The following is a 57,671-nucleotide window of genomic DNA, read 5'->3' as shown; positions in this document are numbered from 1 at the left end:
TTTGAGCATTCGTTTCCTTAATTATGTTTTGAAGCCATTGTTCAATATGTTCTCGGCTTTCAACTTCCTCTGTTTCTTCCCATCTTTTCTTTAAATTTTCAACAGCTAGCAAACTTGCTACATCTCCAGCTTGATGACCACCCATCCCATCTGCAATAATTGCAATTGGCTGGTTACTTTTATTTTTAAAAATGCCGCCTGCATCTTCATTATGATTACGAACTTGTCCGCAATGCGTTAAGAAAAGCCCCTTCAAAAGCTACTCCCCCTTTAAAGTTCCAATTTCATTACCACGTAACTTTTATCATTTATCCTAAGTATGACACAATTTTCATCTAATAAAACGGTCTATTTATCAGATGGAGAAGCATTTTTTATTTGCTTTCCCCAATATGTGATTAAGCGAATGGATATGTTCTTATAATTGGCGGTTATTCACCAAAATCTACGGTTGAAAAATAGCTATACGGGAGCGCTAATTTGATTATTATTTTCACGATTTAAATTCAACAATAGATTTTGATGTTGACCACTTGCTCAGTTAAAAATTCTCCTGCACCGTCCTGTTAATCCGGGCTGATCTCCCTGCCGAGAAACATCGAGGCTGGAACAGGAATTAAGCCATTATTATCCATTACGCTTGATTCTTGTCAGGAAAAATCCATCTGTTTGAAAATCTTGAGGAAATAGCTGTAAACCTTCCGATGACCAGCCTGGTGCATGTTGAATTAATTCTGATAAGTCATCTCTAAAAGAGAGATCTATGCTAAACCCAGGATTATTTTCTAAAAATCGTTGAACTACTTGATTATTTTCTTCTTTATCTACGGTACAAGTACTATAAACAAGTAATCCATCTGGTTTAAGAAGCGGTGCTGCCGATTGGATAATGTCAAACTGTATGGATGCCAGGCGTTCAATATCTGAAGCTTGTTTTTCATATTTAATCTCAGGCTTCCCATTGATAACGCCCAGGCCTGAACAAGGAGCATCAATAACAATTCGATCAAAACTTGCTTCCTCAAACTTTTCATGCAGGTTTCGTGCGTCTCCTTGGAAAGCAGATATAGCATGTAGATTCAGTGTGGCCGCTTTCTCTTCTATTAATTTCACTTTTTTCTTATGCAAATCAAACGCATGAATCTCTCCCTGATCTGCCATTTTTTCAGCCACATGCGTCACTTTTCCGCCTGGAGCACTGCAAGTATCTAGCACCTTCATACCAGGCTCTAATTGTAATGACTCGGCAACCAGCATCGAGCTTTGGTCTTGTACTGTAGCGAAACCTTCTTTTAAAAGATCTGTTTTAAAAATATTTCCTTTTTGGATAACGATACCCTGTGGTGAAAATGCTGATTCAGCTACTGTGAAATCTTGCTCCTCTAATTGCGTCATAATAGATTTGCGGTTTGTTTTTAGCGGCTGAATTCGAATAGACATTGGAAAATGTTTTAAATTTTCCTGGCACATTGCTTCTGTTTGTTCCACGCCATACATGTCTATCCACCTTTCAACCAACCATTTAGGATGACTTGTCTCTATAGATATCCGTTCTACAGGATCCTTAATGAAAGATAAGTCTGGAACACCATCTCGTTGAATACTACGTAAAATCCCGTTTACAAAACCGGCAATGCCTTTATGTCCCCGTATTTTTGCAATTTCAACCGATTCATGAACTACTGCATGATCAGGAACTTTTTCTAGATAAACCATTTGGTAAACTGACATTCTTAAAAGCTGTTTAACCCATAAATCTACGTTTTTCTTGTTCTTCATAAAGTGAGCAATATAGTAATCAATGGTCAGTTGATTTTGTACAGTGCCATAAACCACTTCCGTCAGCAGCCTTTTATCCTTTTCATTCAAATCACTTTGCTGTAATTCATGATTTAAAAGAAGATTACTAAATCCTTTATCTTTTTCAATACGAATAAGTACGTCTAGCATCGTTTGTCTCAATTGATATTTCATAATTATATTATTCTCCTAGTATTACGCCTATTTGAATCCTATCCTGCGAAGCCTGAAGATAGTCTCTCACTGTCATACGTTTCTTGCCGGCAGGTTGAATTTCTTTTACTTTAATCGTAGTTTGTGCACCGCACTGAACCGTAAAAGATTCACTATCCTTTGCTATAATTTCACCTGCAGGCCTTGTTAAATCTGTTTTGGAGATTTCTTCGCCCCACCAAATTTTCATAACTTTCCCTTCATAGGTTGTAAAAGCAACTGGCCAGGGATGAAGCCCTCTAATTTGATTATAAATCTCTGCAGCAGGCTTATTCCAATCAATTTTTTCTTGTTCTCGCTTGATATTAGATGCAAACGTAGCTAATTCTTCGTTTTGTTTTTTGGGCGTTAAACGATTAGCAAACAAATCAGGCAATGTTTCAATCAACAAGTCTGATCCAGCACTCGCCAGCTTATCATGCAAGGTACCGACATGATCTTTTTCTTCTATCTCTACCTCTACTTGGGTAAGGATATCACCTGCATCTAATTTTTCCACCATATACATTATCGTTACACCTGTTTTCTTCTTCCCTTGGATAATAGAATAATGTATTGGTGCACCGCCGCGCAGCTCTGGGAGCAGAGAAGCATGGACATTGATCGCTCCAAAGGGTGCTATATCGAGTACAGCTTTCGGAAGAATTTGTCCATAAGCAGCTGTGACAATCAAGTCCGGTTTCGCATCGATCACTGCCTGATAATCATTTTTTAGCTTTTCAGGCTGAAATACCTCTATTCCATGCTTTAAAGCTTCTTCTTTTACCGGGGAAGGTGTGATGATTTTCTTTCTTCCTTTAGGTCTGTCCGGCTGTGTAACAACAAGGACAACCTCATAGTTATTTTCGACAATTTTTTGTAAAACGGGGACAGCAAAATCTGGCGTCCCCATAAAAACGATTCGTTTCAAGATATTCCCTCATTTCCTTACATCATATAATACGGCTGTGTATCAATAGACAGCTGTAAAGTTTGTTTCCGTATTTCATCAGCATATGCTGATTGAATATGCTCTAAATATGGAATTAAGTTCGGTTCATGTTTGTATTTTATCATGCACTGGTACCGATATCTATCTTTTATCCGCGCAATTGTGGAAGGAGTCGGGCCTAAGACCGTTGTACCCGGAGCTACAACATGACTAAGCTGCTTCACGATTTCTCCTGCAACTTGTACTGCTCGTGCATGATTTTCGTGTGAAACGGTGATCAGCACAAGAAACACAAACGGCGGATATTGAAATGCTTTCCTTACAGCCATTTCATGTTTGTAAAAATCAAGAAAGTTATGCTCAGCAGCATAGGTTACGCTATAATGTTCTGGGGTATAGGTCTGCACAATCACATTTCCTGCAAGTTCATGTCTTCCTGCTCTGCCGCTCACTTGCGTCAATAGTTGAAAAGTTCGTTCCGCCGAACGGAAATCAGGAAGATGCAGCATCGAATCCGCTGATAAGACCCCTACCAATGTAACGTCCTTAAAATCAAGACCTTTCGCAATCATTTGTGTCCCTAATAAGATATCGGCTTTCTTCTCGGAAAACTGCTTTAATAATTTTTCATGGGATCCTTTTCTTCTAGTGGTGTCCACATCCATGCGAATCACACGAGCTTCCGGTAAGAGCTTTGCCAGAGATTCCTCCACCCGCTGCGTACCTGTTCCAAAATAACGGATTAAATCACTCTCGCAAGACGGGCAGTGATTAGGAACAGCTTGCTCATAGGAACAATAATGACATTTAAGCCGATGATTATTTTTATGGTAAGTTAACGCAATATCACAATGCGGACATTCGGATACATGGCCGCAATCACGACACATAATAAATGTAGAATAGCCGCGGCGGTTCAGGAGCAACACGATTTGCTCTCCGCGCTCCATACAAGCTTTCATACTTTCCATAAGCGAGGTAGAAAACATAGTCCGGTTACCGGCATGCAGTTCCTTGCGCATATCTACAATTTCAACACTAGGCATCTGCTGCCTGTTTGTACGGTTATAAAGCGTTAAAAGTTTATAGACACCTTTTTTAGCTCTGGCAAAGCTTTCTAAAGAAGGCGTAGCACTGCCCATAACGACAGGACAATGATGGTTTTTCGCCCGTTCTATCGCCACATCTCTGGCATGATATCTTGGCTGGTCTTCTTGCTTATAGGTTGTTTCATGCTCTTCATCAATAATAATGATACCAATATTTGAAAATGGCGCGAAGATTGCAGAACGAGCACCCACAACCACTTGCACCTGCTTTTGCTGAATTTTTCTCCATTCATCATATTTTTCTCCGGCAGAAAGACCGCTATGCATAACAGCTACATTGGAGCCAAACCGTCCTTTAAAACGGCGGACCATTTGCGGTGTTAAAGAAATCTCCGGAACTAGGACGATAGCCTCCTGCCCCTTAGAAATCACATGCTGAATAGATTGTAAGTATATTTCTGTTTTCCCGCTGCCTGTTACACCATGCAACAGAAATACATTATCTTCTTTTTCATCGATCGAAGAAATAATTGGATCCATCGCAGCAGCTTGTTCATCAGTCAACTCAAAAGCTTCGGTTTGTTCAATAGGCTGATTTTTATAGGGGTCGCGGAAAACTTCTTGTTGAAATGTCTTAACAATCCCTTTTGATACCAATGTTTTAACGGTCTGTGCGGAAGTATCCAAAAGCTTAACTAATTTCGCTTGCTCAATCGGCTCTGGATGTTCGATTAAATATTGAATAAGCTCTTTTTGTTTCTTAGCTTGCTTCGATAAATCCTCTAAAGTTTCCAAAGCACGCATTTCAGATACATCCAATTGCACCATGGTCAGCTGTTTTTTGGTTATTCTTGACTTCACATGATAATATATCGTAATATTTCCAGCTTCTATTTGCTTTTGTAAATGGTAATAACTAATAGAAGATGCCGTAAATTCTTCAAACGGGATTGACTCTCTTCCAGCAAATAATTCCTCTAATTCCGGGCTAAGAAATTCGTCTGTCTCGCGAACTAAGTCTTTTGTATACTGTGATTTTAGTACTTGCGGCAGCATTGTCTGAAATACAGTAATATACAGGCTGATTGTTTTTTTGGCTACAAATTCACCAAGTTTTAGCAGTTCATCTGTTAAGACAGGTGTGATATCTAAAACCTCATGCAGTTCCTTTAGCTTCGTTAAGGTTGTCTCATCCTTCAGCTGGACAACAAACCCCATAATTTTACGCGGACCAAATGGAACGGTTACTCGCATGCCAGGAGTAATCATTTCACGATATTTCTCGGGAACCAAGTAATCATATGTTTGATTTGTTGAACTAGAAGGCACATCAACAATTATACTTGCTATTTTCAAATGGGATCATCCTTCATATCTCTTAAAATACAGTCAAATAACTGCATCGCTATCTGTTTTTTCGTTGCCTGTTGTAAATCAATTTGAGAGCCAAGTTTATTAATATATGTGGCTATATTCGTATCCCCTTCAAAGCCTGCTCCTGCACGGCTTACATCATTGACAACAATGGCATCTAAATTTTTCTTTTTCAATTTACCTAAACCATATTCAATTGGCGAATCGGTTTCGGCAGCAAATCCAACTAAAAATTGATTCTCTTTTCTTTCCCCAAGGCTTTTTAGAATATCTTCTGTCCGTTCTAGAGCAATTACATCGTCCCCGTCCTTTTTCTTCATCTTTGAAGTATGTACCTCTTTAGGACGATAGTCTGCTACCGCGGCAGCCTTGATAACAATATCTTTACCTGCAAATTGCTCATTCATCGCATCATACATTTCCTGTGCAGAAACAACATCTATCCGGCGAATTAATGGATGGCGAATATCAATGGATACAGGCCCTGTAACCAAAGTAACTTCTGCACCACGCTCAGCTGCTGCTTCAGCCAAAGCAAATCCCATCTTTCCCGAAGAACGGTTAGAAAAGAAGCGTACTGGATCAATCATTTCCTTTGTCGGTCCAGCAGAAATAAGAATCTTTTTACCTTGCAAATCAAGGTCTTTCTGTTGATGACGATCAATTGCAGAAATAATCTCTGCCGGTTCTTCTAGTCGACCTCTTCCGACATATCCACAAGCTAAGTAACCATCACCGGGTTCAATAAAGTGATAACCCCAATTTTCTAATTGCTTCATGTTCTGGATAACAGCTGGATGCTCATACATATGGACATTCATTGCAGGAGCAATATAAACATCTGCTTGCGTTGCCAGCATTGTGGTAGAGAGCATATCATCTGCTTGTCCATGCGCTAATTTGGAGATAATATTTGCAGTTGCTGGTGCAATAATTGCAATATCTGCCCAATCAGCCAAATCAATATGTGCTATTTTCTTTGGATTTTTTTCATCGAAGGTATCTGTATAAACAGGATTTCTCGTTAAAGCTTGAAATGTTAGCGGTGTGACAAACTCTGCTGCATTTTCTGTCATCAAAACTTTTACTTCTGCCCCAAGCTGCGTCAATTTACTTGCTAGAGCACTTGCTTTATAGACGGCAATGCCACCAGATACACCTAAAAGTATTTTTTTCTGATTGAGCATGTGAAACTTCCTCTCCTTAAATATGGTTGTCACATTTTCCTATCTTTAAGCGTAGATTACTTTTTAATGCCTAGAATTCGACTGTATAGATTTTAAAAATTTTCAACGTGTATGACTCTTTTCTCTATACATAGTTATAACATATTTTTAGCTTACTCTCCCGAATAAAGGATTGCAAAGGATGTCAAAAAGTTTGCTGAAAATATGTAACCATCAGGCATACTCATACGTCTTTCCTCGGGCTTTATATTAGAACTGTTAAATAGAAAAACCTCTGCATGGTGAAAATATTCTCGCCTGAAGAATCTTCTCACTGTGCAAAGGCCTGTTTCCATGCTTATATTTATGAATTTTTACTTTTTAATAAATAGTTTTCCAGCAGCAATTTCCTCTAATGCTTTCCCAACATATTTATGGGATTTTGGGTGATCCACTAAAACAGCATTTGTTTCACTCAGTTCTCTTGCTCTTCTTGCTGATAAGGTTACTAAGCTATATTTTGATTTAATCTTTGTTTGCAGTGAATCAATAGAAGGTTCTAACATCATGATAATTCATCCTCCAAAATTTGCTTATATTGTTTTGCTATTCGTTCTCGTTTTAAGTGCTCGCTTTTAATAATGGCTTTGACTTTATCTACCGCTGTCTCCACTTTATCATTTACGACTACATAATCATAGGCATCCATCATTTCAATTTCATTTCGTGCTTCCTTTAGACGATTCAGGACGAGTTCCGGCGCTTCTGTACCGCGATTAACGATACGATTTTTTAACTCTTCCAAACTAGGAGGGAATAGGAAGATAAATACACCTTGAGGAAAGTTTTTCTTCACCTGCATTGCTCCCTGCACCTCTATCTCAAGAAATACATCGTATCCCTTTTCAAGGGTTTCCTCTACGTATTTTCTAGGAGTCCCATAATAATTATTAACATATTGGGCATATTCTAAAAGCTGTCCCTCTTCAATTAACTTTTCAAACTCTTCACGTGATTTATAAAAATAATCGACACCATCAACTTCACCAGTTCTCTTTTCTCTGGTCGTCATGGAAATGGAATATTGAAGATCCATTTCTTCTTCAAATAATTTTTTACGGACTGTCCCCTTTCCGACCCCTGATGGACCGGATAAAATGAATAAAATGCCTTTCTCTTTGATCAAACCATTTCCTCCTAATTTCTATCTTCGTTATTCGTCTGCGATTTCATCGTTCGCAACAAGTCGTTGTCCGACTGTTTCAGGCTGTACCGCAGATAATACAACATGATCGCTATCTGTTATTATAACAGCTCTGGTACGTCGTCCGTACGTAGCGTCCACTAATTTATTATTTTCCCTGGCAACGGTAATAATTCTTTTCACTGGTGCTGATTCCGGAGACACGATAGAAATAATGCGATTTGCGGAAACAACATTACCAAAGCCGATGTTTATCAAACTTAAATTCAAATTCTTTCCCCCTAGCATTCCTTCTCTATCTATAATAGTACCATTATACTGTATCTTTAATGAATTTTATACTATAATGTTTTCCGTTACAAGTACTTAACCAAGAAATAGGAAAATAGAGTGAGATCCGTAAGCCTCCATATTAAGTATTTATCCAAACTCTAAACTTTATTTTAAATACGAATTAAAACAGCTATTCTGCATTCATAGAATAGCTGTTTTAGCATGTTTTATTTTTTGGTGAATCCAAATAAAACAGTTGGCAATGCCCCTAATCCGATGATGAGTAACCAGTCAATCATAGATAAGGTTACTGTATGGAAAATTGGCTGAAGCGGCGGGAAGTAAATAACGACTAACAATAATAGCATGGATGATAGGACAGCTAAAATAAGATAACGATTCTCAAATAAATTCCTTGCAAATATCGACTTTTCACTCCGGCAATCAAATACATGAATTAATTGCGCTACGACAAGGGTGGAAAAGGCGATTGTTTGTGCATAGACAAGATTATTTGGATCATTTTGATAAGCTACAATAAATGCAACTAATGTAACGATTCCAATTAATATTCCCCTGCTAATGATCTTGTAACCGAGCCCCCTGGAGAAAATTCCTTCACGCGGATTTCGAGGACCTCTTTTCATCACATCTCCTTCAGCTTGATCTACCCCCAGCGCCATTGCTGGAAGACCATCTGTCACTAAATTCACCCAGAGAATTTGCACAGGTACAAGCGGCAGTGGCAATCCAAGTAACATTGCAAACAGCATCACTAAGATTTCTCCAACGTTCGAAGCCAGTAAATAACGTATGAACTTACGAATATTTTCATAAATATTTCTGCCCTCTTGAATGGCGGATTTAATTGTCGCAAAGTTATCATCCATTAAAACAAGAGATGACGCTTCTTTTGTTACATCTGTACCACTCAAGCCCATAGCAATACCAATATCACTTGCTTTCATAGCCGGCGCATCGTTGACCCCATCTCCTGTCATAGCAACAATATGTCCTTTTTCTTGAAAAGCATTTACAATCCGCAATTTATGCTCCGGTGTGACACGTGCAAAAACATAAGTGTCTTCAATTATATCCACTAATTCAGCATTTGACATGCGTGTCAGCTCTTTTCCTTCTACCACTTTACCATCAGGGGGAAGGATATCTAAATGGCTAGCGATTGCTTTAGCGGTATGAGCATGGTCCCCAGTAATCATTACCGTTTTAATTCCAGCTTCTTTACATTCGCGAACAGCTGCTTTCACTTCTTTTCTCGGAGGATCCATTAGTCCATATAAACCAATGAGTGTCAAATCTTCTTCTAATAAAGCAGTATCCAATGATTCCGAAGAAGATAGGACTCGAAAACCGATTGCAATGGTACGCAATGCCTTTTCAGCCATAGAAACTACTGCTTGTTCGGTTTTTTTACTATGCTCTTTGGTTAAAACAAGCTTTCCTTCATCCGTTTGAATATAGGAGGATCTGGGAAGCAAGATATCAGGAGCGCCTTTTGTAATTAACATGCGCATTCCATTCTCATCTTCAACTACAATACTCATCCGTTTACGATTCGAATCAAATGGAATTTCTTTAATAATCCGAAAGGGCTGCTTATCATTTTCGTGAAATCCAAACTTATATGCAGCAACTAACAGCGCACCGTCTGTCGGATCTCCATCTACTACGTTCTTTCCTTTTTTAGACAAGATAGATGCATGATTACAAAGCATTCCATATAATAGCATGGATTTTAGATTCGAATGAGAATCATCTACCTTTCTTTCATTATAGAGAAAATCTCCTTGGGTCTGATACCCGTCTCCTGTGACGTATAATGTCTTTCCATTTATATATACTTCCTTTACAGTCATTTGATTTTCCGTCATCGTGCCTGTCTTGTCCGAACAGATAACCGAAGCACAACCTAAAGTCTCTACCGCGGAAAGCTTCCTGACAATCGCCTTCTTTTTTATCATTCTCTGAACACCGAGCGATAAGGCAACGGTAACAATGGCTGGCAATCCTTCTGGGATGGCAGCTACCGCTAAGGATACACCTGCTAAAAACATTTCATAGACAGGATGTCCTTGGAAAATACCGACTCCCACGACAAGAAGCGTAAGAAATAAAGCAACAACAATAAGTATTTTTCCTAACTCTGCTAATTTCATCTCTAAAGGAGTAATGGTCTTTTTCGTATTATCAAGCAATGTAGCAATTTGACCCATTACTGTTTTCATGCCTGTCCCAACCACAATTCCTTCACCTGAGCCGCGCGTGACAAGCGTTCCCATGAAAGTCATATTGACTTGGTCCTGCGCTTCTAATCCATCCATCCTTAATTCTTTTGCATGCTTAGCAACAGGAAGCGATTCTCCTGTAAGAGCTGATTCTTCAGTTTCCAGACTTACTGCCTTGATAACACGAATATCTGCAGGGATTCTATCCCCGCTTGTGAACCGGATAACATCTCCTACAACCACTTCTTTGGACGGAATCTTTATCCATTGTCCATCTCGTTTTACACTAGCTATCGGGGCGGAAAGTTCTTTCAGTTTTTCTAATGAATTTTCTGCTTTTTGCTCTTGGAAATAACCTATGATGCCATTAATTAATACAATCACCATGATAGCTATCGCATCGATATATTCCCCTAATAACCCGGCAACCAGCGTAGCAGCTAATAAAACTAATACCATAAAATCTTGGAATTGTTTTAAGAGTAAAATCCATTTCGGAATTTTTTTCTTAGCTGCTAGTACATTTTCTCCATACTGCTGACGTCTTTTCGCAACCTGCTTCTCCCCTAACCCGACATTCGAGTTCACTTGTAATGTTTCTTCCAATTTCTCTGTGTTAAGCTGATACCATTTCATTATACATTCCTCCGACATGAATTGTACGAGCACTTAATCCATTTCTATGCCCGAACTTCTAAAAAGATGCTATAATTGCCGATGAGGTGATCACATATGCCATTTGACGGTATTGTAACAAGAGCGGTTACAGAAGAATTAGCAACGAAATTAGAAAGAGGAAAAATTAATAAGATTTATCAGCCATCTGAAACAGAGATTGTAATGACGATTCGCAGTCAATCTGTAAACTACAGTTTGCTCTTTTCTGTCCATCCAACATATGCTCGTTTTCATATAACAAATGATTCTTATACCAATCCAAAGGAACCTCCCATGTTTTGTATGGTGTTAAGAAAACATCTTTCCGGAAGTGTTATTGAAAATATTGAGCAAAAGGGAATGGAACGAATTGTTACATTTACAATCCGGACTCGCAATGAAATAGGCGATATTAGTTATAAGAAATTAATTATTGAATTAATGGGTAAGCATAGTAATCTTATTTTAGTTGATCAAGAAAAAGGACATATTATTGACAGCCTGAAGCATGTTTCCTTGGCACAAAACCGTCATCGAATGATTTTGCCGGGGCAAGCCTACCAATTGCCGCCTGATCAGCATAAATATTCGATCCTAGAGATAGATAGTCATTCTCTTGTAAAAAAGCTGGATTTTAATGCTGGAAAAATGGATAATCAGCTCCTTCAGTTATTAGAAGGTTTTTCTCCTTTTGTTACCAAAAAAATGATAGCAAGCGTCAATCTTGGCTCTTTTCAGGATTACGAGAACATGCTCAACTTGGTCCAAAAACTAGTACAGGAAAATAAATATAAACCTGCTATCTATCAGGAACCAAAAGAAGAATTTCATGTTTTACCTTTTATCGATGAAGAAGCTGCTACTGTTTTTGAGGAAGTTAATACCATGCTTGATGCATTCTATTCTGGAAAAGCAGAGCGAGATCGTGTCAAACAACAAGCAAAAGACCTCTATCGTTTTATTAAAAGTGAAAAAGATAAAAACTTACGGAAATTAAAGAAACATCAGCAAACGGTCGAAAAATCTGAACGGGCAGATCATTATCAAAAAATGGGTGAATTGCTGACAGCCCACATGCACTTAGTCAAACCAAATCAAAAAGAAATCTCTGTAGTAGACTATTATGATCCCGACCAGCAAGAGATAACGATTCCACTCAACCCGAATAAGTCACCAAGTGTCAACGCGCAGAGTTATTTTAAAACCTATCAGAAGCTGAAAAATTCGCGCCGCGTTATGGAAACAGAGATAAAGCGGACCAATGAAGAAATTAGTTACTTTGACCAATTATTGCAGCAACTGGACGTAGCTAGTACAGATGATATTGAGGAAATTCGTGAGGAACTGCGGGAAGAAGGATATTTGAAAAAACAACGTTCATCTAAAAAAACAAAAAAACCGCAGAAGCCCTCACCGGAAACATATCAAGCTTCAGATGGCACAATCATATTAGTGGGGAAAAATAATAAACAGAATGAATATGCAACCATGCGCTTAGCGCATCGCGATGATATATGGCTGCATACGAAAGATATCCCTGGATCGCACGTTATCATTCGCTCTAAAAATCCGAGTGAAGAAACGTTAGAAGAAGCTGCTGTTTTAGCGGCCTACTTTAGTAAATCTCAACAGTCTTCTTCGGTTCCCGTAGACTATACGTTAATCCGCCATGTTAAAAAACCAAATGGTTCAAAACCAGGATATGTAACTTATGATAATCAAAAAACATTGTTTGTTACACCTGCAAAAGAAATTGTAGATCAATTAAGAGTAAAATAAAAAAAGCTGGTGTATCCTTTTCTAGAATCGATACACCAGCTTTTTCTATCTGTTCCTCTTCTTATAATTTGACTCTAAGAATGATGCGTACAGAATCAATTCAAGGAGTAGCTGCTTTTTTGATTCCATCCAAAGCCAATCGCAAAATTAGAGTCCCCCCTCCTAAAATGTTAAACTTATGCTATAATCCATAAATTACAAATAAGCTTGAAAAGAGGTTAAAATAATGAAACTTGTCGGAATCTCAGGTGCTCTTTCAGGTGATAAGACATCTATCGCTGTTAATCAGGTTTTAGTCCATGCACGACGTATCGATTCAAGCATAAAAACGGAATTAATCGACTTAAGAGATTATGAAATTGACTTTTTTTACGGTGCTCCGTTAGCAGATTATAGTGAAGATACTTGGAATGTTGTTCAGAAAATTTTATCCGCTGATTTCCTCGTTTTGGGAACACCTATCTATCAAGCATCAATTTCAGGAGCTCTAAAAAATCTACTGGATCACTTACCAGAATATGCATTCAAACATAAAGTCACAGGCATGGTTGCAACTGGATGGTCAAACAAACATTTTCTTGTCATGGAATATCATTTAAGGTCTATCCTATCTTATTTTAAAGGATTGGTTCCAGCTGAAAATGTCTTTGTTCATAACCGTGCCTTTAACATAGATAGTGATGAAATTATTGATGATCGTGTTTTAGAGAGGATGCAAACTCTGGCAAAGGAAATGGTATATTTGCAGTGTGGGATGAAGAATTGGTAATTTAAGCAAAGAGGGGGAGCAAAAATCCCCTTAAAGTGCTTGTTCTGTGTTTTATAAGCTGGAAGTACTTTTTCTTTGGCATAAAAAAGTTCCAGCCCGTTAAGGTTGGAACTTTTATTATGCATAAATAGTTAAACCGCCGTCGGTTTTAATTCTACATCAATGTTCCCTCTTGTCGCTTTGGAATATGGGCAGAATTGATGCGCTGCTTCTGCCAGTTCCTCTGCTTCATCTTGGCTGACTCCCTCCATTTTGATATGCAAGGTTGCGCCAATTTTAAAACCATCATCTGAAGTATCTTTCATAAAATGAATCTCCGCAGTAGTTTCAGATTTAATGTTTTTACCTTGTTTGGATGCCATTAAATTAAGCGCTCCATCGTAGCATGCTGCATAACCAGCAGCAAAGAGTTGTTCCGGATTAGAGCCTTTTTTTTCTGATTTACCTGCTGGATCTACTAGGTCTACATCGATAATTCCATCATCTGATTTCACATGACCGTCTCTGCCATTTTCTGCTGTTGCTTTTGAACTGAAAATAATGTTGCTCATCGAATCACTGCTCCTTTATCATTTAATCTAATGGTACTATTTCCTTTATTCATTATCCTTAAACATTTTTTCTAAAGAAGCTTTCTATTTTTTACTCCGTTATAAAATCATAGTTTTCCAGTAAACGGAGAAAATGATCGACTTGAGGAAGCTGACGGATTCCTTCCTGAAAGCAGACCCATGTATCACGGGTTAATGCCTTATTTTCAACAAATAAAGGAATATATGGATAATGCTCTTTCAAATGATTCGAGACACTGCCCGGCAATACAGCCATGCCAATTCCTTGCTTCATAAATTGTTTGCAAGTTTCAATTTGATCTACTGTCATCTTTTTTTGCGGTTTAATATAATTTTGCTGTTCAAATAACCAGCTGTCGACAAGCTCATGCATACTATCATCACTTTTGAAAGAGATAAGCGGTCTTTCTTTTATAGAATGATCTGGAAAAGGCTCCGTATCAAATATATAAAGCGGATCATCAAACAAATGCAAAGAAGCTGTCTCTTTTAATTTTTCGCCACGAATAATACATACATGATATTGCTTATGATTTTGCCTGATATTTTCACTGATTCCTGTTACTAAGTCAATGGTTACTTTCGGATAGGCTGCTGTGTACTCCCCGAGGATATCTGGCAAATAACGTTGGCTGATTAAGGATGAGCAAGCAATGGATAACGTTCCTTGTATTTCTTCTCCTGTCTCGGCTAAACGATTTTTAAATTGGCGTTCCTTCTCCACAGTTTCTTTTGCATGCTGAATAATCCGTTCTCCAGCAGGTGTTGGCAATAATCGCTTGGAGGTTCGTATAAATATAATTTCACCAAAATAACTTTCCATATATTTCAAACGTTGGGTAACAGCTGGCTGTGAAATAAGAATCGCTTTTGCTGTCCCCCGTATTGTTCCAATTTCATAGAGTTTTAAAAGGATTTCATAATCATCCATCCGCATAAAATAGCCCCCAATAACTAATTCTTATCTTTTTCGATTAAAATATTGTATTTTACTTATTTCATTATACCATATAGTATATAATTAATCGTATTTTCTTAACTTTACAAAAGCAAGAAAGGAAGTGTTTCCATGGATAAAAAGATATTGAACAAAGAATTATTTACAAAAAGAAAAGATGCTTATGTTCACAGTAGTACACACAGCAATCCAGCTGCTTTGCAAAAAATCCTAGATTGGTTAAAACCATCTGATCAACAAATTATCTTAGATGTTGCAACAGGCGGAGGGCAAGTTGCAAAAACATTAGCTCCACTCGCCAAGCAGGTCATTGCAACGGATTTAACGCCATCTATGTTATCGAACGTAAGAAATAGCATAGATGAAACCGATAATATCCTATTTGTTGTTGCTGATGCCGAAGAACTCCCTTTTCTTGATGAATCCATTGATATTGTAACTTGCCGCATCGCTGCCCATCACTTTCCTCATCCTGAAAAATTTATTCAAGAAGCGTATCGTGTTTTAAAAACCGGTGGAAAATGCTTATTTATCGATAACATCGTTTCCGAAAATCCAGACGAAGATCAATTTTTAAATAAACTGGAAGCCATGCGTGATCCAAGTCACGTACGCTCCAAAAGCCTTTCCGAATGGAAAACACTCTTTTTGAAACATCGGTTTACCTTTCTACAGGATGATATACGAGTAAAAGAACTTCCTTTCCAAGACTGGCTTACTCGTACAGTAGATACGGAGGAAGTCCGCCAGCAAGTGATTGATTTCATACAAACAGCAGATAGCAAACTGAAGAAGTATATCCATTTAAAGAAAAAAGATAATGAGATTCAATCCTTTTCCATTGATGAGTGGATGAGTATGTGGGAGAAATAAGAAAAGGATGAACACGCTTTTAAGTGTTCATCCTTTTTAGGCAATTTTATACTTATAACTCGCTTCTCCACGCTAGCACAGTCGCTTTTTCTTTTTCTGTGAGCTTATTTTCTTCTAACAGCAACTCTAATAATTGATCGAAACCAGTAATAGATTGATAGGAGAATCCAGCTTCCTCAAATGCTTCTTGTGCTCTTGGAAGTCCATAAGTGAAAATGGAATATACTGCCGTAATTTCAGCACCTTCTTGCTTTAGCGCCTCAGCCGCTTGAATGGATGATCCGCCAGTGGAAATCAAATCTTCAATAACAAGAACCTTTTTCCCTTTAACAGACGCACCTTCAATCTGATTACCTTTGCCATGCCCCTTTGGTTTAGATCGAACATACACCATTGGTAATTCAAGTTCTTCTGCTAACCAGGCTGCATGTGGAATACCAGCAGTAGCACAGCCGGCGATCACTTCTGGCTTTGTGTTACTATTTTTCACCATTTCCGCAAATGCTTTAACGATTTTTTTACGAACGGCAGGATAACTCATCGTTAAACGATTGTCACAATAAATAGGCGATTTTAAACCAGATGTCCATGTGAAATAGTTATCTACATTTAATTGTACTGCTTCGATTGCTAGTAATTCTTTCGTTATATTATTCTCCATGCTGCCACTCCTTCAACACTTGTTCATATGCTTTTCTTGGATTCGCTGCTTTTGTAATACTTCTGCCGACAACAAGAAAATCACTGCCCAGTTCTTTTGCTTTTTTAGGTGTTGCGATACGTTTCTGGTCGTCCTGAGAAGAATCTGCCAAACGGATTCCTGGTGTAATGGATAGGAACTTCTCCCCGCAATGCTTTTTAATCATTGGTACCTCATGTACCGAACTAACCACTCCATCTGCTCCAGCTTCTTGCGCTAATGTCGCAAAACGGATGACGTTCTCTTCTACATTTCCCGGTAAGCCAAGCTCTTGCTCTAAAATAGCACTATCCATCGAAGTTAATATCGTAACTGTCATCAGCTTTGTAGATGAACCCGCCAGGCCTTGCTTTGCTTGGTAAATCATTTCTTTTCCGCCAATAGCATGTGTTGTTACTAAGTCTACGTCCAGGGAAGCAATATTTTTCATTGCCTGATGAACGGTATTTGGAATATCGTGAAGCTTTAAGTCTAAAAAGATGGAATGATTATGAGCTTGCAGCTTTTCAACAATTGCTGGACCTTCCCGATAAAAGAGCTCCATTCCTACTTTTACAGGAACGCCTGCCAGATCATTTTCTTGCAAAAAGCGCTCTGTTTCCGTCCACGTTGGGAAATCTAGTGCGACATAGACGCTCATACGTTTACACTCCTTCTGTCAATAACGTCTTGAACAGATGTATATTGATATTTTGTTAATGTTTCTGGAAGTGCATCAATAATGTCTACACATGCAAAAGGATTTTGGAAATTTGCGGTACCAACTGCAACTGCATCCGCACCAGCCTGCAAAAATTCTAATACATCCTCTGCAGTGGAAATACCTCCCATGCCAATAATTGGAATCGATACATGCTGGCGTACCTCGTAAATCATTCGGATAGCAATCGGTTTAATCGCCGCACCGGATAATCCGCCTGTCTGATTGGCGATTAGCGGCTTTCCAGTCGGCAAGTGAAGCCTCATGCCGGTCAGTGTATTAATCATCGATAGTCCGTCCGCACCTGCTTCTTCAACCGCTTTTGCCATTTCTACGATACTCGTTACAATCGGTGATAATTTTACGTAAACAGGGAGCTGACTTGCTTCCTTTACTGCTGCTGTTACCTTCTTTGCCATTTCAGGATCTGTTCCAAACTGGATTCCGCCTTCTTTTACATTGGGACAAGATATATTTAGCTCTAATGCGTGAACCTCGTTTGTCCTGTTAAAAGCCTTTGCTACAAAAATATATTCCTCTAAAGAGCTTCCTGCGACATTCGCAATAATAGACATATCATATTCGGCGAGTCTAGGAACTTCCGTGCCAATAATCCGATCGACACCAGGGTTTTGCAGACCAATGGCATTTAACATTCCAGAAGAAGTTTCCGCAACACGCGGAGTAGGGTTCCCAAAACGCTCAAATTGTGTAGCTGCCTTCATAATAACAGCACCTAAACGACTTAAATCATAGTAGTCGCTATATTCTTTGCCAAATCCAAAGCAGCCTGATGCAGGCATAATTGGATTTTTTAATGTTAGTCCAGGTAATTTTACCTCTAGGTTCATAAAACAACCTCCTGTGCAGAAAACACCGGTCCATCACTGCATATTTTCTTATAATTGTTATCGACTGTCGGCAACACACAAGCCATGCAGGCACCAACACCACAGCCCATTCTTTCTTCTAGTGAGACTTTACCTGGGATGTCTTTTAATTCTTTGGTTATCGCACGCAGCATCGGCAGAGGGCCACAACTGAAGTATTGATCAAATGCTCCAACTTCAGAAAATACATGTGTTACAAACCCTTGATGGCCGTATGAACCATCGTTTGTTACGACGTATGTTTTTGCTATTTTTTGGAATTCTGCTTCATAAAAGACATAGTCCTTTGATTGAAATCCCAAAACAGCAATAAGCTCCACGTTCTTTTCTGCTAATTGTTTTGCAAGGTGGTAGATCGGAGGAACACCAATTCCTCCACCTACTAATAGGACACGTTCACCTTCTTTTACATCGTCTACAGAGAAGCCATTTCCATTCGGGCCGAGGGCATCTATCGTCATTCCCGGTTGATAAGCTGCTAAAGCGCTTGTTCCACCTCCAACTATTTTGAACAAGATGGTAACGGATCCTTCTTGCTTGTCAACTTTGGCAATCGAGATAGGCCTTCTTAATGTAAATCCTGGGACAAGCAAATGTAAGAATTGTCCTGGCACTGTTTCTTTACTGATCTCTGGCTGATACAATTTCATTTCAATTGTTTCTTTAGCAATGTTTTCAACGGATAGTACTTTCATTTCATATCTTTTCTTCATTACTGTGTCACCTTTTGCTGGCTAATCGGTTTTGCTGTAAAGGTCGTAGAGTCGATGACATTGATAATTGCATTCACTGTGTCTAAATTTGTTAAGCAGGCAATTCCATGCTCTACTGCTTGACGGCGGATTAAGAAACCGTCTGATCTTGGTTTCTGTCCAGAATTAAGTGTGTTGACAACAAATTGTACTTTTCCTTCCTCGATGATAGAAAGAACATTCGGCTCATCCAAGCCAACTTTCCCTACCTCAACAACTGGAATGTCTCCTTCTTCACGGATATAGGCTGCTGTACCTTGTGTTGCATAAAGAACAAATCCGAGTTGGTGGAATCGTTCTGCTACTTCCAGCATTTCTGCCTTATCTTTATCAGCAACCGTTAATAACACACCGCCTTCTTGCGGGACTTTTAACCCAGAAGCGATAAGCCCTTTATACAATGCTTTTTCTAATGTTTTATCATAGCCGATTGCTTCGCCGGTAGATTTCATTTCTGGTCCAAGAATGGTATCGACACTGCGTAATTTTTCAAAAGAGAATACTGGAATTTTCACAGAAACCAGATCCTGTTCTGGTAAAATACCTGTTTCATAACCCATATTCGCTAACTTTTCACCTAAAATACATTTGGTTGCAATGTTTGCCATCGTTACGCCAGTAATTTTACTTAAGAAAGGAATCGTTCTGCTGGCTCTTGGATTCACTTCAAGCACATAAACATCTTCCCCGCGGATAATGAACTGGATATTGATTAAACCTTTTACTTTAAGTGCTTTGGAAATCTTCACTGCTGCATCTAAACACTTTTCCTTCACCGCTTCACTTAAACGCTGTGGCGGATATACAGCCATGGAATCTCCAGAGTGGACACCGGCACGTTCGATATGCTCCATTATTCCAGGAACAATGGTTGTTTCTCCATCACTTATCGCATCTACTTCTGCTTCCATCCCTGTTAGATACTTATCAATCAAAATGGGATGTGCGGAATCAATGTTATCTGACTTCGCTAAATAGTTTTCCAGCTCTTTTTCGCTATAAACAATTTCCATACGGCTTCCGCCAATAACATAAGAAGGGCGTACCAGTACGGGGTAACCAATTTCATTTGCAGTTTCAATGGCTTGATCTAATTTTGGCACTGCTTTCCCCTCTGGTCGAAGTAAATGAAGTTCATCTAATAAGACTTCAAATTTATCACGGTCTTCCGCACGGTCAATTGCTTCCAGTCCTGTACCTAATATTTTCACACCACGGCGCTCCAGGCCTTCTGCAAGGTTAATTGCTGTTTGCCCGCCAAACTGCACAATGACGCCTTCTGGTTTTTCCAGTTCAATCACATGCATCACATCTTCTAATGTGAGCGGCTCAAAGTAAAGCTTATCGGAAATCGTGAAATCTGTAGATACGGTTTCCGGGTTATTATTCATAATAATTGCTTCATAGCCAAGTTCTTTAATCGCAAAGACAGAATGTACGGTTGCGTAGTCAAATTCAATCCCTTGTCCGATTCGGATTGGACCTGAACCAAGTACTAAAATTTTCTTTCGGTCAGTGACAACCGACTCATTTTCTGTTTCATAAGTACTGTAGAAATACGGTGTTTCGGATTCAAATTCTGCTGCACACGTATCTACCATTTTATAAACTGGGAAGACATTTTCTTTTTGTCTTAATGCATATACTTCATCAATTGAAACGTTCCAAAGCCTTGCGATTTGTACATCGGCAATTCCTAATTCTTTCGCTTCTTTTAGTACAGCAATATCATTTTTATTTTCAATTAATGTTTTCTCTGTTTCGATAATTTTATTTAAGCTGTTTAAGAAAAAGCGGTCAATTTTTGTTATATCAAAAATTTGATCCACAGAATAACCACGGCGAAGCGCTTCGGCTAAAAGGAAAATACGCTCATCATCTGCACGCTTCAAGCGTTTATTCAACGTCTCTTCATCTAATTTTTCTGCTTTGGCAAGGTAAAGTTCTTCCGTGCCCATTTCCAAGGAACGAATACCTTTTAATAGGGACTCTTCTAAGTTACGACCAATCGCCATAACTTCCCCCGTTGCCTTCATTTGCGTACCTAAACGACGGTCACCAGTTGTGAATTTATCGAATGGGAAGCGCGGAAATTTGGTGACAACATAATCCAACGCTGGTTCAAACATGGAATACGTTTTACCGGTAATTGGATTAATGATTTCATCCAATGTATAACCAACTGCAATTTTTGCTGCAATTTTTGCAATTGGATATCCTGTTGCTTTCGAAGCCAGGGCAGATGAACGGCTAACACGCGGATTTACTTCAATCACATAATATTGGAAGCTATATGGATCGAGTGCCAGCTGGACATTACAGCCGCCTTCAATTTCTAAGGAACGAATAATTTTCAAGGAAGCATTACGCAACAGATGATATTCTCGATCACTTAACGTTTGTGATGGCGCAACAACAATCGAATCTCCAGTATGTATTCCCACTGGGTCAATATTTTCCATATTACAAACAACAATTGCCTGATCCTTGTGGTCACGCATTACTTCATATTCAATTTCTTTAAAACCAGCAATATTGCGTTCAATCAAGCACTGATTTACTGGAGAAAGGACAAGTCCGTTATGTGTAATTTCTCTTAGCTCTTGTTCGTTGTAGCACATTCCCCCGCCAGTACCACCAAGCGTGTAGGCTGGACGAACAATGAGCGGGTAGCCAATTAAATTAGCAAAATCTACAGCTTCATCCACTGTATGAACAATTTCACTTTCTGGCACTGGTTCATTTAATTCATGCATCAAGGTACGGAATAATTCTCTATCTTCTGCTTTTTGAATCGATTCTGGCGCTGTACCAAGTAATTGAACATCATGGTCCTCTAAAACCCCTTTACGAACCAGTTCCATTGCAAGGTTTAGACCAGTTTGTCCGCCAAGCGTCGGCAAGATAGCATCTGGATGCTCTTTACGAATAATTTTGGTTAAGAATTCCTCTGTTAAAGGTTCCATATATACTTTATCAGCAACTGTATTATCAGTCATAATCGTTGCCGGATTAGAGTTAGCTAAGATGACATAGTATCCTTCTTCTCTTAGCGCTTGACAAGCTTGTGTACCAGAATAATCGAATTCTGCTGCTTGCCCGATTACAATCGGACCGGATCCAATTACGAGGATTTTTTGAATATCTGTACGTTTAGGCATTTATATGAACCTCCTGTTTTTTCTCTTGTTGATCCATTAATTTTAAAAATTCATCAAATAAATAATTTGTATCTTCTGGTCCCGGAGAAGCTTCTGGATGATACTGCACCGAGAATGCTGGATGCGTAATGTGTTTTACTCCCTCTACTGTTTCATCGTTAATAGCGATCTGGGTTAATTCTAATCCTGTATTTTCGAGTGAATCTGGATTAACCGCATAGCTATGATTTTGGGAAGTAAGATAGGTTTTATCGTTTTTTAAATCTTTCACCGGATGGTTTGCACCTCGATGTCCAAACTTCATTTTTTCTGTATTTGCCCCACAAGCTAAGGACAGAAGCTGGTGCCCAAGGCAAATTCCAAAAATCGGCACTTTTCCTAAAATCCCTTTAATCATTTCGATTGCTTCCGGTACATCTTTGGGATCTCCAGGTCCGTTTGTCAGCATAACGCCATCTGGACGAAGACGCAGAATTTCTGCTGCACTATAGTCATATGGCACGACTGTAATCTGACAATCTCGTTTTGTTAATTCTCGAAGTATACCGTGTTTTGCACCAAAATCTACAAGTACAACGCGACGTCCTCTACCAGGAACCACGTACGGTTTACTTGTGGAGGTTTGCTTTACTTGGTCTCTTGAAAATTCGGTATTCTTCAATTCTTTAATTACTTTCTCAGTATCTTCCTCTGCTGAAACGATAGCAGCTTTCATCGTTCCATGCTTGCGAATAATACGGGTTAATTTTCTAGTATCAATTCCAGAAATACCAGGAATATTATTTGCTTTTAAGAAGCTGTCAATCGTCTCTTCATTACGAAAATTAGAGGGTTGCTCGCTATATTGTTTCACAATTAAACCATGAATAAATGGTGTCACCGTTTCATAATCATCTCGGTTTATCCCGTAATTCCCGATTAGGGGATAGGTCATTGTTACAAATTGACCACAATAGCTTGGGTCTGTGATCACTTCTTGATATCCGGTCATACTCGTATTAAAAACAATCTCTCCTCTAGAAACTGTCTCACTGCCAAAACCGTGTCCTTCAAAAACTGTTCCATCTTCCAGTATTAAATTACGTTTACGCATGGTTATCCTCCTCAAATACAACTTTACCTGCTACGATTGTCATTACAGGAAATCCTGTTACTTCCCAGCCATGGAAAGGCGTGTTCTTCCCTTTGGAAGCAAATTGGTAACGATCAATTTTTGCCGTTTTTTCTAAATCAACAATCGTTATATCAGCTGGGGCTCCTTCTTCCAATGTTCCATAAGGAAGTCCGAAAACCGCTGCTGGTTTTTTTGTCATTCTATCCACCAGTTCTTGTAAGCTTAATACATTTTTCTGTACGAGATGTGTATACAATAATGGAAATGCTGTCTCTAAACCAACGATACCGAATGGGGCCTCTATGAATCCATTTGCTTTTTCTTCCTCTGCATGCGGTGCATGGTCTGTTGCAATAAAATCAATGGTCCCGTCTAAAAGTCCTTCGATAAGCGCTTCTTGATCATCTATTCCTCTTAGCGGCGGATTCATTTTGAAATTTGCGTCATTTTCAACGATATCCGTTTCATTTAATAACAGGTGATGGGGAGAAACCTCCGCAGTTACTTTGATTCCCGCTTTTTTCGCATCTCGGATGACACGAACCGATTCCTTTGTGCTGACATGACAAACATGATAATGACAATCAGCAGCTTCAGCTAATAATACATCTCTGGCAATTTGTACAGACTCACTTAGAGATGGAATTCCAGGAAGGTTTAATCTCTTGCTTACTTCTCCATCATGCGTAACCCCGCCATAAACAAGCGAGTTATCTTCACAATGTGCCACAATCGCTGCGCCACACGCTGCTGCTTCCTTCATTGCTTGAAGCATTTGATTCGCTGTTTGAATTCCTACTCCGTCATCTGTAAAAGCAAATGCACCTTGTTCGAATAGCTCTTTAATATTTGTACGTTCTTCTCCTTTTAAGCCTTTCGTGATAGAAGCATATGGGAGGACACGGACTACTGCATCTTCTTTCACTTTGTGAAACAGCTGCGCTAATGTTTCGGAATTATCTGGGACGGGATTTGTATTCGGCATCGAACAAACTGTTGTATAACCGCCTCTCGCTGCAGACTGGGTGCCTGTTGCAATGGTTTCTTTATATTCCCCGCCTGGTTCCCGTAAATGAATATGCACATCGATAAAACCTGGTGAAACAAGATTGTTTTTAGCATCAATTGTTTTATCAGCCTGCTCTGCTACTCGAGAAGCTATTTTTATAATTTTTCCGTCTTCTATGAGAATCTCACAGTTTACAAATTCATTAGATGACGTTAAGCGTTTTGCGTTTGTTAATTTCGTTTTCATGAATAATCCCCCATTCTTTTAATACATGTAATAAAATGGCCATTCTTACATAAACACCATTCTCCATTTGTTTAAAAATACGTGATTGGTTACTTTCTACTAATCTGGTATCTATCTCTACCCCTCTATTAATCGGGGCGGGGTGCATAATAATCGCATGCTTTTGCATTTTTGCTGCTCTCTCCATTGTCAGGCCATAGAGAGTAAGATAATCAGACGTCTCCGCCTTATGAATATGTCGTTCATGCTGGATCCGAAGCAACATCACCACATCCACTTTCTCTACTGCCTCATCCATGGTAATATACGGATAATGCAGCGTGTTATCTTCAAAGCCAGGCGCTGCACTCAGGTAAACTTCAGCTCCTAATTTTTCTAGAGCCAGCGCATTCGACCTAGCAACACGGCTATGTTTAATGTCACCAGCAATGACAACTTTTCTGCCTTCTACGCTGCCAAACTCTTGATACATGGTCAGTAAATCTAACATACACTGGGTAGGATGCTCTTCTTTTCCGGATCCAGCATTAATCACAGGAATTTTCAGATTACCTTCTTTCTCTATCTCATCTATCCAATGATCGGAGGGATGCCGAACAACTAGAACATTCGCTCCAATTGCTTCAAAGGTTTTCGCCGTATCATATAACGATTCTCCCTTTCTCAGACTGGACGCTTCTGTGTGCAAGTCCAGCATCTCTAATCCTAGTTTTTTCTGCGCAACTTCAAAACTCATTTTTGTTCTTGTACTTGGTTCAAAGAATAAATTCGCTGCGAATAATTGTTGGTTAATTGTAATCGGTGATTTTCTTATCGATTCTGCTTCTTTAAGAATTTGATTCATCGTTTCTTTCGATAATTGGTTCATCGAAATAAAATGTTCCACGATTCATCTCTCCCTCTTTGATGTGATGATATCCATAAAGTGAAACTTCCTTCAGTGGGGGGCTTTCTTTCATCCCCCACTGAAGGTTAGTTGAACGAATCGGGCCGTTACTGGCTGTTAGATCTCCCACTTAGAAATATAATTTTTTACTCATTTCTTGAAGTGGGAGTCTTACAAAAGCCCTTCGATGGGACGAGTAATCGCAGTCCCAGTCCCAGTCCCAGCAAGTTACACTGCGATAAAAAAGTGCAAAAAAAACTCCCTGCAAAGGTTGCAGAGAGGTAGACGAATACATCAAATAAGCATTCGTTTCACTAAACAACCTTTCAAATCTCTCTGGATTTGATTAAAAGTTATCATATATTCTTTTCGTAAATGGAAACCAGGTCAACTTGGTCTTCTTCACTTAGTTGAACAACTACAATTTCCTGCTCTGAGGTAGGGATATTTTTCCCTACATAGTCAGCTCGGATAGGAAGCTCACGATGCCCCCGGTCCACTAATGTACCAAGCTGTATAGCAGCTGGTCTGCCAACATCCATTACCGCATCCATTGCCGCACGGACGGTCCTTCCTGTATAAAGAACATCATCAATCAGGATCACCTGCTTGTCTGTAATATCCATGTTAATAGAAACCGAATTGATTTGTGGATCCTCATGGTTATTTTTCTTTTCCAGATCATCCCGATACATGGTAATATCTAATTCACCAAGCGGAACTTCAATATCTTCAATTTGCTTAATTTTTTCTTGAATACTTTTTGCTAGCGGGACACCTCTTGTTTTGATTCCAATCAAAATGAGGTTCTCTCCACCTTTATTCTTTTCTAGAATTTCATGAGACATTCTAGTCAATGCTCTATTTATAGCTGCAGCATCAAGAATCTCTGTTTTTTTCTTCATCGCAACGGCTCCTCCCACATAAAAAACCCTTTTCCTGGAGATGGAAAAGGGCATACGTACACTTTAGAAAACTGCTTATCGTATCCTTTCTAGCCTCACAGGACTATTGTTAAAGGTCTTTAATTGTCATCACTTATTATGTCAAAATTTGATGTGTCTGTCAATACATTTTACGAATTTGGTCGAGCGTTTCCATAAAGATAGCTGGGGGAGCTGCTTCAAATTCCATCCATTGTTCCGTTCTAGGATGTATAAAGCCAATTTGCTTTGCATGAAGTGCTTGGCCTTGGACATCGAATGATTTTCGCTGGCCATATTTTGGATCACCTACAAGCGGAAAACCAATATACTGCATATGAACACGTATTTGATGCGTTCTGCCAGTCTCTAACTGACATTCAATATGTGTATAGTCTGAAAAACGCTCTAATACACGAAAATGCGTAACTGCTGGTTTCCCATTTTCAACGATACCCATTTTTTGACGGTCTTTTGGATCTCTGCCAATTGGCGCGTCAATTAACCCCGTCTCATGCCCAATTTCCCCATGAACAATGGCTTCATAAGTCCGTTTCAATTGTTTTTCTTGTAACTGTTCCGATAAATTTTGGTGGGCAAGATCATTTTTCGCAACAACTAATAACCCGCTTGTATCCATATCAATTCGGTGTACAATCCCTGGGCGTTCTACCCCATTGATCCCAGATAAATCTTTACAATGGTACAATAAAGCATGTACCAATGTACCCGTGTGGTGACCTGCGGAAGGGTGTACGACCATTCCTTTTGCTTTATTAACTACCAATAAATCCGCATCTTCATAAACAATGTCTAACGGAATATTCTCTGGCTCGAGCACAAGAGGTTTCGTTTCCGGAACTTCCCATCTAATGGTTTCCCCTGCCTGACATTTTTGATTGGCTTTAACCTTTTCGCCATTCAATGTCACATGTCCTTCTTCAATCCAACTTTGAATTTGAGAGCGTGAATGGTCCTGCAGCAAATCAGATAGAATTTTATCGACTCTTTTTTTGCTCTCTGTTTCTGATACTATATGCTGGTTTACTGTCATTTTTTCTCTTTGCCCCGCTTTCTTTCATCCAGTATAATTGCAATGATTACAATAATCACACCAATCGTGAGTGCAGAATCAGCAACGTTGAATATTGGAAAATTATAATTAAAAATATAGAAGTTCGCAAAATCGACTACTTCTTGGTATAAAATACGATCAATAAAATTCCCAATCGCTCCCCCTATTAACACACCAACACCTATAGCAATCAGGCGATCTTGTTTTCCATGTGTATGTAAAAAGTATATTAATCCGGCAATAACAATCACTGTTATAATGTAAAATAGCCCCATTTGTCCTTCTAAAATGCCCCATGCAGCTCCGGAATTACGATGCGAGGTAATATAGAAGAAATCATTAATAACTGGGATGGATTCACCCAGCTCCATTCTGGTTGCAACAAGCCATTTTGTCCATTGGTCTAATCCAATAAGGACAATGGCAATTAGATAATATCTCCACATGTTCATTTCTCCAATCTAATCGGAAGTCTTTCTTATCTTATCCTTTCTGCTGTTAATTTTCAAGAAACAACAATATAGAAAGAATATAGATAAAGTGCGTGTTCAGTTTTCAATGGGACGAGTAATCCCAGCAGTCCCAGTCCCAGCCCTATCGGAAAAGACACGTAAACGCAGAAATTCGCCGCTTATCATTGGGGTACTTTTTGAACATCCTCATAAAGGGGCCATCATGCTTGTTTAGATATTAAGAGGAGGGATAATTATATAAACGCCTAAAAAAGAGCCAGCTGGCTCTTTTCCAAGAAATTTTAGTTAGTATAATTTTCTTTTACAACGTTAGCACATCTGGTGCATAGCCCTGGATGATCTTTGTCTTCTCCTACTGTGTCAGAGGCAACCCAGCAGCGTTCACACGTTTCACCCGGGTGCTTTTCAACTGCAACTTCTACATAGTCGTATGCTTTTCCAATTCCTTTTTCATCAGAGATTACTGTTTCGGAAACAATGAAGTACTGATGTAAATTAGCCACATTTTCAAGCACTTGTTTTGTTTCTTCATCAAGTGGAGCTAATCGAATTTTCGCTTCTAATGATTTCCCGATAACTTTCTCACTTCTAGCTTCTTCTAGAGCCTTTAATACATCATCTCTTACTTCCATAAAGTGATCCCATTTTTCCACAACATCTTCCAAACCAGCTACTTGGCGCGGTTCAGGAATATCTGTTAAATGAACTGTTTCCGCTTCTACACCCGGAATATACTCCCATACTTCTTCCGCTGTATGTGGAATAATTGGCGCAAGCAGTTGTACAAGCGTTGTTAGAATTTCATAATACCCTGTTTGAATACTGCGGCGACGTGGATGATCTGCAGCTTCAATATATAGGATATCCTTCGCAAAGTCCAGGTAAAATGAACTTAAATCTACCGAACAGAAGTTATGAACCTGATTAATTACTGGAGCAAATTCAAAGTGTTCATAATTCTCGCGTGCACCTTTTAATACTTGCTGCAAGCGATAAAGCATATAGCGATCGACTTCTTGCAAGTCCTCATCTTTCACACGGTCCTTACTAGGATTAAAATCAGCAAGGTTAGCTAATAGGAAACGGAAAGTATTTCGGATTTTACGATAGCTTTCGGATGTTTGTTTTAAAATATCGTCTGAAATACGTACATCTGCTTGATAGTCAACACTTGCTACCCATAATCGTAAAATATCGGAACCCAATTGTTTTTGTACCTTCGAAGGAACAATGACATTTCCTAATGATTTACTCATCTTACGTCCATTTCCATCAAGAACAAAGCCGTGACTGATAATATTTTTATATGGTGCTTTACCAGTTACTGCTACAGATGTAGATAAGGATGAGTTAAACCAGCCACGGTATTGGTCACTGCCTTCTAAGTATACATCAGCCGGACGTTTATGGTCTTCTCTATTCATAAGGACGCCTTCGTGGGAAGAACCTGAATCAAACCATACATCCATAATATCTACTTCTTTTGTAAAATGACCATTCGGACTATGTTCCGAAGTAAAGCCTTCTGGTAATAGATCTTTTGCTTCTCTTTCAAACCATACATTGGAACCATACTCTCTGAATAAATCAGAAACATGTGATATAGTTTCATCCGTAATGATTGGCGTACCGTCTTCTCCATAGAATACAGGAATAGGAACACCCCAAGCACGCTGCCTAGAAATACACCAGTCTTCACGATCTCTTACCATGTTGTAAAGTCTTGTTTCCCCCCAATGAGGATACCAATTCACATTTTTAATTTCTTCGAGAATACCTTGTCGGAAATCCTTAATCGATGCAAACCACTGAGAAGTCGCACGGAAAATGGTTGGTTTCTTTGTTCTCCAATCATGTGGATAAGAGTGCGTGATAAATTCTAGTTTTAATAAAGCACCCTTTTCATCCAATAATTCTGTAATGGCTTTATTTGCTTCATCATAGAATAAACCTTCAAATCCTGGTGCCTCTTTTGTAAATACGCCTTTCTCATCAACTGGACAAAATGCATCAATATCGTAGTTGCGGCAAACATAAAAGTCATCTTCCCCGTGACCAGGCGCAGTATGCACACATCCTGTACCTGCATCTGTTGTAACATGTTCGCCAAGCATCACAAGGGATTTGCGATCGTAGAATGGATGCTGTGCTTCTACACGATCAGCTTCTTGACCTTTGAATTTCTTGACAACAGTTACGTCATCCCAGCCTAAGACCTCTTTTACGTCCTCTAATAGAGCTTCCGCAACAACATACTTTTCATCGTTCACCTGTGCTACGACATAACTTAAATTTGGATGTAAGCTGATTCCTAAGTTAGCAGGAAGCGTCCAAGGAGTTGTTGTCCAAATAACAATTTTCTCGCCACCGTCTAATACATCTTTTCCATCTGTTACTTCAAATGACACATAGATAGAAGGAGAGCGTTTATCCTGATATTCAATTTCCGCTTCAGCAAGTGCAGATTCAGAGGATGGGGACCAATATACAGGCTTTAAACCTTTATAAATATAGCCTTTTCGTGCCATTTCTCCAAATACCTTGATTTGAGAAGCTTCATACTCTTTCGTTAATGTAATATATGGATTATCCCAATCTCCACGTACTCCTAATTTTTTAAATTGTGTACGCTGACTATCAATTTGTCCAAGCGCATATTCCTCACAAAGTTTACGAAATTCTGCAATAGACATTTCTTTTCGTTTTACTTTCTTTTTCTTTGTTAAAGCTGTCTCAATCGGCAATCCATGTGTGTCCCACCCAGGAATATAAGGAGCATGATAACCAGTCATGGATTTATAGCGTATAATAAAATCTTTTAAAATTTTATTAAGCGCGTGTCCGATATGAATATCTCCATTCGCATAGGGAGGTCCATCATGTAAAATAAATAATGGTCTTCCTTTTGTACGTTCTAAGTTTTTTTGATACTGGTTATTTTCTTCCCAATTTTTTTGGCGCTCCGGCTCTTTATTTGGAAGATTTCCCCGCATCGGAAAAGCTGTTTTTGGCATTAATAGTGTTTGTTTGTATTCCAAGATATACCCTCCTGTTATTTTCATCATTTCAGTCTAACAATATAGTTTTTATCACGGATAATCATCCGTAAAAACCCACGTCTCAAGATAAAGAGTAAAAATAAATTTATTTAGACGGGAGATAACGGACGCTAATTTCCTGATTCACTCAGGCTAATTCAGTGGAGAAGAACAAAACTTCCACTCAATGAAGCTTCATTTTATATACAAAAAGAGTCCTCTAATCCCTGAAGGGACGAGAAGACTCGCGGTACCACCCTTATAAATTTAATGACTGGCATTAAATTCACTCGAAATCCGTAACGTGGACAGACGGCTACTACTACATACATTCATAATAGCTACTCCAGAGTGATTTTCTAAAAGACTTCTGCATTAGGCTTACACCATCCCTAACTCGCTTGCCCAGAATATACTTTTATACTTTCTCTTTCACTGTATTATTAAAAATTATAAAATTATTGTCGAAAAAAACTTTACTTGTATGAATTATATGTAATATACAAGTCTAAGTCAAGCCTTTAAGATTCATGCTCCATTAATTCCAAGTCTTCATCTATTTCTGTGTCAAATAGCTCTTCCCAGTCATCTGTACCGAGCATTTCTAATTGCGCTTGAACTAGCATACGCATTCTAGAACGAAATACTTTTGCTTGCTTTTTAAGTTCTTCAACGTCCAGAGAAATTTTTCTTGCTTTACTTAATGCTTCATTGACAATACGGTCAGCATTTTTTTCTGCTTCTTTAATAATTAGTTTTGCCTCTTTTGTTGCACTGCCTTTAATATCTTCTGCCGTTTCTTGAGCCACTAAAATAGATTTATTTAACGTTTCTTCAATATTTGTAAAATGTCCTAACCGCTCCTGAAGCTCTTTTGCTTTCTGATCTAATTCATCTCTCTCACGGAGAACAATTTCATAATCCTTCATCACTTGATCAAGAAATTTATTTACTTCATCCACGTCATAGCCTTTCCAACCTCTTACAAATTCTTTATTATGAATATCTAATGGTGATAATGCCACCATCTCCACCTCCCTGATCGGTTTCGATATACCAATTCTCTCTTTATTATTCATCATCTTCTGCTAAATTGCTAGTATTTATTGTAACATTGCAGCAGTCATTTTAATTTTATCTTTCTTGGTTCTTCCTCGAATTTCTACTATTTTACTTCGTCCCTTCCCACGTACAGAAAGCATATCCCCCTCCTGCATTTGGAATTTCACATCATCCACTACACGATAATTTACTTTTACGAGCTGTTTTTGGATAAATGTGGCTGCATCCTTGCGGGATAATCCATATATCTCTTTAATCACTGTATCTAATCGTAATGAAGAAATTGTTTTGTCATACGCTTTCCAGCTCTCTTCCTTCACCATAAGCGATTGCAGTGATTGTTCGGTAAAGGATATCCGAGACTTTTTAATAGATGTTAAGTTCAGCTTGATATAAGGTACGACCTCTTTAGCAGCAAGCAAATGAATCTTTCCTCCTGCTATCATAATATCCCCAAGTTTTTTACGTTTCACACCCTGTGACAAAAAAGCACCCATTACATCTCGATGTTCCACTTTCATGAATTTTTCTGGATAGGCTGCCTCTAGAAGTTCAACTTGAAACATATCCTCTGTAATGGTGTCATAGATAGGTGCAATCACGATTCTTTTTCGCTCACTGTATTCTGATCCACCAAAGGCTTCGACTTGTAAATCGTCTTGACTCGTGCCTAAAAGCATACGTACAACTTCTTGTTCGCGTGGATCCAAAAAATCAGTCAGCTTCGGGATATAAGTTCGCTCTACTTGTTCTTTCCAGGAAAGAACTTGATCAATAAAAGGCTGTTCTTCTTTTCGAAAATGCTGATAAACTTCCATGGTCATTCCTTTCATTAAAACCTTAAAAGAGGCTGTTTTTAAACTCCGGCAAAAATGACGTATCGGGCAAAGGAACTTCTACTAAAACCGCCTACGTCTTGTTGTGAATCTAAAAGTTACCGCCCCGCGTGAGTCTTTTTATCTTTCTTTTTGAACATGTCCTAAAGCATGTATGCAATTTGCAGAAAACCCTGTCGTGCAAATTGTAACAGGATAATAGCGACAATTGGAGAAAAATCAATCATACCAATCGGCGGAATGATTTTACGGAAAATTTCTAAGTAAGGCTCACAAATTTTCCCGAGTATTTCTCCAAATTGGGATTCTCTTGCTCCCGGAAACCAAGACATTAAAATATACACTATAAGTGCAAAGCTATAAATGCTGAGACCAAAGCTGATTAGTGAAACAATTTGTACCATCTACTGCTACCATCCTTTATCGTATTCTTCCTGCTCATATAACATTTCAGAAATACTTCCAGATACTTCAACGTTATCTGGAGTGCAAAGAAATGCTTCTGATCCTAATTTCTGAATATCGCCTTTCACGGCATAGACTGTCCCGCTCAGAAAGTCAACTATCCGTTTAGCTTGCTGACGGTCAACGCGCTGCAAATTTATAATAACCGCGCGTCGATTAACAATGTTATCTGCTATGTCCTGAGCTTCATTATAATTTCTTGGCTCCGCTAAAACAACCTTTGAGTTTGTTGTTTGTATACTGGAAAGGTTCACAACATTTTTACTTGCGACAGCTTTTTCTTGAACCTGTGGGGGGTACTTTTCTTCCTTGTCCGCTTCTTCCTCTACATATTCATACTCATATTCATCATCTAGGGTAAAATAATTTTTAAGTCTTTTTTTAAAGCTCATCCACAGCACCTCGCTTTATTATTCTTTTCCAACTAGTTTTGTCCCTACCCGAATATGTGTAGCTCCTTCTTCAATAGCAATTTCATAGTCATTACTCATTCCCATAGACAAGTATTCACATGGTGCATAATCCAAATGTAGTTCTTTTATATGATCGCGCAATAAGCGTAACTTCTTAAATAGCGGTCTCGTTTCCTCTGGATTATCAAAATGCGGAGCCATCGTCATCAAACCAACAACACGAATATTCTCATATTCTGCTAATTCTTTAATAAAAGGCTCCACCTCTTCCACAGCTAGTCCATGTTTCGATTCCTCACCACTAACATTTACTTGCACAAAACAAGGAACTTTTTTCTCACTTCGCTTATTAATTTCTTTTGCTAAAGATTTCCTGTCTAGTGAATGAATATAATCAATATGATGAATGATATCTTTTACTTTTCTTGTTTGTAAAGTTCCAATAAAATGCCAAGTAGCATCTGCTTGAATCTCTTCAAATTTCGCTAAAAATCCTTCATTTCTATTTTCACCTAAATGAGTTATCCCCGCAGATATTACTTCTCTTGTACGTTCTATTGTAACATATTTCGTTACAGCGATAATATTGATATCTTCTTTATTTCTGCCAGCACGCTCTGCAGCATGTTGTATACCTGCTTCAATTTCTATTAGATTTTCTTTCACTGAAACCATTCTTAATCCTCCATTACATCTCCTGTTTCTCGGAAGCCTATAAATCCTAGCATTCTCCCTGTTTTTCCTTTATCGCGTCGATGAGAAAAGAAAAGGGTCTCATCTTGGGAAGTGCAATAATTTGTTACCTCTATATTATGACGAAAGACACCAGATTGTACAAGAATATCGACATTAAGCTGTTTTAAATCAATCAAAAATTGGTTAGGCGATACTTCTTCTGTAAATTTTTGTCTTTGTTCGTTATTAAGGTGAGATAGCACAAAATGATCAACCACATAATTTCCCTTAGAAATACTTGGACCTACCGCAACTTTTAAATCCTTGACAGAAGCACCAGCATCCACTAATTTTTGAACCATTTTTTCGGCAATACTGCCAACTGTTCCTTTCCAGCCAGCATGCGCAATGGCTGCTAACCTTGTTGTTGGATCAACAAAGAATAACGGAACACAATCCGCAAAAAAAGCTGCTGCAAGTATATGATGAGCTTCATTGGTAAGCAGTCCATCAACTCCTTGAACACTGGAATCCACAGCAATACTTCCTTTTCCAGCATCTGTTGTACTTAATTGATAAATATTTGTTCCATGTACCTGTTCCCCCAAGGCCCAGCGTTGAAGCGGTATGTGAAGTTCCCGGCTAAGAATTCTTCGGTTTTCCAATACTTTTTCCGTATCATCGTGGACATGGAGCCCCATATTCAATTGCTGGTAAGCTCCTTCACTTACACCGCCATTTCTTGTGGTAAAGCCTGCAACCAAACCTGGAATTTCCTCTTCCCATGAGGATAAATGAAGTCTCATCTTACTTTTGAGTTTAAATGGCTCCATGTTGGGTTCCCTCTTTTCCATTCTAATTCAATTTTGTGTCTTATTTTAACACATTATATCGATTATTTCTCCTTAATCTTCCGTATACAGTTCAGGTCCTTTTACTTTCTCTACTAGGATCACATCTTCACCGATACGTACTATCTTTTCCCACGCAATAAAAAGTTCCCCCGCTTTGGCGAACATTCCTGTTTTTTTCCCTTTTGCTTCTGCAATTATCGCAATAATCCTTCCTGTTCTTCCGTCTATCTCTAGGTCGATAATATGCCCCAAACGCGTTCCGTCGTCCATCACGATTAATTCTTTCATTTGTAATTCAGATAACTTCACCATGCCAGATCCCTCCCTTCTTTATTCTATGCATAGAAACATCCTTTTTTTCATAGAAAATAAAGGTGGCTAATGGTAATAACTTATCCTCATTACGCATACTTGCAATTGACATAGAAAAAGCCTTGCATCACGGTTACCCATAATGCAAGGCTTTTTAGCTTATTCAAACATTTGCTTATTCATTTGATGGATAGCACCTTTTTCAAGTCGAGACACTTGCGCTTGAGATATTCCAATCTCGTCAGCCACTTCCATCTGTGTCTTCCCTTGAAAAAAGCGTTTATTTAAAATCATTTTTTCTCTGGCATTTAATCGAAGCATGCCCTCTTTTAATGAGAGTTTATCTACCCATGACGAATCTTTGTCTTTATCATCGCTTAACTGATCCATAACAAAAATGGGATCCCCGCCATCATTGTAGATCGGTTCAAAGAGAGAGACGGGGTCTTGAATGGCATCCAGTGCAAAAACAATGTCAGCCTGCTCTACCCCCATTTCCTTGGCTATTTCTGCCGGAGATGGATCTTTTGATGTTTTACTAATCAGCTGCTCTCTAACTTGTAAAGCTCGATAAGCAATATCACGCAAAGACCTTGATACACGAATTGGATTATTATCGCGCAAATATCTTCTAATTTCACCAATAATCATTGGAACAGCATAAGTGGAAAAACGCACATTATGCGATAGATCAAAATTATCAATGGATTTCATTAAACCAATACAACCGACTTGAAACAAATCATCAACATATTCACCACGATTATTAAATCGTTGAATGACACTAAGAACAAGGCGCAAATTGCCATTTACGAGTTCTTCGCGAGCTGTTATATCATTTTTTTCTTGCATTCGAATAAATAATTTTTTCATTTCATCGTTTTTAAGTACTGGGAGTTTGGATGTATCCACCCCGCATATTTCAACTTTATGTCTTGCCATTCCGAAAACCTCCCCAATCTTAGATGCTGTTCAAGGACAGTATCTCCTGGGGAAAAGTTTTTATGCAGGAAAATCCTGTAAAACAAGACGTCATAAACGATGAATAATTGTTATATCAAGCTATACCATTTTGTTAAATTCTTTTTTTAATCGACGGATAATTTTTTTCTCTAAACGGGAAATATAAGACTGTGAAATTCCCAACATATCCGCAACATCCTTTTGCGTTTTTTCGTCCTCACCGATTAAACCAAATCGTAATTCCATAATTTGTTTTTCACGTGCGTTTAATTTTTCTAACGCCGATTTTAACAAGGTTTTATCAACATTTGATTCAATATTTTTGGTGATAATGTCCTCTTCTGTTCCAAGCACATCAGATAATAAGAGTTCATTGCCATCCCAGTCAATATTCAGCGGTTCATCAAACGAAACCTCTGTCTTTAATTTATTCGTTCTACGTAAATACATTAAAATTTCATTTTCAATACAACGAGAGGCGTACGTTGCCAGTTTAATCTTTTTTTCAGGATTAAACGTATTTACAGCCTTAATTAATCCTATTGTCCCTATGCTGATCAAATCCTCAATGTTAATCCCTGTATTTTCAAATTTTCTAGCGATATAAACCACCAATCTAAGATTTCTTTCAATCAACATGGATCTAGCAGCTTGGTCCCCTTCAGGCAGCTTCTTTAATAATTCATGTTCTTCCTGCTTTGTTAAAGGTGGCGGCAATGCCTCGCTTCCACCAATATAGTAGATTTCTTTCGGCTTAATGCCAATCTTTCTTAAAAACTGATACCATCGTAACTTTAATTTAATTTTCCAAACAGACACTTGAGTCACTCTCCCTTATGCAGATTGTGTAATAGATTGCTTGATTACGAGCGGATGTAATAAACAATGATATTGCCCGTCCTTTTCCAATACTCCAAATTGAATTCCAATTAATACATTCGCTGCCTGTAAAATCTCATTATTATAATAAATAGTGAGTTCTTCAGCTCGAATTGCCAGCATGAAAGAATGGGCACCATCAACTCCTTGATAAGGAATAACATGAAATTTGTCTTCCCACCTCTTTGGTAATTGCTCTAGGTCAAGATGCTCCTTAATGCTACGGAGCTCTTCCCACTCTTTTTCTTCAAACCACTGCTTTAAAAAAGGTTGATCACAAATAACCACAGGCTGTTTGGTTAAAGGATCGATCAACTGATTTCCACTATCAATATAGCCAATACTTTCAAATGATTGATGATTCATCGTCAATCTAATTTTATACATTTGGTCATATTTCACTTGTTCACCAACGTGCTCGTCCATTCTTCGTTTTGTAAATAACCAAATAATCGGAAAACCGATAATGACAAATAGCCAACTGACAGGATCTCCATAACCCTGATTAAAAGTGATAACACCATCTAATGTAACTGTGATAGGACGTTGAAGAAAAAAATGAATAGCCATTAACCCGCCTCCAATAGCAAAGGAGACAAAATAAAAAAGAAGTGTCAGCTTGATAAATCGATATAAATTCTTAAAACCAAATGTACTAAAAATAATTAAGAGGGAATAAAACATTTTCCCAACAAAATGGTCTAAAAATGAATTAGGATAAAAAATCGTCAGTGGAACAATGCATGAAGCAATAAATGCGCCAAAAAAAAGGCGTACTTTCCTGGTTGCATTACGAGCAAGTATTTGAACAAGCATCAGTAGCATTAAATCCACCATGAAGTTCAGTGCCCAAACTACATCTAAGTAAATGGACAATCCCTATTACCCCCCTGCCTTATTCAGAAAAGCACAAATCGACCTCCTGCAGGCTAAGAACGCGTAGCCCGTGTGCGTGAAAAACCTAGAAATCTGATCTGTTGTTCTTTGCACTCGTGGCTATACCCTTAAAGCCCAAGATAAGTTATCTTTCCTTATCTGTATAAACTTTTTAAGACTTTTAATAAATTGAAAAGGAAATGATCTATGATGAAAGTATAGACAATTGAAAGTGAAAAGTCTGTCAATTCTTGTGTGCAAAATGAAGCTAATTAACACTTATTCTTAGAAAAAATGTCTAATGATTTCAGAGGTTAAAAAAGAGGATGCAAATACTGTAGAGGGAAGGCATTTCGCTTGGAAATGGACACGGCTGCTTTTTATAAATAATGATACACAAGGGGATAAGTTTAACATTTTGTTAGAGAAAGAAAAAAACGCTGTGTTAAAGGGAATCCACTTCTAACACAACGCTTTTTTCTTGTTTTCTAGGAAATTATAAAATTTGAATGGTGTGGATAACTTAGTTACAAAACAGCCACGTCTAGCTCCAGCGCCCAGCGACTAGCGAGACTTCCCTCACCTCCGTACGATAAAGAAGACTTGGCGACTGACAAGCCGACAGGCGTAGGCAGAGCTATAGTCGCACTTATGCCCGTGGTGAAAGTCAACATCGACTCCCTAAGGTCGTCGTGTTTCCTTTATCTCCTACGGCTCAGTCCAGTCCGTACGTCACTACCCGGGCGCTCTGCGCTTTTGTTCTCTAAATGTTTAGCGGTGACGGTTTCGGTTTCTCAGGAAAGTCGGGATATCTAACTCATCCTCTTCATGACGAGGTTTAGAAGGTGATGGATTAGGAACTTCTCTTTCCCTTGAAGGATTTGGTGACTCATTTGTTTGTTTAGCAGCTGCTTGCTGTGTTTGTCCTATACTTGGACGCTGTTGTTTTTTACGAGTATCTGCTTTTTGAGCATTTTCATCAAAACCTGTAGCAATTACTGTCACAACAATTTCATCATTGAGATTTTCATTGATAACTGAGCCAAAGATAACATTTACTTCTTGATCAGCTGAAGAGGTAACTAAATCTGCTGCTTCCTGCACCTCATATAAGCTTAAGTTTGTACCGCCAGTGATATTCATTAAAATACCATGTGCACCGTCAATGGAAGCTTCCAATAATGGAGAAGATATAGCTTTTTTAGCGGCTTCTGTTGCTCTTGTTTCACCAGTTGCTATACCAATTCCCATTAAGGCAGAACCCTTATCATACATAATGGTTTTTACGTCGGCAAAGTCAACGTTAATAAGACCTGGTTTTGCAATCAAGTCTGAAATTCCTTGCACACCTTGACGAAGGACATTATCTGCTTCACGGAATGCTTCAAGCATAGGTGTATTTTTGTCGACAATTTCTAATAGGCGATCATTCGGAATGACAATTAACGTATCTACACTGCCTTTAAGCGTATCGATACCAGAAATTGCTTGTGTTGATCTTCTTCTTCCTTCAAAAGAAAACGGACGTGTAACCACACCAACTGTCAGCGCGCCTAAATCTTTCGCTACCTGGGCAATAACTGGAGCCGCACCAGTTCCTGTGCCGCCGCCCATTCCAGCAGTAACAAAAACCATATCTGCACCTTTTAACACTTCTTCTAATTGTTCTTTACTTTCTTCTGCTGCTTTTTTTCCCACTTCTGGGTTAGCGCCTGCGCCTAATCCACGGGTTAATTTACCGCCAATTTGTATCTTGGATTCAGCTTGAGAGAGGTTTAACGCTTGAGAATCTGTATTTACAGCAATAAATTCAACGCCCTCTACACCATGTTCAATCATACGGTTAACCGCATTATTTCCGCCGCCGCCAACTCCAATAACTTTTATCGTCGCTAATTCTTCCATGTTTGTATCAAAATCTAACATATTATGGTTTCCTCCTAGTCTACTAATTACGAACAATTTCTGAATTTAAACTTAACTACCAGAAATTAATCAAAGAAATATTTGAATAGATTAGCAAATCCTGATTCTTTTTTCTTTCCTTTTTTCTTATCTTTCTTTTCAATTGCAACCCTCGATTGTTTAGCCGGGCGCTGCTGCTCCGTTTCATCTTCTATTACAACAGCAGGATACAGTTCTTTTCCTTGTATTTTCGCATTGTGATAAGCAAATTGTAAAATACCGACGCCAGAAGTGAATTGGGCTTCTCTAACACCGATATAGTCTGGGATTGCTACACGTACATTGGAATAAAACAAATCCTGTGCAAGCTCTAAACTTCCAGGCATGGAAATGGTACCGCCTGTTAATACAAAGCCGCCAGGTAATTCTTGATAACCCATTTTACGGATTTCTCTATCAACATAAGTATATATTTCTTCTAATCTAGCTTCAATCATATCAGCTAATTGAAGTTGATTAAATACTTGTTTTTGATTGCTGCCAATCGTTGCTACTTCAAATGTTTCTTCCTCAGAAGCGTCATTGTAAAATGCGTATCCATAATTTAATTTGATTTGCTCTGCTTCTTCTGTAGAAATACGTAAACCAACTGATAAATCTTTTGTTATATTGTCTCCGCCTAAATTAATCACACTCGTTGCAGCTAAATGATCATTTTGAAAAATAGATACTGTGGTGCATCCCCCGCCAATATCAATAAGGGCAGACCCCATATTCATCTCGTCTTTAGATAAAGCAACCGTGCCAGCAGCCAGTGGCTGAAGACAAATATCGGAGACTTCTAAATTTGCACGCTCCACACATTTTAAAATATTATGTAGAACTGTTTTAGAACATGTGATAATGGTTCCTTCCATCTCCAGACGAACGCCAATCATTCCTCTTGGATCATTTATTTCGTCTAGTCCGTCCACAATAAATTGTTTCGGAATTACATCGATAATTTCACGTTCTGGCGGAATGGAAATTACCTGAGCTCCATCAATTACCCTGGTCACATCTTCATCACTTATTTCACGATTTTCGCTTTGAACAGCTACTACACCATGACAAGATTGAAGCTGAATATGTTGACCATTTATGCCAACTACAACACGATGAATTTCCATACCGACCATTCTTTCCGCCTGTTCAACTGCACTCCTGATAGAATGAACAGTCTGGTCAATGTCAACGATAGCACCCTTCTTCATTCCATTTGATGCTGCAGTTCCTACACCAATAATATTTAAAGAATCATGTCGTACTTCTCCAATAATTACTTTTATAGTACTTGTCCCGATATCGAGACTGACTAATATTTCACTGTTGTTCAAAAAAGAGCACCTCCTCGTAAAAATATGCTAGTGATATTTTTACAACCACGTTATCCTTTGTATAGTCTTTAATTCTAAAAGAAAATTAATAAAAAATAAACATATTTTATGCTTATTTTTTCAGGTTTGCCCATTTCTATAAAAATCGACAATATAATGTTCGTTGAAAAAGGATGATATATGACATCATTCTACAAATTATTCATTTTCTGTTTCATCATCCTTCATTTCAACTTCTTCCTTCTCATTATTTTGGAAGGATTCAAAATAGACGCCGACTCCAATATGGATTATTCCACTATCTTCCGCATCTAGCTGTGAAACAATAGAAGGATAGTAATCCAGTTTATCAAAAATTTGTTCTGCTTTACCTTTAACTAAAAATCCATCACTCATATAGAGTGTAATATGCATTTCTTCTTGGTCCGAATCGTTCCATTCAATTTCAGAAATCATATTAAAAATACTAGGGCGAATATCCATCATTTCTGCTGTCAGTTCTGTTAATTGCTCTTCATTAAATCCTATCATTAGTGGAGCATTGCTTGTAAAATCTTTCGCATTTTTTTGGATGATTTGGCCATCTGAAAGTACTGGATAATTATCCTTACCTTCCTTAACATAGCCAAGCACTGACTTCTCCTCCACGTCAATATGAACCGTTCGAGGAAAGTCCCGGCTAATAGATGCTTTTTCGATGACAGAATCCTTTTCAATTTGTTCTACAACAGAAGATTTATTCATAGACCAAATATTCGATCCCTCTTTCAAACCTGATGCATCTATAATATACTCATCCGTTAAAAATACATTACCGCTTACTTCAATCGACCGAATTTCACTCCATGGAGATTGTAAATAAACAATAATAGCAATGAGAAGGAAAAATATAGATAGATAAAATATTAGTCGCCTGTTTGCTTTTTTCTTTCTAGCTTGTTTCAACTTTGGGATACGATCCTCAATAGAAACAATATTTTTATCACTCATCTCCATTTCTTCCTTTATCCATTATTTTTAAGAAAAATAACTACCTGAGCCTTTTCCCTCGTATTTACAAAAATTATATCATAAATTAGGGCGCTACACGTAGTTGACATTACATGTTTATAAAGTTTTTTTCCTTTTTTTAAGAAAGCAGCGTTTTTCAATGAATTAAACGATTGGTTTGTTACTTTTTTCCATACTTTTTGCATGCCTGCTAATACTTAGTAAAATACCTACTGCACACAACGTTAATGTTAGCGAAGAACCACCATAGCTTAAAAAAGGTAATGTTATTCCTGTAACTGGAATCAATCCGATGACCACACTAATGTTAATCATCGCTTGTAAAGCTAACATACTCGCAATCCCTACTGCTAATAATCTACTAAATAAATCTGGTGCTTCTAAAGCAATTTTAATTCCTCTCCATAATAACAGAAAAAACAAGACAATAGTTGTACAACCTCCGATTAATCCTAATTCTTCACCGATAATAGAAAAAATAAAATCAGTCTGTGGCTCAGGAAGGTAAAAATATTTCTGCAAGCTATTCCCTAAGCCTAATCCCATAAGCCCTCCTGGTCCAATAGCATACAGCGATTGGATAATTTGGAATCCATGTCCCAAGGGATCTTCCCACGGATTCAAGAAAGCTAAAATCCGATTGATCCGATAAGGTGCAGAGGCAATTAAGGCGATAAATCCAATAACTCCAATACCTGCTAATCCAAAAAAATGGGACAGCTTAGCTCCAGCTACAAAAAGCAAGATCATACATGTTAGCACCAGCACCATACCTGTGCCTAAATCCGGTTGCAGCATAATAAGACCGAATGCTGTGAAAATCAATAATAAGCAAGGAAAAAAACCCTTTTTAAATGAAGTGATATATTTTTGATAGTCTGATAGAAGAGATGCCAAAAAAATAATTAATCCTAATTTCATAAATTCAGATGGCTGTATGCTAAATGCACCAATACCAATCCAGCTCTGCGCTCCACCGCGAACCATCCCGATGCCGGGTATCAGAACGAGGATAAGCAGGACAAAGCAACTGATTAACAATATTTTCGCATACTTTTTCCATACGTAATAGGGGAAGTAGGAGATAACAACCATGCCAATGAATCCTATTCCTGCAAATAGAAGCTGTCTTTTCAAGTAATAAAAGGAATCATTGAACTTATACTCTGACCAAATATAAGAGGAACTATAAACCATAAGCACCCCAATACATAAGAGCACCACGATAAGGCCAAATAGCATTTTATCAACTTTGTTTTGTTTTTGATTAAATTTATACAAAAATACCCCTTCTTTCCGCTCATTGAACTTAGGAAATAAGGGGCATTATTTCGTATTCTAGATAAAAATCAGTGAGATCGAGCTTTTGTACATTTTTTTATTTCTTTATTTGTTCAAGCCCCTTAGTTCAGTGTATGAACAGCTTGGACAAATATGTCTCCTCTTTCTTCAAATGTTTTATACTGATCCCAGCTTGCACATGCAGGAGAGAGTAATAAAATATCCCCCTCGTTTGTGAATGAAAATCCGGTTGTCGCAGCATCATCCACGCCATCTGCATGCTCTATGACAGGAATACCGGCTTCTCTTCCTACACGTTCTAATTTCGCTGCAGTTTCACCGAATACAACCATCGCTTTCACATTTTTTAAATGCGGAATAAGTTCATCAAATTCATTTCCGCGATCTAAGCCTCCTGCAAGTAAGACGATTTCTTTTTTAAAAGAATCTAATGCTTTTTGCGTGGCTAAAGTGTTTGTTGCTTTTGAATCATTGTAAACGTAACGCCCTTGAAACGTGCCGACAAATTCTAAACGATGCTTCACGCCAGAAAAAGTTCGTAAGACGCGCTGAATACTTTCGTTCGACGCTCCATTTAGTTTAGCTGCTGCAATAGCTGCTAAGATATTCTCTAAATTGTGCTTGCCAACTAGTACAATATCTGTAATTGGAATAATAGCTTCATTTAAAAAGTATACATACGTACCATCTGTCCATGCGCCCTCTTGATCTAACCGCTTCGTTACAGAGAACGGTATTTTTTTCGCTTTAGCGTGAACAACTCTCTGTGAAAGAATCGTATCATCGGCATTATAGATTAAATAATCATGCGCATCTTGATTTTTAAAGATGTTACATTTTGCATCCACATAACTTTCCAAATCACCGTGATAGTCAAGATGTGCTTCGTAAATATTTAATAATACAGCTGTAGATGGTCGAAAAGCTGCTATTCCCTGTAGTTGAAAAGAAGAGAGCTCAATAACCATTTTTTCATCTTCTTGCACCGATTGGGCAACATCCGTTGCTGCAATTCCAATATTACCAGCAAGCCTCACATGACAATCACTTTGCCTGAGCATCTCCGTAATTAATGTTGTTGTGGTAGTCTTTCCATTAGACCCAGTAATCCCAATAATCGGCTGTTGCGTTAAATAAGATACAAGTTCCACTTCCGTAATCACCGGAATGTTGCGATGGAATGCCTCTACGACTATCGGATGATCATAGCGGATCCCGGGATTTTTAACAACAACCTCTATCCCTTCTAAAACAGATAAAGGATGAGAGCCAAGTACAATATGCGCTCCAAGTTTCTGAAGTTCTTGAACCGAAGCATCATTAAAGGAAGCCGCCTGATCATTCACTGTAACGTCTTTCCCATTTTCCAAAAGGACTTTCGCAGCTGCTGTACCGCTTCGGGCTAATCCTAAGACAAGGATTTGTTCTGGGAATTGTTCCAAATTTTGCATTAGATACCCACCTCAATATAAATACCAAGAATCGCAAAAAGTAAGCCTACAAACCAAAATGTTGTAACAACTCTCCACTCTGACCATCCTACCAATTCATAATGGTGATGTAACGGGCTCATTTTGAAAATACGTTTTCCGGTTGTTTTAAAAGAAATAACTTGAATAATAACGGACAATGTTTCAATAACAAATACGCCGCCGATAATAACCAATAAAATCTCCAACTTAAGAAGAATTGCAATTGCTGCAATTGCTCCACCTAATGCTAAAGATCCGGTATCACCCATAAATACTTTTGCAGGATGCGCATTAAATACTAAGAATCCCAGCAAAGCACCTACAACAGCTAAAGAAAAAACAGTTACCATATCGTTAGGTACTCCATACCATGCGATAATGGCAAATGCGCCGAAAGCGATAGCCGCAGTCCCGGCTAATAATCCATCTAATCCATCTGTTAAATTAACTGCGTTGGAGGCTCCTACGAGCATGACAATAATAAGGATCGCATAAAACCAGCCAATATCAAATTGGAAAGATGTCCCTGGAATCCCAATCACCGTCGAAAAATCTTGCCCGCGTAAAACAAAATAAAATACGAGTGCAATAATAATTTGGCCAAACAGCTTTTGCTTCGATGTTAACCCTAAGTTTCGTTTTAAAGCTACTTTAATATAATCATCTAAGAATCCTAATAAACCATACCCAAATAATACAAATAGTAACAACCATAATTCATAACCAATTCCACCGTCAATCCGGCTCCCCATAATGAGCGATGTAATAACGATGCTGAAAACAATCATAATGCCGCCCATCGTTGGCGTCCCCGATTTTTTTTGATGGGATTCGGGTCCTTCTTCTCTAATACTTTGTCCAAACTTTAATCGTCTTAAAAAAGGGATAAAAATTGGAGATAGAAGAACGGTAATAAGAAACGCTACTGCGATTGTAATTAATAAACCTGTAATATTCATTTTCTCTCCACCTCACTTGTAACCATATAAGATTTACTCAAAAATGAGCGGGTCGAGAAATCGTATTCCAGCACACTTCGAAATTAAATCACTGGCACTTTTTCTCGACCTCTTTGAACATTCTTATATGCTATCTTTAAATCAATTGTTCTAAAAATGTTTCAAATGCCATTCCTCTTGATGCTTTCAAAAGAAAAAGATTCTTTGGTTCCAAATATTTTTCTACATGATCAATAAGTTCGCTTTTATCAGCTAAATGCACAGCAGTTAGCTCAGGAAGCTTCCTTTTTAACTCATCATGTATGTAAAATGAATTTTGACCATACGTGTATACAGCTGTAATCCCTGAATGAATAATCTCTGCAATCCCCCGATGGAATTCCTCTGCATATTCACCGAGTTCTAAAATATCGCCTAAAACAAGAATTTTATGCTGATAGCCTTTCATTTCTTCAACCACTTGAATAGCTGCCTTCATGGAAGCAGGTGAAGCATTATATGCATCATTGATAACTGTTATGCCATTTTTACCAGTATGTTTTTCAAAACGCATTTTAGTCATCTCTAAATGCCCGAATGCTTTTCGGATTGCTTCAGGTGTAATGCCCATACTGTAAGCCAGCTTAATAATATAAGCCGCATTTTTTGCATGGTGTTTTCCTAAAAGCGGGATTTGATAGGATTCTTTTTCAATCTCAAAGTTAGTGACCGATTCTTCTACGACTACATTTCGAATAATAACATCGTTCTCTTCACTAAACCCGATTCGCTTTTTTGGAACAGGTACAGCTGCGTCGATTAAAAGAGGTTCATCTCCATCGATAATCAACATGCCTTCAGGCTTCATTCCTGAAACAATTTCCAATTTTGCTTTGGCAATTCCAGCCCTTGAACCAAGGTTTTCAATATGCTGCCCATCAATATTTGTAATAATCGCGTTATCAGGCTGCCCTATCCCACTTAAAAGTTCTATTTCTCCAAAGTGGTTCATACCCATTTCTAAAATTAATACTTCTGTTGTACGATCCATGGATAAGATAGTTAATGGAGCCCCAATATGATTATTGAAATTCCCTTTGGTTGCATGTGTCTTAAACGTTGTTTCCATAACAGCTTTTGCAAGGTCCTTTGTCGTTGTTTTTCCATTTGATCCCGTAATACCGATTACGGTAGGATTAACTTCCTTGCGATAAGCAGCAGCAAGCTCTTGTAATGCTTTTACTGTATCTTCTACAAATAACACAAGAAGCGTAGAAGGCAGGTCCGGAGGAAGCGGGATATCCTTTTTCCAAAAAGTGGCCACAGCGCCATTTTCCACTGCCCCTTCTATAAATTGATGTCCGTCAAATCGATCACCAGCTATAGGAACATAGAGCCCGTGATTAGACTTGTCGCGACTATCCTTTGTAATTTCACGAATTTCTAAATCATTTTGTACATTTCCTTGGTATTGAGGAAATAATTCAATGAGTTGGGATGCAGTAAACAACATGTATTATTCCCCTTTCTCTCTAATTGCTTCCCGGGCAATTTGACGATCATCAAAATCATATTTTGTTTTGCCAATAACTTGATACGTTTCATGACCTTTCCCAGCAATTAAAATAATATCATCTTTTTGAGCGAGCTGAACAGCATGTTTAATCGCTTCTGTTCGATCAACAATAACTTCATAGGTTGCTTCATTATCAGCTAAATGACCAGTCATATCTTGTAAAATTTGTACTGGATCCTCGGTGCGAGGATTATCCGATGTAAATAGGGCGTGGTCTGCATATTTCACGGCAACATCTGCCATCAATGGACGCTTCTTACGGTCCCGATCACCACCGCATCCTATGACAACATAAACTTTACGTTTCGCAAATTCACGGCTGGTTTGCAGTACATTTTCCAACGAATCAGGCGTGTGTGCAAAATCAACAATCACGGAAAAATCCTGTCCTTCATTAATTGGCTCAAAACGGCCATCAACGCCTTTAATATCTTCTAGGGCTTCTTTAATCACTTCTAATTTAACACCAGATGCGATGGCAGCACCAGCGGCAGCAAGCATATTGTACACATTGAACATGCCGATTAAATGAGTTTTAATATGCGTTGTACCAATTGGCGTAACAAGGTCAAATGCTACCCCAGCTGGTGATAACACAATATTATTTGCACGTATATCAGCATCCTGCTTACAGCTGTAAGTAAGTACTTGTTGGGCTGTACTGCGTTTTAGCAGATCGCTTGAACTATCATCCTCATTAATAATAGCATATTTCTTTTTATCCGGATGATAATCATTTCCCAGCCCAGAAAAGAGTAGACTTTTTGCTCTTAAATAATCATCCATATCTTTGTGATAATCAAGATGATCCTGTGACAGATTTGTGAAAATAGCAATGTCATAATCACAGCCAAAAACTCTTCCCATGTCTAATGCATGCGAAGAGACTTCCATAATAACTTGATCTACTTCTTTTTCTTGCATTTGATGAAAAATACGATTTAATGCTAATGCATCCGGTGTTGTATTAATAACTGGAAATGTTTCATCGCCAATTTTTACTTGGATACTCCCAATGACACCAGATTTCTTTTGCTGCTTTTCAAAAATGGTATCTAGTAAATAGGTTGTTGTCGTTTTTCCATTTGTTCCCGTAACCCCGATGAGCGGAAATTTCGTGGTCGGATAATCATAATATGTCGCTGTGAGCATTGCCAAAGCACGACCTGTATCTTTGACTTGTATAAGCGGAATATTACTATCTATCTGAACATCTTTGCATACAACGGCAGCTACGGCACCATTTTTTATTGCTTGCTCCAGATAGTCATGGCCATCGACGGTATACCCTTCAATACATACAAACAAACTCCCTGGTTTTACTTTTCTCGAGTCCATCTCTACGTTTTCCACTTCTATCCCCTGTATTAATTCTGTTGTTTGATAGAATCCAATTCCATCTAATAATTTTGTCAGTTCCATTTTTTACACCCTATTCTATTCATTTCCTTAATATATTCTCTTATGTCCTCTTGTTTAAGAGGGTTGCTGTCCAACTTCCGTTTAGTTACAGAAATCAGACAGCATATCAAGTCAGTGTAATTATAACAGAATCTATTATAGCAAACTTCTCCAGATTTAACGATTATTTTTATTACCGAGAAATAATCGAATAGTGCTACCTGATTCTAGCATGGTCCCGGCTTTTGGAGACTGATCAATAATTTCTTCTCCTTCTCCATTTACCTCAATCGAAAGGTCTAGAGGATATTCTGCCAGTTTCTCCGTACTGTCTCCAATAAAATCAGGTACTTCTATTTTGGGCTGGTCAGGCCATGCGTATTCTTTTTCTAATCCATCCGTACGCGTTTCTACGCCCATCGCTCGTAAACTATCGCCAATAATCGTTCCGACAACTGGTGCTGCAACCACACCGCCAAATTGAATCGTGTTTTTAGGATTGTCGACTGCCAGATAAACAACGATTTCCGGATCATCGGCAGGAGCAAAACCAATAAAAGATACAATATAATTATTCTCTAGATAACCGCCGTTCGGGCCTACTTTTTGGGCAGTTCCTGTTTTTCCGCCAACACGATATCCATCAACGTAAGCCGGTCTACCTGTTCCCTGTGCCACTACCGTTTCTAATGTTTCGCGAATGGTTTCAGAGGTTTCCTGAGAGATGACTTGCTCCTTCAAATTAGGCTCATAGGATTCAACTACTTCTCCTGTTACAGGGTCAATCCATTCTTTTGCAATCATTGGTTCATATAAATAACCCCCATTTACCGCTGCAGAAACAGCCATTACCTGCTGTATCGGTGTGACAGAAACACCTTGACCAAAAGAGGTGGTCGCTAATTCCACCGGACCGACATTTTCTGGTTTAAAAAGAATGCCATTCCCTTCACCCTGCAAGTCAATCCCTGTTTTTCTTCCAAAGCCAAAAGCGTCAATATAAGAAAAAAGTTTTTCTGTTCCAAGCATTTGCCCTAAATTGACAAACCCTGGGTTACAAGAGTTCTGGACAACCTCCAAGTACGTTTGATCGCCATGCCCCCCGCGCTTCCAGCAATGAATCGTTGCTCCCCCAACCTTAATGTCGCCATCATCATAGAATCTGTCTTTTTCTAAATCAACGAGGCCTTCTTCAAGTGCGGCAGCTAATGTAATAATTTTAAATGTCGATCCAGGCTCATACGTACTCCAAATAGGGAGGTTTCTTCCAAATATAGATGCATCCACATCCTGATAATTCTCCGGATCAAAATTCGGGCGGCTGGACATCCCCAGCACACCGCCTGTTTTTGGATCAACCGCAATCGCCATTGCCCCGTCCGGGTTATATTCAGCAACAATTTGGTCTAACTCTCTTTCCATAATCGTTTGTACTTTGTTATTAATCGTTGTTTTTAAAGACAAGCCGTCTTTTGGAGATTGATATTCATCTGCAAGTTGATCTAATCTCCTTCCTTTTGCGTCCGAATAAAAGGATAGGCTGCCATTCTCGCCTTTTAATTTATCGTCATAGTATAATTCCAATCCCATTAATCCTTGGTTATCAATACCGGTAAAGCCCAATACATGGGATAAAGCACTATTATTGGGATAATGCCTTTTGGAATCTTTCGCTAAATAAACTCCGTCTAAATCTAATTCTCGAATCGCATCTTCCTGTTCGTTATTAATTTTGATACCTTCAGGGCGGACCATAACACTTAGTGAATTTTGTGTCACTAATTCCATCATTCTCTCTCTCGGCACATCGAGAATATTTCCCAGTTTCTCTGCTACATCTTCTGGATCTTTTATTTGCCTTGGCATCAATAATACGGTAGGAGCTGTTACATTTTCCGCAAGAATATCCCCTTCCGAATCCAGAATGTAACCTCTTTCTGCAGCAAATGTTATATCTCTTGTCCATAAATCATTTGCACTATCTAATAAATCATCACTTAATACGAGTTGAACATAGGCCAACCTCGCTATAATCACAAGGAAAATAAGAATCGCAAATAAAAAAACAGTAACAATCCGTTTTTTTATAATAATTGTGGATGCACGTTTCATGAGAGAACTCCTTTCATCATGCTTTGTATCCACTATATGAATGTAAAAAATGGAATAGAACAAGCTATCTTTTATGGGTTCGCCGCTAAAAGGGCATGCTGAAAAAGTTCAATCAGTCTCTATTTATATTTCCATATAGAAAAAAAGACTTGAGAAAGAATAGTTATTCTTTCAGCAAGTCTTTTTTTACTTATTCCGCTTCATCTTCTGCTTCGGTATTCTCCGTCTCTTCTGTCACTTCATTGTTATCTTCTTCATTTTCCTCAGATGCCGTATCATTTGGAGTTGTTGCTAATTCAAAGCCTAGATAGTCGCCTTCCTGTATTGGTTTCCCAGCTTCAATACTTTGAGATGTAACATAGCCGTTTCCAAAGCTTTCCGTCTGCAATTGCATCATATCTGCAAATAGCATCACTTCTCTTAAGGACCATCCTGTTAGATCTGGCATCGTTGGTTCATCCGTTAACAGAAGTACTTTTTCATTCGGTAATATTTTCTCACCTGGTTCCACATTGCTGGAAACAATTGTTTCCCCATCTCCAATCACAATCGGTTGTAACCCCTTCTCTTTTAAATCAGACTGAACATCTTCTGTCAATTCGCCATCTATTTCTGGAATTTCTACCTCTTCAATACGATGTGACTCTGTTTTATCTGGCTCTACACTTAAGTAATGCAGACTATTTTCCACCACATTCTTAAAAATAAATGCCAATGGAGTCGATCCAGTCTCCGTATCCTCCAGTTCTGGTTGTTGAATAGAAACATACACCATCAATTGCGGGTCATCCATCGGAGCCATACCGAGAAATGAAAACACATAATTTTCTCTTCCTGTTAAGTAGCCGCCGTTCTCAAGATCTGGCATTTGTGCTGTCCCTGTTTTTCCGCCGACTACATAATCATCTAGCTTATAAGGAGCTCCAGTTCCTTTTTCGTCATTCACTACAGATGCCAGCAATTCCTTCATTTTTTCTGCTGTCTCAGGCGAAATTGGTTGACCAACATATTCTGTTTCTGTTTCTTCCATTACACTGCCTGTAGTAGAATCAACAATCTTATCCACGACATACGGCTTCACCATTTTCCCATCATTAACGATAGCTGAAGCAGCTTTCATTTGTTGAATAGGTGTAACCGTCGAACCTTGTCCAAAGGCTGTTGTTAGCTTTTCTGATGGCCAATTATATTGAATATGACCGACAGATTCGTCAGGAAGGTCAATTCCTGTAGGTTCTTCAAAACCAAACAACTGCAAATACTCATAGAACTTATCTGCTCCGATATTTTCCCAAACCAGCTTGGAAGCAGCCACGTTGGAGGAGCGCATAAATCCTTCATCATAAGTTATTGACCCCCAGCCCTTACCTTGGTTATGATCGCGGATTTTTTCGATTCTTTCATTCGGTTGATAGGTTCCTGATTTAAATGTCTCTTCGCCATTATAAACTCCTTCTTCAATTGCAGCCGCCCATGTGAAAATTTTGAACGTAGACCCAGGTTCAAAAGGAGATGAAATCGGATCATTATACCAATTCTCTACATTGTCCGGACTGTTCGGGTTAAAGCTTGGACGTGTACTCATGGCAAGAATTTCGCCCGTTTTAGGATCCATAATGATTGCATTCATTTTAGCAGGATTATATTGTTCATCTACTTGACTCATGACATCTTCTAACAAAGTTTGAATTTTTTGATCAAGTGTTAAATAAACAGAATCTCCATCCTCTGGCTCTTGTATAATCTCGTCAGGGTCTAATAATTTCTTATTATATCGATCTCGCTGGTATGAAATGAATCCATCTTTACCGCCAAGAATTTTGTTCATAACACTTTCCATACCAGTTACCCCAGTGATACGATGTTCCACACCATCTTCTGTTTCCTCTTCTACTTCGCGGGCAAAACCAATGATATGTGAAGCAAACATTCCATTCGGATAGTAGCGCATAGGTTCTTCATCAAAGTAAATACCAGGGATATTAGCATTCTCTATTTCTTCCTTCATTTGTTGCGGAATCTGACGACCTAGCTTCCCAAATTCCACCTGGAACTTTCCCGTGTTGATTGCGTCATCTAGTAAACTTTTAATTTCATTCGCATCGACATCTAATATAGATGCTAGTTTTTCCGCCGTTTCCCCTGTATTTGAAACATGCAAGTCTTCTGGTGAATTTTCCGAGTAGGCTTCATCTAGAATAGCGTACATTCGATATGCCGGACGATCATAAGCTAAAACCATTCCGTTTTTATCCATGATCTTTCCACGCTCTGCATGCATTTGATAAGAGGCTGTCCGTTGTTGTTCAGCCCATTTATCTAATGAAACACCGCTCACTTCACCTGTTGCTTGTATATACATAAACCTGCCTGCAAGAACAAGGAACAATGCAGCGAAAACAAGCATATAAATGCCAGCCATAACATTGGCAGTCTTATTTTTTTTCATTGTAAAGAAACCCCTTGCTAGTTGTTAAACGTTTCTGCTTGTTTCACTTCCGAATTTTGGATTTTTAAACCATTTTTCTCTGCAATGTCGATAATTCTCTCAGGGCGTGAAAGTTCCTCTTTCTTAAAATGCAAGTTTTCATTAACAATTTGCTGCTCCGTTATTGTATTTTCTAATTGCTGCATCCCACGATTCAACTTGTCCGTTCCTGAAGCAAAAGAAACCATCCCAATTGCAAATGTTAAGATTGCTACACCAGTAATGGAATAAATAACTTTCTCTCCCTTTGTAATCCAGCTCGTTTTCTTTACTTTTTTGACAACTGTCTGGGATTCCGTTTGCGGATTATACTGGGGATTTACGTTCCATTTTCTAGCCTGATTACCACTCATCATTTTTTCCACCCTTCTTCATAATGGAAATCATTATTCCATTCATTTATTTTTTCGACAATCCGTAATTTTGCTGAACGTGATCGTCTGTTTTCATCTAATTCGTTGGTTTGAGCAATTATTGGCTTTCTGGTTATTAGCTTAAAGGGAGCTTGATGCGACTCCGGGGTAATGGGAAGATGCCTGGGTGTAGGCTTATCTGTACTCCACATTTTAAATGCTTGCTTACAAAGTCTATCTTCTAAAGAATGGAAGGTAATTACTGCAATTCTTCCATTTTTACCGATTACTTTAGCAGCTTGATGAAGTGCTTGATTAAAAACTTCCAGTTCATCATTTACAGCAATTCGTATTGCTTGAAAAATACGTTTAGCAGGATGACCGCCTTTTCTACGGGCTGGGGCAGGAATAGCATCTTTGATAATATCAACCAGCTCTCCAGTCGTTTCAATTGGTTTCACTTCTCTGGCCTTTTCGATTTTACGAGCAATGCCTTTTGAAAATTTTTCCTCACCATAACGGAAAAAGATAGATACCAATCGCTCATAAGTCCATTGATTAACTACTTCATAAGCAGTTAGAGACTGAGATTGGTCCATCCGCATATCTAATTGTGCATCCTGGTGATAGCTAAATCCTCTATCTGCTTGATCAAGTTGCGGAGAGGATACACCTAAGTCAAAGAGAATACCATCTACATGAGTGACTCCAAGCTCTGAGAGACCTTCCTCTAATCCTTGAAAGTTCGAATGTACAAACGTAACTTTATCTTGATAAGCACTTAAGCGCTCTTTGGCGGCTTCCAATGCTTGAATATCTTGATCAAAAGCAATAAGCTTACCGTTTTCATCAAGTCTAGATGCAATCTCAATAGAGTGCCCGCCGCCGCCAACGGTACAATCTACATAAATACCATTCGGCTTTATTTCTAATCCTTTTACTGTTTCTTCTTTTAAAACACTGTAGTGTTCAAACATCTAATCCACCAACTTTTTTGTGATCATTTTTCCTTTTAAATATCAAAATCCATAAGATTCTCAGCGATTTCTGCAAATGATTCTTCAGATTCTTCTACATACGTATTCCAGTTTTCGCTAGCCCATAGCTCCACCCGATTTGACACACCAATCACACTGCAATCCTTCTCCAAATTAGCATATTGCCTGAGATTAGCTGGAATATTTATTCTTCCCTGTTTATCTACTTCACATTCCACTGCACCAGAGAAAAAAAATCGTGTAAAAGCTCGAGCATCTTTTTTAGTTAGTGGGAGTTGCTTTAACTTTCCTTCTAAAATTTCCCATTCTTGTTTGGGGTAAGCGAATAAACATTTATCAAGCCCACGCGTCAATACAAAGCTCGTCCCTAAGTCTTCTCTAAACTTAGAAGGGACAATAATACGACCTTTTGCATCAATGCTATGTAGGAATTCTCCCATAAACATATAGTCGCCCCCACTTTCGTAAATTCATAATACCACATCCCCCCACAACGCTCCACTATTTTTCCCAAAAATATTTTAAATCAGCTTTCAACGCTTCCGACAGCCATAAAAAAAAGCATCAAAAAAACTGTCATATCAATAGATAGACAGTTTTTTGGGGAATATTAAAAGATGGTGGGGACAGGTGGGAGAAAAAGATTATTTTATAACCCAATGCCCTTTTTCCATATCAAATGAAAACGACGTTAATTCCGAAATTATTTCTATACCAAAATGGTTTATTATAAACAGCGGATTCCAAACACGTTCTTGTAAACCATGATGAGGATGAAGCACCTGTTCCAGCTGGTTAAATTCGTTTAGTGCTTGGGTGTGCTTCTTTTCAAACTCTTTATGGAAACGTTTGTTCATAAATTGGATATCCTCTAACAAGTAAGTTAAGTTTTTTTTACTTAATGCCTGAATATCGTCGCCCATGTTAGAAGCCATATCTCGAATGGGTTGGTGTGCTTCTCTAATTTTCTCTTTTACATCTTCTGTTACTTGATCAATTTCCGTGCGTCCACGGGATTCTAAATAAGACTTCTTCGTTGACTGAACACCATGTAATATGACATCTTTCACGTTTAGCTGATATTTCTTTACCAGCTTTTCCGTAGAAGCATCTAAAAATGTCACCGAAATTCTCGGAACTACAGGAGGCATTCGCAAATTCATTATGTGAAAACTGGACTTCAGTGCTGCCCAGTAGGCAATCTCACCTGGTCCAGCTATAAAAGCCAGAGTAGGGAACATAAATTCCTGCATTAGTGGTCTTGTCACTACATTATTACTCAATTTCCATGGTGTGTTTCTTGCAACTTCTTTTAGTTCCTGACTGGTTAAGGAAATTTCCCGCTGCTTTCCAATCCAATTACCTTCTTCGTCTACTTTTAACAATATTCTTCCCTGCAGATCATCATGGTAAAATAAATTCCCATCTGATTTTGCAGCGTCTATGGCGAGCGGGTATTGTAGATTTTCTAACACATCCAAAGTGTTAGCCACTGATTCACTAATTTGCGATCGTTTCTGAATCAGCTCTAGGAAGCAATCTGACTCTAACTTTCGAAAAGCAGGATTCCCGGAATCAACCAAGACAATTCCTTGATCTGGAAATAGCGCAAATAGAAGCCGTGCAAAAAAATCAATATAGTTTGTACTTTGACTTTGCGCTTTTTGAATCAACGTATAGACATCTTTCGTATGTGCGGTCTCCGGCAACCTCTCAAAAACAGCTTCAACCCATTTTTGAAGTTCATTCTCATCCATTTCCAGTTCAGAAACAGCTTTTTTTCCAGCATCTATATTTTTCGTACGAATCTTTAATTTTTGGAAATCGCCATTTTTAATCGGACAATGAATATGATTAATTTCTTCAAAGTCATGGTCTTCGCCAGCAATCCAGAACACAGGTATAATCGGTATTCCCAATGCTTCTTCTTGCTGCTTTGCTAACTGAAGAATGGAGACAATTTTGTTCACTGTATACATCGGTCCCGTTAAAAGTCCAGCTTGCTGGCCTCCAATAACAACAGCACTCTGCTTGTCATTCAGACGATCAATTTGTCTTAACGTCTCTTCCGGCGCTCCCCATTCTTTGTTTAACTTATGTAAAACATTGGTTAATTCATTCCGCTTAAAATCTCTTTCTAAAACATCAGATAATCGTTTATAAAAATCCTTATATGGATGATAGTCAAATAATTGTGTTACTTTATCTTTTTCCTTTTTATAATCTTCTACCAAGCTATTCGCAGCAGGCAGTGTTAATGGCTTTATCTGCATATAATTTTCCCCTTATAACGAATTGGATACATTTCGTATTGTACAGAAAAAATATCAAGAATCAAACTAATCTGCTTTTCAGGAGGTACTGTCAATAAGTTTGTGTAAATTAATAGGGTATCCTCTCTATTGGGATGTATTTTCAGACACCTTCCCCGGGTACCCGGGGAAGGTGTCTGAAAATTAGCTCGTTTCTTACCTACTCCCCGTAGCGCTCTTCAAACATGTTTTGTAATGCTTGATATGCGCTTGCGAATCCTCTTAACTTACGTTCTCCCCATCTTTGGTTATAATCTGTTA

The 57,671-nt window shown here is 38.5% G+C and carries 50 protein-coding genes and 1 other annotated feature (1 of these 51 running past the window's edge); of the genes, 3 read left to right on the top strand and 47 right to left on the bottom strand.

Going from position 1 to position 57,671, the window contains the following annotated elements; all coding sequences use genetic code 11:
• The 9 genes from KI343_RS02470 to KI343_RS02430 form a co-directional block, all read right to left on the bottom strand.
• Positions 1-256, bottom strand: partial view of a Stp1/IreP family PP2C-type Ser/Thr phosphatase gene (locus KI343_RS02470; protein ID WP_212924859.1) — the 5' portion only. The gene continues 506 nt to the left of window position 1, outside the view; the window shows 256 of its 762 coding nt (coding positions 1-256); its start codon is at positions 254-256; the stop codon falls past the left edge of the window.
• A 371-nt stretch (positions 257-627) separates the two neighbouring features.
• Positions 628-1,974, bottom strand: coding sequence for a 16S rRNA (cytosine(967)-C(5))-methyltransferase RsmB (gene rsmB, locus KI343_RS02465; RefSeq protein WP_212924858.1), 1,347 nt, complete (start codon positions 1,972-1,974; stop codon positions 628-630).
• A 7-nt stretch (positions 1,975-1,981) separates the two neighbouring features.
• Positions 1,982-2,923 carry a methionyl-tRNA formyltransferase gene (gene fmt, locus KI343_RS02460; protein ID WP_212924857.1) on the bottom strand — a complete coding sequence of 314 codons (942 nt, stop codon included), beginning with the start codon at positions 2,921-2,923 and terminating at the stop codon, positions 1,982-1,984.
• Positions 2,924-2,940: 17 nt separating this feature from the next.
• Complete coding sequence (priA, locus tag KI343_RS02455; protein WP_212924856.1) at positions 2,941-5,349, bottom strand: primosomal protein N'; 2,409 nt, start codon at positions 5,347-5,349, stop codon at positions 2,941-2,943.
• Positions 5,346-6,554, bottom strand: coding sequence for a bifunctional phosphopantothenoylcysteine decarboxylase/phosphopantothenate--cysteine ligase CoaBC (coaBC, locus tag KI343_RS02450; RefSeq protein ID WP_212924855.1), 1,209 nt, complete (start codon positions 6,552-6,554; stop codon positions 5,346-5,348). The genes priA and coaBC overlap by 4 nt, the downstream gene beginning before the upstream one ends.
• A gap of 353 nt (positions 6,555-6,907) precedes the next feature.
• Positions 6,908-7,102, bottom strand: a complete 195-nt coding sequence (rpoZ, locus tag KI343_RS02445; protein ID WP_212924854.1) for a DNA-directed RNA polymerase subunit omega — start codon at positions 7,100-7,102, stop codon at positions 6,908-6,910.
• On the bottom strand, positions 7,099-7,719 hold the full coding sequence (gene gmk / locus KI343_RS02440; RefSeq protein WP_212924853.1) for a guanylate kinase: 621 nt from the start codon (positions 7,717-7,719) through the stop codon (positions 7,099-7,101). The genes rpoZ and gmk overlap by 4 nt, the downstream gene beginning before the upstream one ends.
• Before the next feature lie 27 nt (positions 7,720-7,746).
• On the bottom strand, positions 7,747-8,007 hold the full coding sequence (remA, locus tag KI343_RS02435) for an extracellular matrix/biofilm regulator RemA (RefSeq protein ID WP_212924852.1): 261 nt from the start codon (positions 8,005-8,007) through the stop codon (positions 7,747-7,749).
• Positions 8,008-8,237: 230 nt separating this feature from the next.
• The gene (locus tag KI343_RS02430; RefSeq protein ID WP_212924851.1) at positions 8,238-10,892 is read right to left on the bottom strand and encodes a cation-translocating P-type ATPase; all 2,655 of its coding nucleotides are present in this window, start codon (positions 10,890-10,892) and stop codon (positions 8,238-8,240) included.
• 96 nt (positions 10,893-10,988) lie between these two features.
• On the opposite strand from KI343_RS02430, the gene KI343_RS02425 reads away from it, so the two are divergent.
• Together KI343_RS02425 and KI343_RS02420 are read left to right on the top strand one after the other, a co-directional pair.
• Positions 10,989-12,692: an Rqc2 family fibronectin-binding protein gene (locus KI343_RS02425; RefSeq protein WP_212924850.1), complete on the top strand. Its 1,704-nt coding sequence runs from the start codon at positions 10,989-10,991 to the stop codon at positions 12,690-12,692.
• A gap of 226 nt (positions 12,693-12,918) precedes the next feature.
• Positions 12,919-13,461: an NADPH-dependent FMN reductase gene (locus KI343_RS02420; protein WP_212924849.1), complete on the top strand. Its 543-nt coding sequence runs from the start codon at positions 12,919-12,921 to the stop codon at positions 13,459-13,461.
• 131 nt (positions 13,462-13,592) lie between these two features.
• Here the strand turns inward: KI343_RS02420 and KI343_RS02415 are convergent, their stop codons facing one another.
• Together KI343_RS02415 and KI343_RS02410 are read right to left on the bottom strand one after the other, a co-directional pair.
• The gene (locus KI343_RS02415) at positions 13,593-14,012 is read right to left on the bottom strand and encodes an organic hydroperoxide resistance protein (RefSeq protein WP_212924848.1); all 420 of its coding nucleotides are present in this window, start codon (positions 14,010-14,012) and stop codon (positions 13,593-13,595) included.
• 91 nt (positions 14,013-14,103) lie between these two features.
• The gene (locus KI343_RS02410) at positions 14,104-14,970 is read right to left on the bottom strand and encodes a LysR family transcriptional regulator (RefSeq protein WP_212924847.1); all 867 of its coding nucleotides are present in this window, start codon (positions 14,968-14,970) and stop codon (positions 14,104-14,106) included.
• Positions 14,971-15,102: 132 nt separating this feature from the next.
• Here KI343_RS02410 and KI343_RS02405 point away from each other — a divergent pair, with 132 nt between their 5' ends.
• The gene (locus KI343_RS02405; RefSeq protein ID WP_212924846.1) at positions 15,103-15,864 is read left to right on the top strand and encodes a class I SAM-dependent methyltransferase; all 762 of its coding nucleotides are present in this window, start codon (positions 15,103-15,105) and stop codon (positions 15,862-15,864) included.
• A gap of 52 nt (positions 15,865-15,916) precedes the next feature.
• On the opposite strand, the gene pyrE is transcribed toward KI343_RS02405, so the two are convergent.
• From pyrE to bshC, 36 genes are all read right to left on the bottom strand, one after another.
• Positions 15,917-16,525, bottom strand: a complete 609-nt coding sequence (gene pyrE, locus KI343_RS02400; RefSeq protein WP_212924845.1) for an orotate phosphoribosyltransferase — start codon at positions 16,523-16,525, stop codon at positions 15,917-15,919.
• The gene (pyrF, locus tag KI343_RS02395; protein ID WP_212924844.1) at positions 16,515-17,204 is read right to left on the bottom strand and encodes an orotidine-5'-phosphate decarboxylase; all 690 of its coding nucleotides are present in this window, start codon (positions 17,202-17,204) and stop codon (positions 16,515-16,517) included. Before pyrF ends, pyrE begins: the two co-directional genes overlap by 11 nt.
• A complete protein-coding gene (locus KI343_RS02390; RefSeq protein WP_212924843.1) occupies positions 17,201-18,115 on the bottom strand; it encodes a dihydroorotate dehydrogenase in 915 nt (304 codons plus the stop codon). The genes pyrF and KI343_RS02390 overlap by 4 nt, the downstream gene beginning before the upstream one ends.
• Positions 18,112-18,867 carry a dihydroorotate dehydrogenase electron transfer subunit gene (locus KI343_RS02385; RefSeq protein WP_212924842.1) on the bottom strand — a complete coding sequence of 252 codons (756 nt, stop codon included), beginning with the start codon at positions 18,865-18,867 and terminating at the stop codon, positions 18,112-18,114. The genes KI343_RS02390 and KI343_RS02385 overlap by 4 nt, the downstream gene beginning before the upstream one ends.
• On the bottom strand, positions 18,867-22,067 hold the full coding sequence (carB, locus tag KI343_RS02380) for a carbamoyl-phosphate synthase large subunit (RefSeq protein ID WP_212924841.1): 3,201 nt from the start codon (positions 22,065-22,067) through the stop codon (positions 18,867-18,869). Before carB ends, KI343_RS02385 begins: the two co-directional genes overlap by 1 nt.
• The gene (locus tag KI343_RS02375) at positions 22,060-23,160 is read right to left on the bottom strand and encodes a carbamoyl phosphate synthase small subunit (protein ID WP_212924840.1); all 1,101 of its coding nucleotides are present in this window, start codon (positions 23,158-23,160) and stop codon (positions 22,060-22,062) included. Before KI343_RS02375 ends, carB begins: the two co-directional genes overlap by 8 nt.
• Positions 23,153-24,436: a dihydroorotase gene (locus tag KI343_RS02370; RefSeq protein ID WP_212924839.1), complete on the bottom strand. Its 1,284-nt coding sequence runs from the start codon at positions 24,434-24,436 to the stop codon at positions 23,153-23,155. The genes KI343_RS02375 and KI343_RS02370 overlap by 8 nt, the downstream gene beginning before the upstream one ends.
• A complete protein-coding gene (locus KI343_RS02365) occupies positions 24,393-25,322 on the bottom strand; it encodes an aspartate carbamoyltransferase catalytic subunit (RefSeq protein ID WP_212924838.1) in 930 nt (309 codons plus the stop codon). The genes KI343_RS02370 and KI343_RS02365 overlap by 44 nt, the downstream gene beginning before the upstream one ends.
• 356 nt (positions 25,323-25,678) lie before the next feature.
• Positions 25,679-26,227: a bifunctional pyr operon transcriptional regulator/uracil phosphoribosyltransferase PyrR gene (pyrR, locus tag KI343_RS02360; RefSeq protein WP_212924837.1), complete on the bottom strand. Its 549-nt coding sequence runs from the start codon at positions 26,225-26,227 to the stop codon at positions 25,679-25,681.
• Positions 26,228-26,387: 160 nt separating this feature from the next.
• The gene (locus tag KI343_RS02355) at positions 26,388-27,299 is read right to left on the bottom strand and encodes an RluA family pseudouridine synthase (protein ID WP_212924836.1); all 912 of its coding nucleotides are present in this window, start codon (positions 27,297-27,299) and stop codon (positions 26,388-26,390) included.
• On the bottom strand, positions 27,296-27,766 hold the full coding sequence (gene lspA / locus KI343_RS02350; protein WP_212924835.1) for a signal peptidase II: 471 nt from the start codon (positions 27,764-27,766) through the stop codon (positions 27,296-27,298). The genes KI343_RS02355 and lspA overlap by 4 nt, the downstream gene beginning before the upstream one ends.
• Positions 27,767-28,074: 308 nt before the next feature.
• Positions 28,075-30,831: an isoleucine--tRNA ligase gene (ileS, locus tag KI343_RS02345; protein ID WP_212924834.1), complete on the bottom strand. Its 2,757-nt coding sequence runs from the start codon at positions 30,829-30,831 to the stop codon at positions 28,075-28,077.
• Positions 30,832-31,059: 228 nt separating this feature from the next.
• Positions 31,060-31,276, bottom strand: a binding site (T-box leader).
• A 76-nt stretch (positions 31,277-31,352) separates the two neighbouring features.
• A complete protein-coding gene (locus KI343_RS02340; protein WP_212924833.1) occupies positions 31,353-31,856 on the bottom strand; it encodes a DivIVA domain-containing protein in 504 nt (167 codons plus the stop codon).
• Positions 31,857-31,934: 78 nt separating this feature from the next.
• The gene (locus tag KI343_RS02335) at positions 31,935-32,711 is read right to left on the bottom strand and encodes a YlmH family RNA-binding protein (protein WP_212924832.1); all 777 of its coding nucleotides are present in this window, start codon (positions 32,709-32,711) and stop codon (positions 31,935-31,937) included.
• Positions 32,712-32,872: 161 nt separating this feature from the next.
• Positions 32,873-33,133, bottom strand: coding sequence for a YggT family protein (locus KI343_RS02330; protein ID WP_212924831.1), 261 nt, complete (start codon positions 33,131-33,133; stop codon positions 32,873-32,875).
• A gap of 6 nt (positions 33,134-33,139) precedes the next feature.
• Positions 33,140-33,586: a cell division protein SepF gene (locus KI343_RS02325; protein ID WP_212924830.1), complete on the bottom strand. Its 447-nt coding sequence runs from the start codon at positions 33,584-33,586 to the stop codon at positions 33,140-33,142.
• A gap of 18 nt (positions 33,587-33,604) precedes the next feature.
• Positions 33,605-34,282 (bottom strand): YggS family pyridoxal phosphate-dependent enzyme, encoded by a 678-nt coding sequence (locus KI343_RS02320; protein ID WP_212924829.1) that lies wholly within the window; start codon positions 34,280-34,282, stop codon positions 33,605-33,607.
• 2 nt (positions 34,283-34,284) lie between these two features.
• Positions 34,285-35,115: a peptidoglycan editing factor PgeF gene (gene pgeF, locus KI343_RS02315; protein WP_212924828.1), complete on the bottom strand. Its 831-nt coding sequence runs from the start codon at positions 35,113-35,115 to the stop codon at positions 34,285-34,287.
• A 72-nt stretch (positions 35,116-35,187) separates the two neighbouring features.
• Positions 35,188-35,448, bottom strand: coding sequence for a YlmC/YmxH family sporulation protein (locus KI343_RS02310; RefSeq protein ID WP_212924827.1), 261 nt, complete (start codon positions 35,446-35,448; stop codon positions 35,188-35,190).
• A gap of 159 nt (positions 35,449-35,607) precedes the next feature.
• The gene (sigG, locus tag KI343_RS02305) at positions 35,608-36,390 is read right to left on the bottom strand and encodes an RNA polymerase sporulation sigma factor SigG (protein ID WP_212924826.1); all 783 of its coding nucleotides are present in this window, start codon (positions 36,388-36,390) and stop codon (positions 35,608-35,610) included.
• A gap of 120 nt (positions 36,391-36,510) precedes the next feature.
• Positions 36,511-37,230 (bottom strand): RNA polymerase sporulation sigma factor SigE, encoded by a 720-nt coding sequence (sigE, locus tag KI343_RS02300; RefSeq protein ID WP_212924825.1) that lies wholly within the window; start codon positions 37,228-37,230, stop codon positions 36,511-36,513.
• Positions 37,231-37,245: 15 nt separating this feature from the next.
• Positions 37,246-38,166: a sigma-E processing peptidase SpoIIGA gene (spoIIGA, locus tag KI343_RS02295; RefSeq protein ID WP_212924824.1), complete on the bottom strand. Its 921-nt coding sequence runs from the start codon at positions 38,164-38,166 to the stop codon at positions 37,246-37,248.
• Positions 38,167-38,937: 771 nt separating this feature from the next.
• Entirely contained in the window at positions 38,938-40,092 is a 1,155-nt protein-coding gene (gene ftsZ, locus KI343_RS02290; protein WP_212924823.1) for a cell division protein FtsZ, read from the bottom strand.
• A gap of 65 nt (positions 40,093-40,157) precedes the next feature.
• Positions 40,158-41,447, bottom strand: a complete 1,290-nt coding sequence (gene ftsA / locus KI343_RS02285) for a cell division protein FtsA (RefSeq protein ID WP_212924822.1) — start codon at positions 41,445-41,447, stop codon at positions 40,158-40,160.
• A gap of 198 nt (positions 41,448-41,645) precedes the next feature.
• Positions 41,646-42,437: a cell division protein FtsQ/DivIB gene (locus KI343_RS02280; protein WP_212924821.1), complete on the bottom strand. Its 792-nt coding sequence runs from the start codon at positions 42,435-42,437 to the stop codon at positions 41,646-41,648.
• Between the two features lie 165 nt (positions 42,438-42,602).
• The gene (spoVE, locus tag KI343_RS02275) at positions 42,603-43,700 is read right to left on the bottom strand and encodes a stage V sporulation protein E (RefSeq protein ID WP_212925032.1); all 1,098 of its coding nucleotides are present in this window, start codon (positions 43,698-43,700) and stop codon (positions 42,603-42,605) included.
• A gap of 161 nt (positions 43,701-43,861) precedes the next feature.
• Positions 43,862-45,211, bottom strand: a complete 1,350-nt coding sequence (gene murD, locus KI343_RS02270) for a UDP-N-acetylmuramoyl-L-alanine--D-glutamate ligase (RefSeq protein ID WP_212924820.1) — start codon at positions 45,209-45,211, stop codon at positions 43,862-43,864.
• Positions 45,211-46,191 carry a phospho-N-acetylmuramoyl-pentapeptide-transferase gene (gene mraY, locus KI343_RS02265; RefSeq protein WP_212924819.1) on the bottom strand — a complete coding sequence of 327 codons (981 nt, stop codon included), beginning with the start codon at positions 46,189-46,191 and terminating at the stop codon, positions 45,211-45,213. The genes murD and mraY overlap by 1 nt, the downstream gene beginning before the upstream one ends.
• A 136-nt stretch (positions 46,192-46,327) precedes the next feature.
• A complete protein-coding gene (locus KI343_RS02260) occupies positions 46,328-47,683 on the bottom strand; it encodes a UDP-N-acetylmuramoyl-tripeptide--D-alanyl-D-alanine ligase (RefSeq protein ID WP_212924818.1) in 1,356 nt (451 codons plus the stop codon).
• Positions 47,684-47,686: 3 nt separating this feature from the next.
• Complete coding sequence (locus KI343_RS02255) at positions 47,687-49,168, bottom strand: UDP-N-acetylmuramoyl-L-alanyl-D-glutamate--2,6-diaminopimelate ligase (protein ID WP_212924817.1); 1,482 nt, start codon at positions 49,166-49,168, stop codon at positions 47,687-47,689.
• A 156-nt stretch (positions 49,169-49,324) separates the two neighbouring features.
• The gene (locus KI343_RS02250; protein ID WP_212924816.1) at positions 49,325-51,259 is read right to left on the bottom strand and encodes a stage V sporulation protein D; all 1,935 of its coding nucleotides are present in this window, start codon (positions 51,257-51,259) and stop codon (positions 49,325-49,327) included.
• Between the two features lie 190 nt (positions 51,260-51,449).
• A complete protein-coding gene (locus KI343_RS02245) occupies positions 51,450-53,708 on the bottom strand; it encodes a penicillin-binding protein (protein WP_212924815.1) in 2,259 nt (752 codons plus the stop codon).
• Positions 53,709-53,725: 17 nt separating this feature from the next.
• Entirely contained in the window at positions 53,726-54,100 is a 375-nt protein-coding gene (gene ftsL, locus KI343_RS02240) for a cell division protein FtsL (protein ID WP_212924814.1), read from the bottom strand.
• The gene (gene rsmH / locus KI343_RS02235) at positions 54,100-55,077 is read right to left on the bottom strand and encodes a 16S rRNA (cytosine(1402)-N(4))-methyltransferase RsmH (protein WP_212924813.1); all 978 of its coding nucleotides are present in this window, start codon (positions 55,075-55,077) and stop codon (positions 54,100-54,102) included. Before rsmH ends, ftsL begins: the two co-directional genes overlap by 1 nt.
• 35 nt (positions 55,078-55,112) lie before the next feature.
• Positions 55,113-55,544 (bottom strand): division/cell wall cluster transcriptional repressor MraZ, encoded by a 432-nt coding sequence (gene mraZ / locus KI343_RS02230; protein ID WP_212924812.1) that lies wholly within the window; start codon positions 55,542-55,544, stop codon positions 55,113-55,115.
• A 198-nt stretch (positions 55,545-55,742) separates the two neighbouring features.
• Positions 55,743-57,371, bottom strand: a complete 1,629-nt coding sequence (bshC, locus tag KI343_RS02225; protein WP_212924811.1) for a bacillithiol biosynthesis cysteine-adding enzyme BshC — start codon at positions 57,369-57,371, stop codon at positions 55,743-55,745.
• Positions 57,372-57,671 lie beyond the last annotated feature (300 nt).

Origin of the sequence: Oceanobacillus sp. J11TS1, assembly GCF_018333215.1 — a bacterium.
Lineage (GTDB): Bacteria > Bacillota > Bacilli > Bacillales > Amphibacillaceae > Oceanobacillus.
Note: the sequence above shows the minus strand (reverse complement) of the source record. Positions and strands in the feature narration are given on the sequence as shown.

Coding starts and splice junctions, on each gene's coding strand:
- rsmB (WP_212924858.1), bottom strand. CDS start 1,974: ATGAAATATCAATTGAGACAAACGATGCTAGACGTACTTATTCGTATT.
- coaBC (WP_212924855.1), bottom strand. CDS start 6,554: ATGCTCAATCAGAAAAAAATACTTTTAGGTGTATCTGGTGGCATTGCC.
- rpoZ (WP_212924854.1), bottom strand. CDS start 7,102: ATGATGTTAGAACCTTCTATTGATTCACTGCAAACAAAGATTAAATCA.
- KI343_RS02430 (WP_212924851.1), bottom strand. CDS start 10,892: ATGAAATGGTATCAGCTTAACACAGAGAAATTGGAAGAAACATTACAA.
- KI343_RS02425 (WP_212924850.1), top strand. CDS start 10,989: ATGCCATTTGACGGTATTGTAACAAGAGCGGTTACAGAAGAATTAGCA.
- KI343_RS02420 (WP_212924849.1), top strand. CDS start 12,919: ATGAAACTTGTCGGAATCTCAGGTGCTCTTTCAGGTGATAAGACATCT.
- KI343_RS02415 (WP_212924848.1), bottom strand. CDS start 14,012: ATGAGCAACATTATTTTCAGTTCAAAAGCAACAGCAGAAAATGGCAGA.
- KI343_RS02410 (WP_212924847.1), bottom strand. CDS start 14,970: ATGCGGATGGATGATTATGAAATCCTTTTAAAACTCTATGAAATTGGA.
- KI343_RS02405 (WP_212924846.1), top strand. CDS start 15,103: ATGGATAAAAAGATATTGAACAAAGAATTATTTACAAAAAGAAAAGAT.
- pyrE (WP_212924845.1), bottom strand. CDS start 16,525: ATGGAGAATAATATAACGAAAGAATTACTAGCAATCGAAGCAGTACAA.
- pyrF (WP_212924844.1), bottom strand. CDS start 17,204: ATGAGCGTCTATGTCGCACTAGATTTCCCAACGTGGACGGAAACAGAG.
- KI343_RS02390 (WP_212924843.1), bottom strand. CDS start 18,115: ATGAACCTAGAGGTAAAATTACCTGGACTAACATTAAAAAATCCAATT.
- KI343_RS02385 (WP_212924842.1), bottom strand. CDS start 18,867: ATGAAGAAAAGATATGAAATGAAAGTACTATCCGTTGAAAACATTGCT.
- carB (WP_212924841.1), bottom strand. CDS start 22,067: ATGCCTAAACGTACAGATATTCAAAAAATCCTCGTAATTGGATCCGGT.
- KI343_RS02375 (WP_212924840.1), bottom strand. CDS start 23,160: ATGCGTAAACGTAATTTAATACTGGAAGATGGAACAGTTTTTGAAGGA.
- KI343_RS02370 (WP_212924839.1), bottom strand. CDS start 24,436: ATGAAAACGAAATTAACAAACGCAAAACGCTTAACGTCATCTAATGAA.
- pyrR (WP_212924837.1), bottom strand. CDS start 26,227: ATGAAGAAAAAAACAGAGATTCTTGATGCTGCAGCTATAAATAGAGCA.
- KI343_RS02355 (WP_212924836.1), bottom strand. CDS start 27,299: ATGACAGTAAACCAGCATATAGTATCAGAAACAGAGAGCAAAAAAAGA.
- lspA (WP_212924835.1), bottom strand. CDS start 27,766: ATGTGGAGATATTATCTAATTGCCATTGTCCTTATTGGATTAGACCAA.
- KI343_RS02335 (WP_212924832.1), bottom strand. CDS start 32,711: ATGGAAGTTTATCAGCATTTTCGAAAAGAAGAACAGCCTTTTATTGAT.
- KI343_RS02330 (WP_212924831.1), bottom strand. CDS start 33,133: ATGGTACAAATTGTTTCACTAATCAGCTTTGGTCTCAGCATTTATAGC.
- KI343_RS02325 (WP_212924830.1), bottom strand. CDS start 33,586: ATGAGCTTTAAAAAAAGACTTAAAAATTATTTTACCCTAGATGATGAA.
- KI343_RS02320 (WP_212924829.1), bottom strand. CDS start 34,282: ATGGTTTCAGTGAAAGAAAATCTAATAGAAATTGAAGCAGGTATACAA.
- pgeF (WP_212924828.1), bottom strand. CDS start 35,115: ATGGAGCCATTTAAACTCAAAAGTAAGATGAGACTTCATTTATCCTCA.
- KI343_RS02310 (WP_212924827.1), bottom strand. CDS start 35,448: ATGGTGAAGTTATCTGAATTACAAATGAAAGAATTAATCGTGATGGAC.
- sigG (WP_212924826.1), bottom strand. CDS start 36,390: ATGGCAAGACATAAAGTTGAAATATGCGGGGTGGATACATCCAAACTC.
- ftsZ (WP_212924823.1), bottom strand. CDS start 40,092: ATGTTAGATTTTGATACAAACATGGAAGAATTAGCGACGATAAAAGTT.
- KI343_RS02280 (WP_212924821.1), bottom strand. CDS start 42,437: ATGAGTGATAAAAATATTGTTTCTATTGAGGATCGTATCCCAAAGTTG.
- spoVE (WP_212925032.1), bottom strand. CDS start 43,700: ATGCTATTTGGCCTTATCGTGGTGCTCTTATGTATTGGGGTGCTTATG.
- murD (WP_212924820.1), bottom strand. CDS start 45,211: ATGCAAAATTTGGAACAATTCCCAGAACAAATCCTTGTCTTAGGATTA.
- mraY (WP_212924819.1), bottom strand. CDS start 46,191: ATGAATATTACAGGTTTATTAATTACAATCGCAGTAGCGTTTCTTATT.
- KI343_RS02260 (WP_212924818.1), bottom strand. CDS start 47,683: ATGTTGTTTACTGCATCCCAACTCATTGAATTATTTCCTCAATACCAA.
- KI343_RS02255 (WP_212924817.1), bottom strand. CDS start 49,168: ATGGAACTGACAAAATTATTAGATGGAATTGGATTCTATCAAACAACA.
- KI343_RS02250 (WP_212924816.1), bottom strand. CDS start 51,259: ATGAAACGTGCATCCACAATTATTATAAAAAAACGGATTGTTACTGTT.
- KI343_RS02245 (WP_212924815.1), bottom strand. CDS start 53,708: ATGAAAAAAAATAAGACTGCCAATGTTATGGCTGGCATTTATATGCTT.
- ftsL (WP_212924814.1), bottom strand. CDS start 54,100: ATGAGTGGTAATCAGGCTAGAAAATGGAACGTAAATCCCCAGTATAAT.
- rsmH (WP_212924813.1), bottom strand. CDS start 55,077: ATGTTTGAACACTACAGTGTTTTAAAAGAAGAAACAGTAAAAGGATTA.
- mraZ (WP_212924812.1), bottom strand. CDS start 55,544: ATGTTTATGGGAGAATTCCTACATAGCATTGATGCAAAAGGTCGTATT.
- bshC (WP_212924811.1), bottom strand. CDS start 57,371: ATGCAGATAAAGCCATTAACACTGCCTGCTGCGAATAGCTTGGTAGAA.